The organism is Caballeronia terrestris, from assembly GCF_001544515.1.
Taxonomy (GTDB): domain Bacteria; phylum Pseudomonadota; class Gammaproteobacteria; order Burkholderiales; family Burkholderiaceae; genus Caballeronia; species Caballeronia terrestris.
Genome location: NZ_FCOL02000010.1, coordinates 1 through 57201 on the forward strand (window position 1 = coordinate 1; position 57201 = coordinate 57201).

Below are 57201 nucleotides of genomic sequence, written 5' to 3' on the forward strand. Positions count from 1 at the left end.
GCCGATGATAGTGCGGATCTCCCGTGTGAAAGTAGGTAATCGTCAGGCTCCTCATGCGTTAAACAAAAACCCCACCCCTAAAGTGGGGTTTTTGCGTTTCTACCCACACTCCTGCCGAAAATCTGTCCGAGACAACAAAAACGTCCTCCGGATTGTCGAAAACGCAGCAAAATCCTCCGGTTCCAGCCAGCCTCCTCCGTACCATTTACCCTTACTTCTACCTCTACAATACTGTATAAATATACAGTAAACGGAGAGGTTGCCGATAGCTCGCGCGTTGAGCAGGCCCCCTTATTCGCATCGCACCGGGGAGTTCATGGGCGCAGCAATTTCACTGATCGAGATCGGGCTGGAGTCGCCTCTGGAGCGCCAGCTATGGATTGGCGACCAGTCCAGCGACTCCGATCCCGGCGTCATTTCCAGCGGCCATCGAAGGCTTGATCGCGTTTTGCCTGGCTCGGGCTGGATGGCTGGCGTGCTCACCGAACTGCTTGTCGAGGACAGCGGGGTCGGGGAGATGCGGCTACTTTCGCGTGCGCTCCGCGAGTTGACGACGATCCAAAGCCGATCCGCCGTCTTCGTGGCTCCGCCGTGGAAGCCCTGTCAGGCGGCATTTCGTGCGTGGGGCATCGCGACGGAAAAGCTGTTCTGGGTCAAAGCTCCGGACGATCAGGCGCTCTGGGCGGCGGAGCAATCGCTGAGGCAAAAGGGCGTCGGCGCGGTGCTGATCTGGCTGCCGAAAGTGCGTCCCAAAGCATTGCGGCGCTTGCAGGTGGCCGCGCAGGAATCGCAGGCACTGGCGTTTTTGTTTCAGCCGATCGAAGCGGCGTCGCAATCGTCGGCGGCGCCGTTGCGCATGATCTGTCGCCCCGTGTTGCCCGACGAGGCACAGACCATGAACCGCCGCGAATGGATGCAGCAGGTGATGCTGGAGATCGACATCATCAAGCGGCGCGGGCCGGTGCTCGAAAAGCCGCTGCGTCTGCGATTGCCGCTGCAAATGCCGGCGCTGCCGGAGCATCTTCGCCAGTTGCGCATCGCCCGATTGGCTAGGAAAGTACGAGAGGTCAACCATGTTGTGGATAGCGGTGACATTGCCGCTTTTGTCGCTCGAAGCAGTCAAGCCGCCCTCGATGGTGACGCCGGAGACGAATTCGACCTTGCCTGGAGCGAAAGCCGCGTCAGCCCCGTCGATCGGGGATGAAAGGCAACCGTGCTTCGCGCTCGCGGATCATGCGCGCATCCTGCTGCCCGATATCGTCGCGTTTCGGCTCGGCGTGCGGCCGGGCAGCACGCGCTCGCATGCCTTCGCGCTCGCGCCGCAATTGACCCTGCTTGTCGAGGACAACCGTCTCGAAACGCAAGCGCTGGAGGCCGTTGCGCTCGCGTTGCTCGCTTTTACGCCGAAGGTCGTGCTGGCTCACGCGAATACGGTGTTGCTTGAAGTAAGCGGGAGCGTGCGGCTGTTCGGCGGCCTGAAGGCGCTGTTTTCGAAGGTGACGGCGACGGTGAAAGACAGCGGCTTCACGTCGCGAATGGGTTGCGCGCCGACTGCCTGGGGCGCGTGGCTGCTCGCCCACGCGCGCACGCGTCGGGTGATCAGGCGCACGCGCATCGTGAAATCGACGACGCTTCCGCGCATTCTCGATGTGCTGCCGGTGTCGCTGCTGCCGTCGGCGGCGACGCACGCGAATCTCTTCAAGCAGATCGGCTGCAATACGCTCGCCGATTTGCGTCGTTTGCCGCGCTCGGGCGTGACGCGCCGTTTCGGTGCGGGCGTCCTGCAACTGCTCGCGCAGGCGTACGGCGAGGCGCCCGATCCGCGCGCGGCGTTTTGCGCGCCGGCATCGTTCGAGGCGCGGCTCGAATTGCAGGCGCGCGTCGAGAGTGCGGAGGCGTTGCTGTTCGCCGCGCGACGGCTCGTGCTGCAGCTTGCCGGCTGGCTGAGCGCGCATCACGCGGCCGTCAGCGAGTTCACGCTCTTGCTCGAGCATGAACTGGCTGCGCGCAGCGCGCCGAAGACGTCGACGATGAAAGTCGCGTGGGCCGTGCCGACGCGCGACGCCGATCACGTGCTCTGGCTCCTGCGCGAAAAGCTGAATCAGACGGCGCTCGCCGCGCCCGTCATCGAGATAAAGCTGTTCGCCGACAAGGTCAGCGAGCATGCGCCGCCGCCGGACACGCTTTTTCCGATGCCCAATTCCGATAGCGAGTCGATGGCGCAACTGCTCGAGCGGCTGAGCGCGCGTCTTGGCGCGGAGAATGTGTTGCAGCTTGTCGCGCGCGATGATCATCGGCCGGAAGCGGCAATGGGCGTCGAGGTTTATCAGCCGGCGGTGAAGGGGAAGGTGAAGGCGAAGGCGACGCGCAAGAAGGCGCCCGTTCAAGCGAGGGGCGCCGCTGCGGCTGAACCGTTGGTCGAAGAAGATCAGGAAGATTTGGGGCAAAACGATGGCCAGAAATCCGGGCAAAGCCTTCAAGAAAACTTGGGGTTCGGGCTAAATCTCGGACCGAATCTCGAACAAAACATCGAGGGAAGACTCGGGCAAAACTCTGGGGAAAGTCTCAGCCAAAAGGCGCCGCGCCTTGACCAAAACTCCGGAGAAAACTCCGGGGAGAGCCTCAGTCAAACCCCAGAGCGAAAGTCCAGGCAAAACCCCGTGGAAAGCCTCTCCGGGAAAAGCCTCGAGCAAAACTCCGGGCCAACCTCCCAGGAAAATCTCGAACGAAACCCCGATCTCAGCTCGCGGAAAAATCTCGCGAAAGACCGTGAGCAAAAGCATAGGCAAACCGTCGGGCAAGGCTCCCGGCCAAACCTCAGGTCAATTCTCGTACCGAATCTTGAGCAAAACTCCGGGGGAAACATCGAGGGAAGCATCGGGGAAAATTCAACCCCAATCGACCAAAGCCTCGGCCAAAGTCTCGACCAAAGCCTCGACCAAAGCCTCGGGCAAAGCCTTGGGCAAAGCCTCGACCAAAGCCTCGGCCAAAGCTGTGGAGAAAGTTCCGGAGGAAGCCTCGGGAGAAGCCATAGGCAAACTTCCGGGAAAAGCGCTGTGCAAGCCCTTGGACAAAACTTTGGGGAAAGTCTTGGGAAAGGCTTCGGACAAAACTTCGATCCCGCCCCTGGGCAACATCTCGGGAAAAGTGTCGAGCAAGACCTTGGGCAAATCCTCAGGCTAAACCTTTGGTCAAAGCTTGGACTAATCATCGAGAACAATACTCGGCCAAAGCTTGGGCAAAAGCCCGCGGAAAGCTTCGGGCACAACCTCGACCCCGGGTGTCGTGGGCCAGACTTTGGGCACAAGCTCGGGCAAAGCTACAGGGAAAGCCTTGAGAAAAGCCTTGGGCAAAACTCCGTGAAGAGTCTCGGGCAAAGCATCGAGCAGAATTTTGGACAAAGCTCCGGGGAGAGCTTTGAGTGGAACCTTGGGCAAAGCATCGGCCAAAATTTCGGGTCAATTTCTGGGGAAAGCACCAACCAAAGCACCAACCAAAGCACCAACCCAACCCTCGCGCAAAACCCGCAAATCCAACCTCATCCAACCCCGGACGCCACCCCCGACCAACTCCCCCTAAACCTCCCCGACCGCGCCGTCCCCTCCCAACCGAGGCCCTGCTGGATCCTCGAAACCCCGCTAAAGCTCCTTCTACGCAACGAGCGCCCGTTCTACCGCCGTCCGCTGAAAATCATCAGCCGGACCGAGCGGATCGAAGCCGGCTGGTGGGACGGCAACGGCGTGCAGCGCGATTACTACATCGCCTCCGACGATCGCGGCCGCATGTTCTGGCTCTATCGCGAGCGGCTGTCGGGCGAGTGGTTCCTGCACGGATTTTTCGGATGACGATGATGGACGGCATAACCCTCAAAAAATCCGCGCGCTCGGCATCGATGAAGTCGTCGGCGTTGCTGCCCGACTATGCCGAACTGCATTGCATGAGCAACTTTTCGTTCCTGCGCGGCGCCTCGCATCCGCAGGAACTGGCCGAGACCGCGCTGGAACACGGCTACACCGCGCTTGCAATCACCGACGAATGCTCGCTCGCGGGCGCCGTGCGTGCGCACGGCGCGATCAAGGACATGGAGGCGCAAGCCAAAGCCGCTGCCGATGCCGCCTCGAAAGCCGGTCAGCCGATGCCCGAAATGCGGCTCCTGAAGCTCATCATCGGCAGCGAACTGCATCTCACCGATGCCGACGGCGCCCCGTTCTGCACGCTGATCGCGCTCGCGACCAACCGAGCAGGCTACGGCAATCTCGCCGAATTGATTTCGCTCGCGCGCTCGCGCGAACGCAAGGGCAGCTACCGGCTTAGCCCCGAGGATTTCACGAATCCGGCGGATTCAGCGGCCGATGTGAGGGATTCGACCGATCTTCGCGGTGACGTCGCGCATCTGAAGCATCTGCCCGACTGCCTGCTGATCCTCGTCCCGCAACGCTCCGCGACGCTCGCGCAAACGCTCGGCTGCGCGCACTGGCTCGCCGGTTTCGCCGCCGGCCGCGCGTGGCTCGCGCTGGAACTGTGGCAGGACGGCAGCGACGACGAGCGGCTCGCGTCGTCGCGGCTGATTTCGCAGGAGAGCGGCCTGCCGCTCGTCGCGGCGGGCGGCGCCCTGATGCACGCTCGCTCGCGCAAGCCGCTGCAGGACACGCTGACCGCGATCCGCCTGAATCGGCCGCTCGCCGAATGCGGCTACGCGCTCGAAGCGAACGCGGAGCGGCATCTGCGCTCGCGTCTGCGGATCGGAGCGCTTTATCCGGCCGATACGCTCGCCGAGACGCTGAAGGTGGCCGCCCGCTGCAGCTTCCAGCTCAACGAATTGCAGTACGAGTATCCCGAGGAGCTCGTGCCGGCGGGCGAGACGCCGGCCAGCTACCTGCGCAAGCGCGTGATGGCGGGCGCGCTCGAGCGCTGGCCGGACGGCATGGATGCGCAGACCATCGCGCAGATCGACAAGGAACTCGCGCTCGTCGCTGAGCTGAAGTACGAGAAGTATTTCCTGACGGTCTACGACATCGTCGCGTTCGCGCGCAGCCAGAAAATCCTCTGTCAGGGACGCGGCTCGGCGGCGAATTCGATCATCTGCTATTGCCTGCACATCACCGAAATCGATCCGGTGCGCATGGACATGCTCGTCGAGCGTTTCATCTCGCGCGCGCGCAACGAGCCGCCCGACATCGACGTCGATTTCGAGCACCAACGACGCGAAGAAGTCATTCAGTACATTTATCGCAAATACGGGCGGCATCGCGCCGCGCTCGCGGCGTCGCTGATCACGTACCACACGCGGAGTGCGCTCAAGGACGTCGGCCGTGCGCTCGGATTGGATGCGTCGCTGATCGAGCGGATCGGCAAGTCGCAGCAGTGGTGGGACGGGCCGGCCGCGGTCGCAGGCTATCTGGCGGAGGCCGGTTTCAAGGCGGATTCGCATATCACGAAGCATCTGATCCGCCTGACGCGTGAGTTGCGCGGCTTTCCGCGGCATTTGTCGCAGCACGTCGGCGGCTTCGTGATCGCGCGCGACAGGCTCTCGCGGCTCGTGCCGATCGAGAACGCGGCGATGAAGGACCGCTGCGTGATCCAGTGGGACAAGGACGACATCGATGCGCTCAAGCTGCTGAAAGTCGACGTGCTCGCGCTCGGCATGCTGTCGGCGGTGCGGCGGGCGCTCGAATTCGTCGCGTTGCGGCGCGGGCTGCCGGCGTTTCCCGTCGAGCGGATTCCGCGCGAGGACAAGGCCGTCTACGAAATGTGCTGCCACGCCGACACGATCGGCGTCTTCCAGATCGAATCGCGCGCGCAGCAGGGCATGCTGCCGCGCCTGAAGCCGGAAAAGTACTACGACCTCGTGATCGAAGTCGCGATCGTGCGGCCCGGGCCGATCCAGGGCGGCATGGTGCATCCGTATCTGCGGCGCACGCAGGGGCTCGAAGCGGCGGAGTATCCGAAGGAGGAGTTGCGGCCGGTGCTCGAACGCACGCTCGGCGTGCCGATCTTCCAGGAGCAGGTGATGAAGCTCGCGATGGTCGCAGCGGGCTACTCGGCCGAGGAAGCCGACCTGCTGCGTCGCGCGATGGCCGCCTGGCGACGCGGCGGTCATCTCGAAAAGTATCAGGCTGATCTGATGACGAAGATGCTCGCGCGCGGCTACGAGCAGGAGTTCGCGGAGCGCGTTTGCAAGCAGATCGAGGGTTTCGGCGAGTACGGTTTTCCGGAGAGCCATTCAGCGAGTTTCGCGCTGCTCGTGTATTTCAGCGCGTGGATCAAGCGCTACGAGCCGGCGGCGTTTCTTGCCGGCCTGCTGAACAGCCAGCCGCTCGGCTTCTATTCGCCGTCGCAGCTCGTGCAGGACGCGAAGCGCCACGGCGTCCGGGTTTTCGCGCCCGATGTTTCGTTGAGCGACTGGGAGTCGGTGCTCGAAAAGCCGGAGGGGCTTGGCGAGCGCGTCGTGTTCGATGTCGACAAGGCGCTGCGCCGCCAGCAGTTCTACGGCACGCCGGTGCCGCGCCAGATTTTCCGCAAGACGATGCGGCGCGCGGCGCGGAGGCTTGCGGCGCGGATCAGGAAGCCGTCGAAGGCGTACGGCGCGGGGGGCCCGGGCGTGCGGATCGGGTTGCAGCTCATCAAGGGTTTCTCGCAGGCGCCGGCCGAGCGGATCATGGCCGCGCGCAGCGAGGCGCCGTTCGCGAGCGTCGACGATCTCGCGCGCCGTGCGGCCTTGTCGCGCCGCGATCTCGAAGCGCTCGCGGCGGGCAACGCGCTCGCGAGCATCGCGGGGCATCGGCGGCAGGCGTGGTGGGAGGTCACGGCGCAGCAGCAGGTGCCGGAACTGCTGCGCGACGCGCCGATGACCGAGGCGCCGCTCGTCTTGCCGCAGGCGCCGGAAGGCCGCGAAATCGTCGACGATTATGCGAGCCTCGGTCTCACGCTGAATCGTCATCCGCTGGAATTGCTGCGGCCGCGGCTCGCGCAGATGCGTTTCAAAACGGCTGCCGAACTCGCGCACTACCGGAACGGGCGTTCCGCGCGGGCGTGCGGGATCGTCACGGTGCGACAGCGGCCGGGGACGGCCAACGGCACGATTTTCGTCTCGATCGAGGACGAAACCGGCGCGATCAACGTGATCGTCTGGCCGGCGCTCGTCGAGAAGCAGCGCAAGATCCTGCTCGGCGCGTCGATGCTGGCGGTGTACGGCGTCTGGCAAAGTGAGGGCGAAGTACGGCACCTGGTGGCGCAGCGGCTCGAAGACCACAGCGCGCTGCTCGGACGGCTCGCCGCGCCGAGCCGGGATTTTCACTGAGTTCGCGGGTCCGGATAGTTCGCGAGCACCTGCGCGATGGCGATATCGAACCGCGTGCGGCAGCCAATGCCGAGCGCCTCCAGCACGCCGGAATCCAGATGGCAGTCGCGCGGGCGCGGGGTCGAATCGGCGGGGGTGGTCTGCGCGACGAGCCGCGCTTCGACTCGCAGCACCCGCGCGATGTGCTCCGCGATGTCGAATTTGGTCATCGGTTCGTCGCCGGACCATTGCGTGATGCCGGTGATCGCTTCGCCGCGCGCGTGGCGTTCGATCATCTGCCGGATCACGATGGCGACGTCGGGCGTGAACGTCGGGTAGCGCGTGGCCCATGCGTCCATCAGCGCGGGTTCGGCGCCCGCCCCGGACGATTTCACGATGGCCGGCGTGAGACTCGTCACCGCCGATTCGCTCCAGTCGAGCACCGGGCCGTAAAGCAGCGGCAGCCGCAACACGCAGGCGTTCGCGCCCGAGTCGAGCAGCGCGCGCTCGCCTTCGAGCTTGCTGTGGCCGTAGGCGTTGAGCGGCGAGGGCTGATCGGCGGGGAAATAGGGCGGTTGCGTGCCGTCGAAGACATAATCGGTCGAAATCGACAGGACCCACGAGTTCAGTTCGCGCGCGGCCCTGGCGATCGAGCAGAGCGCATCGACGTTCAGCGCGCGGGCAAGTGCCGGATCGTTCTCGCAGATATCCGGACGACGCTCGGCCGCCGCGACGAGGATCGCATCGGGCTTTTCATGCTCGATGAACGCGCAGACGGCGGCGTCATCGCGGATATCGAGCTTGACGCTCCGCGCATCGCCGCGGCTGTGGGCGGTGCGCACGACCTGCCAGCCGGCGACATCGGCCAATTCGCCGGCGACGGCGCGCCCGAGCAAGCCCGACGCGCCGATCAGTGCGACTTTGAAGCCCTGCGTCATGCGCCGGTCGCCGGGACGACGGTGTAGCCGGCTTCGTCGATTGCGTCCCGGAGCGCATCGGCCGATTGCGTCGATTCGACGGCGACCCGGCCGCGCGCCAGATCGACGCTGACCTGGGCGTTCGGATCGACTTCCTGGATGGAGCGCGTCACGGCGGCGACGCAATGCTGGCAGCTCATGCCTTGAACTTCGAATTCGGTCATGTCCGGTCCTTTCAATGTCGGTGAACGTTCTCATCGTATACCTTCCTATCGTTGGAAGGTGTAGAGTCAAGTTCAGTTTTCCGGAGTCGGCGATGAATATTGGTGAAGCAGCCCGCGCCTCGGGCGTAACGGCGAAGATGATCAGGTACTACGAGAGCGTCGGTTTGCTGGCGCCAGTCGGGCGGACGGCGTCAGGGTATCGCGTATACAACGAGCAGGAGGTCCACGCGCTGCGTTTCGTGCGGCAGGCGCGTCGGCTGGGCTTTCTCGTCGAAGATATTCGCAAGCTGCTAGCGCTCTGGCAGGACCGTTCGCGGGCGAGTGCGGAGGTGAAGTCGATCGCACTGGAGCATGTCGCGGAGCTGGATCGGCGAATCGCGGAACTCACTGAAATGCGCGACACGCTGTCTCATCTGGCACATCACTGTCACGGCGATGCGCGTCCGGATTGTCCGATATTGGAACGGCTCGCGCAGTGAGGGCGGAAAAGCACCAAATTAGTGCTTTCGATGCACGTATCGAGGATTACAAGGAAAAACCTTCGTTAAAACAGTCGCTTGTGTCGCGCCGGTGCACGCACCATTCCGAAACGGAATGCACGGTATTCAAGCATTTCACTAACACATGGAGACTTCCTTCGCTATAATTCGGGTTAACCCTTTCGAGGGAAATCCCTGACCCGAACTGCCGGGGATTCAACCGTAATCCTTGGAGAACACCATGTTTGCTTTCTTGCTCGAAAAACTCAGCATTTGGTTTGAAACCGCTGAACGCCGCCGCCGCGAAGAATATCTGGCGCAATCGTCGGATATCGTTCAGCTCGAAAAGCGTATCCGCTCGCTCGAGACCAACGGCTACATGCTGTAAGTCCCCGACGCCCAACGCCGGCTGAGTCGTGAAAGCCCCGCATTGCGGGGCTTTGTCGTTTCTGGGCGTCGATTTTAGTGGTTCCGCTTGTCGCTCACTTGGCCTGCGGATGCGCGGCAAGCCACTGTTTCATGAACGCGATTTCCCTATCCTGTGCAGCGATGATGTCCTTCGCGAGCTTGCGCAGTTTCGCGTCCTTGCCGTACTTCAGCTCGACCTTCGCCATTTCGACCGCGCCCTCGTGATGCGGGATCATGTGCGCCACGAAGTCGCGGTCCGGGTCGCCGCTGTACTGAACGCTCGACATGCCGGCCATCATCGATTTGTCCGCGGCGCGGTAGGCGGCGGTCGCGGGCGACTCGCCAGCGGGCGCGGCCATTCCGGGCATGGCGTCGTGGGAAGGCGCGGTGGTTTGCGCGAATGCTTGCGGGATGAACGTGGCGCAGGCGAAGGCCAGCGCTGCCAGCCGTTTTAGTTGTGATTTCATCGCTTCTCCTTGAGAGTCGGGACGGCTAGCGTAAAGCTTGCCACCACGGTAAGGTAAAGTGTTTTCGTCCAAAGAATCGATGACGCGCGATATGAACTGCAGACTTGCCGGAAACTGGCCCGGGCGGCGCCTCCTGATGGGCGCGTCCGTTGTGGTATCGATGGTCTGCGTAGGCGAGGTGCTCGCGAAGCCGGGCGGCGAACCGCTCGTTCTCGATACCCAGACGGGCATTCACAGCGGCGTCCCCGGCACGGTATTGCAGAGCGGCTCGCTAGGCGGCCCGGGCATGGTCCACGCCCAGCCGATGGCGACGCTGCCCGAATTGCCCCAGCAGGAACAGATGCCTATTATGGTCAGCCCGTACGTTCAGTACGGGGGACAGACGTCGGGTCAGTCAACTCAACCGTATCAGCCTCAGGGCTATGGCTACGGCCAACCCGGATACAACCGCTCGTATCGCCAGCCCTCCCGCTGACGCCTCAATCCCCGCGATGTTCCAGCTTGAAAGCCGCCTTCTCATCCTGTCCGAGCGTCTTGACCAGATATGGCATCGCTTCCTTCAGCGCGCCGGCGAGCGTGTACGGCGGGTTGTAGATGAACATGCCGCTGCCGAAAAGGCCGAAACCATCGGTCGGATGGGTGCTCACAGTCAAATTCACGTGTAGCCAGTTCTTCTGCTGGAGACGCTTCAACTGATCTGGAAAACGCTGTGACTCCAGCCGCGTGACCTGCGGATACCAGACCGCGTAAGTGCCGGTCGCAAATCGCTTCAGACTCTCTTCGATGCAGTTCAGCGTGCGCGCGTAGTCACGCTTGTCCTCGTAGGACGGGTCCACCAGGACGAGCGCGCGGCGCGGGGGCGGCGGAAGCAGCGCCTTGATCCCGTCGAATCCGTCGCCTTCGTAGATCATCGCGCGGCGCCCGGCGTCGCGGAAATTGTGGCGCAGCACGTCGATTTCGGTCGTGTGCAGCTCGAAGAGACGCGTGCGGTCCTGCTCGCGCATCAGTCGCCACGCCAGATAAGGCGAGCCCGGGTAGAAGCGCAGCGCGCCGTCCGGATTCAGGGCACGCACTTCATCGACATAATCCGACAGCATCAGCGGAAGGTCCGTGCGCTCCCAGAGCCGTGCGATGCCGCTTTCGAATTCCGCCGTCTTCGTCGCGTAGCCCTCGGTCAGCGAGTACACGCCGGCGCCGGCGTGGGTGTCGATGTACCAGTACGACTTGTCCTTCTGGCCGAGATGGCGCAGCAACTGGACGACGACCGCGTGTTTCAGCACGTCGGCGTGATTGCCTGCATGGAAGGCGTGGCGATAGCTGAGCATGACGTGTGAGCCGTTGAAAGCAAATGGGGAGCCAAGCGCGGCATTGTAGCGGAGACACGTCGCCAGTCTCCCAACGCGCGGCTGCGGCAAGCCATGACGATAGCTGCGGTGCGTCCTGGGCTTCATGCACAATAGCCGCATCGAACGTCGCGGGATAGTCGGCCGAATGGCATAAGCACAAGGCAATTCGCCTAGCCCGTTCGGCCAGCTTGTTGATCCCCGCGCCGCATGTTGTCATTCGTCATCGATTGATCACTACCAGGAAGGAGGTTCGCATGGCACTGAACACGAAGCTGGACGGAAAGGTCGCGGTCGTCACGGGCGCGGCGAGCGGCATCGGCCGGGCGATCGCGCTCGCGTACGCCGAGGCGGGCGCGGCCGTCGCCATCGCGGACCTGAACCAGGCCGGCGCCGATGCCGTCGCCGAGGAGATCCGCGGCAAGGGCGGCAAGGCGATCGGCGTCGCGATGGACGTGACGAGCGAAGAGGCGGTCAACGAAGGCATCGACCGGGTGGCGGCGGAACTCGGATCGGTCGATATCCTTGTCTCGAACGCGGGCATCCAGATCGTCAATCCGATCGAGAACTACGCCTATTCCGACTGGAAGAAGATGCAGGCGATTCACGTCGACGGCGCGTTCCTCACGACCAAGGCGGCGCTCAAGCACATGTACAAGGACGATCGCGGCGGTGTCGTGATCTATATGGGATCGGTGCATTCGCACGAGGCGTCGCCGCTCAAATCGGCCTACGTGACGGCCAAGCACGGTTTGCTCGGGCTCGCGCGCGTCCTCGCGAAGGAGGGCGCGAAGCACAACGTGCGCTCGCATGTGGTGTGTCCGGGTTTCGTGCGCACGCCGCTCGTCGACAAGCAGATTCCGGAGCAGGCGAAGGAACTCGGCATCAGCGAGGAGGAGGTAGTGAAGCGCGTGATGCTCGGCGGCACGGTGGACGGCGTGTTCACGACCGTCGAGGACGTCGCGCAGACCGTGCTCTTCCTCACGGCATTCCCGACGGCGGCGCTGACCGGGCAGTCGTTCGTCGTGAGCCACGGCTGGTATATGCAGTGACCCGGCGGAGCATGGGATGTCAGTGAACGAAGGAAAGAAAATAACGCGGCGGACGGCTGTCGAGGATGCCGCGCCGTCGCCGACGCCGTCGGCAGCGCTACCGCCCACCAGCCGCATCCAGCTCCCGCCCTACGAAACCATCGCGCTGATGCTGCAGGGCGGTGGGGCGCTCGGCGCGTATCAGGCGGGCGTCTTTCAGGGCCTCGACGAAGCCGGCATCACGCCGAACTGGCTCGCGGGCATCTCGATCGGCGCGCTCAATACGGCGATCATCGCGGGCAATGCGCCGCAGGATCGCGTGCCGAGGCTGCTCGAATTCTGGGAGACCATTTGCCAGCCGGCGTTCGGGATTCCGCTTGCCGGTTTCGTCGAGCGGGCGCTCTTCAATTCCGCCGACGAAATCCGCAAGGCGTTCACGGCGATGCAGGCGGCAGGCGCGCTGGTCGAAGGGCAGAAGGGCTTTTTCGTGCCGCGCTTTCCGCCGCCGTCGCCGCTCGCGGCCGGCCTTCCTCAGGCGGCGAGCTATTACGACACCGCGCCGCTCAAGGCCACGCTCGAGCGGCTGTGCGACTTCGACCGGATCAATTCGGGCGAGATGAGGGTATCGGTGGGCGCGGTGAATGTCGCGACCGGCAATTTCGCCTATTTCGACAACACGCGCATCACGCTGCGCGCCGAGCACTTCATGGCGTCCGGGGCATTGCCACCGGGCTTCGCGGCGGTGGAAATCGACGGCGAGTATTTCTGGGATGGCGGCCTGATGTCGAACACACCGCTCTACGAGGTCGCGATGGCGAGTCCGCGCCGCGACACGCTCGCGTTCCAGGTCGATCTGTGGAGCGCGCGCGGGCCGGTGCCGGACAGCATCGTCGACGTGATGGGGCGCGTGAAGGACGTCCAGTTTTCCAGCAGGACGCGCATGGTCACCGACATGATGCAGCGCTCGCAGCGCTATCGGAACGTGCTGCGGCATGTGCTGGAGCAGGTGCCGGAAGCCGTCCGCGAGACCGATCAGTGGTGCAAGCTCGCTGCGGAACTGGCGTGTTCGAAGCGTTACAACGTGATCCACCTCATCTACCGGCACAAGGAATATGAGGGGCATTACAAGGACTATCAGTTCGGCCTCTCGACGATGCGCGAACACTGGGAAAGCGGCCTCGTCGATATTCGTGGCTCGCTCGCGCATCGTGACTGGCTCGAGATGCCGAACGGCGAAGCGCGCTTCGTAACGCACGACATCCATCGCGACGGGCGCAAGGACGCCGGATAGGGCGGTTAGACGAAAAAAATGGCGCCCGCATCAGCAGGGCGCCATTTTGGATACAGCTTCGAGCGGCTTACTTCAGCACGTGCGCGACGGCGTTCGCCACGACGTCGAGGTTGCGCGTGTTCAGCGCAGCCACGCAGATGCGGCCAGTGCTCACCGCATAGATGCCGAACTCTTCACGCAGGCGATCGACTTGCGGCGCCGTGAGGCCCGAGTACGAGAACATGCCGCGCTGACGGCTCACGAAGCTGAAATCGCGATCGACGCCGCTCGCCTTCAGGCGCTCGACGAGGCCGTTGCGCATCGCTCGGATGCGGTCGCGCATTTCGCCGAGTTCCTGTTCCCACGTCGCGCGCAGGTCCGGCGAAGCCAAAACGGCCGCGACGACGGAGCCGCCGTGCGTCGGCGGGTTCGAGTAATTCGTGCGGATCACGCGCTTCAGTTGCGACAGGACGCGCGCGGATTCTTCCTTGCCCGTCGTGATGATCGACAGCGCGCCGACGCGCTCGCCGTACAGCGAGAACGACTTCGAGAACGAGGACGACACGAACACGTTCAGATCCGCGTTCGCGAACAGGCGCACCGCGGCTGCATCCGCTTCGATACCATCGCCGAAGCCTTGATACGCGATATCGAGGAACGGCACGAGGCCGCGCGCCTTGACGACATCGACCACCTGGCGCCACTGCGCGTCGGTCAGGTCGACGCCTGTCGGGTTGTGGCAGCACGCGTGCAGCACGACGACCGTGCCGGCCGCGTAGCCGTCGAGCGCCGCGAGCATGCCTTCGAAGTTCACGCCGTGGCTGGCCGCGTCGTAGTACGGATAGTTCACGACCTCGAAGCCCGCGCCTTCGAACAGCGCGCGGTGATTTTCCCAGCTCGGATCGCTGATCGCGACCTTCGCACCCGGATTCACGCGCTTCAGGAAATCCGCGCCGATCTTGAGCGCGCCCGTGCCGCCGAGCGCTTGTGCCGTGACTACGTGGCCGGCTGCGATCAGCGGCGAATCGTCGCCGAGCAGCAGTTTCTGGACGGCGGCGTCATAGGCGGCGATCCCTTCGATCGGCAGGTAGCCGCGCGGCAAAGCGGCGTCGACGCGGGCCTTTTCGGCCTCGCGAACGGCGCGCAGAAGCGGAATCTTGCCTTCTTCGTTCGTATACACGCCGACGCCCAGATTGACCTTGGTCGTGCGCGTGTCGGCGTTGAAGGCTTCGTTGAGGCCCAGAATCGGGTCGCGGGGAGCGAGTTCGACGGCAGAGAAAAGAGACATGATTTTTCGGCAGTAGTGGAAAGACGTGCGGCAAGGACCAGCGAGGAGGGCGAGGCGACTAGGGGCAATTGAACCGCGTCGCAGCCCGGAAGAGGCTAAAAATGAGCACTGGATAAGCTCAATTTGCCATTGTAACGAATCGTCCCGAGGTTTTTCGCGGACGTCCGGCCGGCTTTTTGGGTTTTTTGGGCTCGATTTCTGTCGAAACGCCGGTTAAACACGGGATCGCGGCACCCTTGCCATTTCGCCGATCGCCCGCATCTCGAAATTTCACGCGTGCGTTTCAGGCTGGGCGCGCGCCCCTTCCGCAACTCCGAACCGCCGATCCCGTGCCCCGACGCGAACCGCTAGAATGGGTGTTTGCTCTCGGCGAAGGCTACGTTTCCTCATGTCCGATACCCTCATCGAAACGCCCGAAGCCCTCGACGAATCGAAGTTCGTCAGTTTCGATGGCTCCCCGTTTCAGCTCTATCAGCCGTACCCGCCCGCCGGCGACCAGCCCGAGGCGATCAACACGCTCGTCGAAGGCATCGAGGACGGGCTCTCGTTTCAGACGCTGCTCGGCGTGACCGGCTCCGGCAAGACGTTCACGATGGCGAACGTCATCGCGCGCATGGGCCGGCCGGCCATCGTGTTCGCGCCGAACAAGACGCTCGCGGCCCAGCTCTACGCCGAATTCCGCGAGTTCTTCCCGCGCAATGCCGTCGAGTATTTCGTCTCGTACTACGACTATTACCAGCCGGAAGCCTACGTTCCGCAGCGCGATCTGTTCATCGAAAAGGACTCGTCGATCAACGAGCACATCGAGCAGATGCGCCTCTCCGCCACCAAAAGCCTGCTGGAGCGGCGCGACGTGGTGATCGTCGCGACGGTGTCGGCGATCTACGGTATTGGGAATCCGTCGGAATATCACAAGATGATTCTGACGCTGCGCATCGGCGACAAGCTCGGCCAGCGCGACATCATCGCGCGGCTGATCGCGATGCAGTACAACCGCAACGAAGCCGACTTTCAGCGCGGCTCGTTTCGCGTGCGTGGCGACACGATCGATATTTTCCCGGCGGAACACGCCGAAATGGCCGTGCGCGTGGAGCTTTTCGACGACGAAATCGAGTCGATGCAGCTTTTCGATCCGCTCACCGGGCGCGTGAAGCACAAGATCCCGCGCTTCACCGTCTATCCGTCGTCGCATTACGTGACGCCGCGCGATACCGTAATGCGCGCGATCGAAACCATCAAGTCGGAATTGCGCGAGCGGCTCGAATTTTTCCACAAGGACGGCAAGCTGGTCGAGGCGCAGCGGCTCGAACAGCGCACGCGTTTCGATCTCGAAATGCTGCAGGAACTGGGTTTCTGCAAGGGCATCGAGAACTATTCGCGGCACTTTTCGGGCGCGGCGCCGGGCGAACCGCCGCCGACGCTCGTCGATTATCTGCCGCCCGACGCGCTGATGCTGCTCGACGAGTCGCATGTGCTGATCGGCCAGTTGAACGGCATGTACAACGGCGACCGGGCGCGCAAGGAGAATCTTGTCGATTACGGCTTCCGGATGCCGTCCGCGCTCGATAACCGTCCGCTCAAGTTCAACGAGTTCGAGCGCAAGATGCGCCAGGCGATTTTCGTTTCCGCGACGCCGGCCGATTACGAAAAGCGCACGTCGGGTCAGGTTGCCGAGCAACTCGTGCGGCCCACCGGTCTCGTCGACCCGGGAATCGAGGTGCGCCCGGCGCGCTCGCAGGTCGATGACGTGCTCTCCGAAATCAACACGCGCGTAAACGCCGGCGATCGCGTGCTGGTCACGGTGCTGACCAAGCGCATGGCCGAGCAACTGACCGAATTTCTCGCCGATCACGGCGTGAAGGTGCGCTATCTGCACAGCGACATCGATACGGTGGAGCGCGTCGAGATCATCCGCGATTTGCGGCTCGGTACGTTCGACGTGCTGGTCGGCATCAACCTGCTGCGCGAGGGGCTGGATATTCCGGAGGTGTCGCTCGTCGCGATCCTCGACGCCGACAAGGAAGGTTTCCTGCGCGCCGAGCGCTCCTTGATCCAGACGATCGGCCGGGCGGCGCGCAACGTGAACGGCAAGGCGATCCTCTACGCCGACAACATGACCGATTCGATGAAGCGCGCGATCGGCGAGACAGAGCGGCGGCGCGCGAAGCAAATCGCGCATAACGAAAAGATGGGCATCACGCCGCGCGGTGTGACGAAGCGCATCAAGGACATCATCGACGGCGTCTACAACGTCGACGATGCCCGCGCCGAACTGAAGGAAGCGCAGACTCGCGCAAAATTCGAGGACATGTCCGAGAAGCAGCTTGCGAAGGAGCTCAAGCGGCTGGAAAAGCAAATGATGGATCACGCCAAGAATCTCGAATTCGAAAAGGCGGCCCAGACGCGCGACCAGTTGTCGCTCTTGCGGCAGCGTGTGTTCGGCGCGAACGTCGGCGATCATCTGACCGGCATCGACTGAAGTTTTCAGCAGGAGATCCAAAGCGCGTCGATTCATACGAATCGACGCTTTTTTTTTGTACATGGATCGGTGGCGGAATCGACCGGAAACCCCTGTCGCGTCAAGGCTGTAAGTCTCCTCAAATTGTTATGCCGAACGAACGGTGCTAAACTAAATAAATATTGAGAATGGTTCGTATTAACGTTCCATAAGTATTCTCAATGACGTCTCAGGGCGGCCGGCACCGAGGGTCGGCTACACGGATCATTTCGAGGTGGGCGCAAGAGGCGTCCCAGTCCATCGATAAAAACAAGGAGTGACTGATGCTGGGTTCAACATTGATGCGCGGCACGCTCGCCGCAGTGGCGCTGGCGGCGACGACTTCGGCGATGGCAGCCGAATATCCGATCGGCAAGCAGCACATCGAAGGCGGCATGGAAACGGGCGCGGTCTATCTGCAGCCGATCACGATGGCGCCGGAAGGCATGATGCGCAAGGCATCGGAGTCGGACATCCACCTCGAAGCGGACATCCACGCGGTCAAGAACAATCCGACCGGTTTCGCTGAAGGCGACTGGATGCCGTACCTGCAAGTCACATATGAATTGTCGAAAGTCGGCTCGACGCAATCGATCAAGGGCGACCTGATGCCGATGGTCGCAAGCGATGGCGCGCACTACGGCGACAACGTCAAGCTGTTCGGCCCGGGCAAGTATCACCTGAAGCTGCACATCTCGCCGCCGGCGCAGAGCGGCCACTCGGCGTTCGGCCGTCACGTCGACAAGGAAACGGGCGTGGGCCCGTGGTTCAAGCCGTTCACGATCGAATACGACTTCCCGTTCGCCGGCATCGGCAAGAAGGGCGGTTACTAAGCATGTGCATAAGAGGCGCGCCGCGCGCCTCATTTCAGGAAGGTTGCATGAAAGTCCAAATCCAGGTGGCGGCGCTTGCGTTGTCGGCGCTCTTTGCCGGCATCGCCCATGCCGCCGATCTGCCGACGTTCAAGCTCGAAATGAACGACGGCAAACTGAACCCCGAGCGCATCGAAGTGCCGGCGGGACAGCGCATCAAGATCGAAGTGCACAACATCGGCAAGGGGGCCGCGGAATTCGAGAGCCTCCAGCTGCGCAAGGAAAAAGTGCTGGCGCCCGGCGCCGACTCTTTCGTCGTGATCGCGCCGCTTTCCCCCGGCGAGTACAAGTTCTTCGACGATTTTCACCAGACGGCGCAAGGCGTGATCGTCGCGAAATAGGCTTTGCGCGCGGCGGTTCGTTCGGTTCGTTCGGTTCGTTCGTTGCGTTTTTGCGTGGAAGCAGCAATGGCTGGAGGATTTTGATGGGTCAGGTTCTTTTCATCGTATGGCGCGAGAGCGTCGAGGCGCTTCTGGTCGTCGGCATTCTGCATGCGTGGCTGAAGAACGGCGATCACCATGCGCGGCGCGGCCTGCCGTATCTGTGGATCGGCGTGGCGATCGGTCTTGTGGCCGCGATCGCGCTTGGCGCGGCGCTGATCGGCTTCACGGAAGTCCTCTCCGGCGACGCCCAGGATTACTTCCAGGCGGCGATGGTGCTGGCCGCGTGCGTGCTGATCGTGCAGATGGTCCTCTGGATGCGGCGCCACGGCCGCACGCTCAAGAAGGACATGGAAGCGTCGCTACAGAAGAGCACGCAGGACGGCCACTGGTGGGGCATCGCGCTCCTCGTCGCGCTCGCGATCGCGCGCGAAGGCAGCGAGACGGCCGTTTTCCTCTACGGCGTCGGCTTCGGACAGTCGGGCCACGTGGCGGCGTCGCAGTACGTCGCGGTGATTATCGGACTGGGGCTCGCGTTTTTCACGTTCTACATCCTGCAACTGGGCGGCAAGTACTTCTCGTGGCGCATCTTTTTCCGCGTCACCGAGATCATGCTGCTGTTTCTCGCGGCGGGCCTCTTCGAAACCGGCGTCGACAAGCTGATCGACAAGGAAATACTCCCGATCGTGATCAATCAGGCCTGGGACACGTCCTGGCTCCTCGACGATTCCAGCACCTTCGGCTCGCTCGTCGCGACGCTGACGGGTTATCGCGCGCACCCGGCGGGCATGAACCTGATCGCGTACGCGGTCTACTGGGCGGTGATCTACCTGCTGATGCGCCGCTCGAAGTCGAAGATGGCGCAAAAAACGGCGAGTCGTCCAGCATGAGCAGTGTCCTCGAACGGCCGGGGCGGCTACGCCAAGCCGGTCAATGGATGCAACGGCACGGCAACGTGATCCGCGGAATTCAGTGGGTCGTGGTTGCCGTGTACGCGTTTCTGATCCTCGTGCCCGCCGTGATGCCGCTGCCCGACGGCGCCGCCCACCTCTGGAGCAACCTGACGCTCGCCGCGCAGTTCGTGTTCTGGGGCATCTGGTGGCCGTTCGTGCTGCTGTCGATGGTGATGCTCGGGCGCGTGTGGTGCGGCGTGCTGTGTCCGGAGGGCGCGCTGACCGAATTCGCGAGCAAGTTCGGCCGCGGCTGGGCGATCCCGCGCTGGATGCGCTGGGGCGGCTGGCCTTTCGTCGCGTTCGGCCTGACGACGATCTATGGCCAGATGGTCAGCGTCTATCAATATCCGAAGGCGGTGCTGCTCGTTTTGGGCGGCTCGACAGTCGGCGCGATGATCGTCGGCGTGCTGTACGGGCGCGAGAAGCGCGTCTGGTGCAAATATCTGTGCCCCGTGAACGGGGTTTTCGCGTTATTGGCGCGTCTCGCGCCGTTCCACTACAAAGTCGACGAAGACGCCTGGCGCCGCTCGTACAAAGAGGGCGAGCACGGCCATCGCGTGATTCCGATCAACTGCGCGCCGCTCGTGCCCCTGCGCAACATGAAAGGCGCTTCCGACTGCCACATGTGCGGCCGATGCAGCGGCCATCGCGATGCGATCGCGCTGTCGTGGCGCTCGCCGTCGGAGGAAGTCGTCCAGCTCGGCGACAAGCAGGCGAACGCCTGGGATACCGCGCTGATCCTCTACGGGCTGCTCGGCATCGCGATCGGCGCGTTCCACTGGACGGTCAGCACCTGGTTCGTCGACCTGAAGCAGATCTTCGCGACCTGGCTCATCGATCACGACATCCTCTGGCCGCTTGATACCAACGCGCCGTGGTACCTCTTCACGCATTACCCCGAGCAGAACGACGTCTTCTCCTGGCTCGATGGTGGCATGGTGATCGGCTATATCGTGGTCACCGGGCTGGTGTACGGCACGGTGCTCCTCGCGCTCGTCGCGGGCGCGACACGCATGGTCGGCCGCTTCGAGTGGACGCGCCTGCATCACCTGACGCAGTCGCTGATCCCGGCCGCGGGCTGCGGCGTGTTCCTCGGCTTGTCGGCGACGACCGTCGCGCTTCTGCGCGCCGAGCACGTGCCGCTCTGGTGGGTGACCGACCTGCGGCTCGGGCTGCTCGGCATCGCGAACGTATGGAGCGCGTGGCTCGCATGGCGTGTGACGGCCCGGTATACGGCTCAGCGTATTGTTCCGCGCGCGGTGGCGATGTTATGGTTTGTCGCTGCGCTGGCCGTTGTGGACAGCGCCTGGTACCTGATGTTCTGGGGCTTTTCCCGATAAACCTGTGAGCCGAATGTGAGAACGAAACCCGTACTGACCGACGACGACGTCAAGGCCATCGCCGCCGCAGCCGAAGCGCACGCGCTCGAACACCACTGGAACGTGACGATTGCGATCGTCGATGATGGCGGCCATTTGCTGCACCTGCATCGCCTGGAAGGCGCGGGCGCGAGCACCGCCGAAATGGCGACCGGCAAGGCGCGCACCGCCGTGCTCGGCCGTCGCGAAACCAAAGTCTACGAAGACATGATCAAGCAGGGCCGCGTTGCGTTCCTGAGCGCGCCGATGACCGCGATGCTCGAAGGCGGCGTGCCGATCATGGTCGGCGCGGATATCGTCGGCGCGGTGGGGGTGTCGGGCGTGAAGTCGGAGCAGGACGCGACGATCGCACGCGCGGGCATCGCGGCGTTGAAGATCGAGAACGTTTGAAGCTGCGCCCATAAGCAGTAAAACAAACGGCGCGTTTTCCGTGAGGAAAGCGCTCCGTTTTCACATCTGGCGTCGCAGTGTTTTCCAGCGACCGCGATCGCAAAACCCGAGCAGGAACCAAAAAAAGCGGCTTCGCTTGCTATCGACGACTGGCTGGTGTTTGCACGAAGGGGTCTAATTTCTCGCGTGCAAGTCGTCCTCGCTGGCTATTGCCAAACACCTCTCGAGGAGGTGGTCCCCACAATACCCGGTACCGCAATTCGTTCGAGCGTTGATTCGTTACTTCGTCAGGATCAGCTTGCCCAGGCGCGTGGCGCGCAGCTGATAGGTTTCCCCGTTATGCATGATGCTGACATGACTCTGGCCTTGCAGCAGCGCATCGCTGCGCAACGAACGTTCGCTCGATTGCGTCGATGGAGCCGAGACGCTGACCGTCGCGACGGCCGCCTGTTTCGGTCGCGTGATGGCGGCATCGCGAACGACCGGGGGGCGCAGCCGAAGCGTGGAAGAGCGCAGGGTGTCGGTCATGTCGAGAGTTCGTTCGTTGATTCGATGGATTCATAGTAAATGATAACCATTCCTATTTACAACAACGATTTGTTCATCGAAAGACACTTTTTGATAGTTTGCGACGATGCGGCGTTTCCAGCGCGCGGCATCGTCATGAATCAGTGAAGCGGGCCTTCCTCGCTGCGTCCGTGCACGAACTGTCGAATGAGGCGCACGGTGTCGATGTCGTTCTCGCGATACGCCGATTTCACGATCTCCTGTGTCTGATGCGCGTCGGCGCTGGCGGTGGCATCGTCGGCGACGGGGAGGGTCGTGGCATATGTGAAGCGCAGGAAAAGCTGCAGTTCGTCGGGCTGCTCGATCGCCATCGTCAGCGACCCGCCGACGTAATCCGGCGTCGGCAGGATGTCGTAGCGCGCGCTGGTGCCGGCCGTCAGCGTCACGCGATCGCGCACGACCGCCTGACCGTAGTGCAGTTCGCGCTCCATCACGTCGCCTTCGCGCGTGAGGATCGTGCAGCTGTCGAGGCCGAGCACGAAGAGTTGCGGCTGTTCCGCGCGCAGGACGAGGCCTTCCCACAACTGCTCGCGCGTCAGCGGTTCGACGAACGGATTCAGCGGGTCGTTGATCTGGATCAGGTGTTCGAAATTCAAAACGACGGTTTCCTTCTTCTTGATTCGATGCAGGCCGTGGCCGTTCAGGCGGCGGCGATACGGCTTTCGATGCGGATCGCGCCGGTCAGTATCTTGTGAACGGGGCACGCATTGGCGATTTGCAAAAGGCGTTCCCGCTGTTCAGCGGTCAGCGCGCCGCTCAGTACGATGTTACGGTCGATGGCGGTGCCCTCGGCGCCCGTCGTCATCGACAAGACGACGCGCACCGCGTCGAGCGGCCAGTCCTTGCGCTTCGCGTACATCTTCAGCGTGATCGACGTGCACGCGCCGAGGCTCGACAGCAAGAGCGACGCGGGCGCCGGCCCGGTATCGCGCCCCCCGAGGCTCTCGGGTTCGTCGGCGAGCCACTTGTGCATGCCGTCGTCGAGTTGAACCTGGAAGTCGGTCGAGCCGATGGTCGCGATCACGGACGGTTCAGCCATGCAATGCTCCTGTTGTGTGTTTTAGTGGCCGCATCGCGCGCAAAAACGGCGCGACGCGAACGGTTATTGTGACGCAATGTCGCGGTTCGTGTCGCGCCGCGTTGGCTGTAGGCCCTGCGCACGCGCCTCAGTGCGCGATCACGCCCATGCGCCCCGCCTGATAGTCGATGACGGCCTGGCGGATTTCGTCCTCCGTGTTCATCACGAAGGGGCCATATCGCACGACCGGCTCCTTCAACGGCACGCCGCCGATCAGCAGCACTTCCAGCGGTTCATCGCCGGCGGCGAGCGACACGGAGCCGCCATCGTCGTTGAACAGCACCATCTGCTGCGCGCGTACCGGCGTGCGATCCGCCCCGTAAAACCCCGCGCCCGACAGCGGATACGCGAACACGCGGAAATCCTCCGGCACGCGCGTCTCGATCGATGCGCCCGGCTCGAGCGAAAAGTGCTGATACAGGATCGGCGTGCGCGACTCGATCGCGGCCTTCACGCCGAGCGCCTCACCGGCGATCACTTTCACGCGCACGCGGCCGTCACCGCTCACGGCGACCGGAATCTTCGCCGACGAAATCTCCTGATAATGCGGCGCGATCATCTTGTCGCGCCGCGGGAGGTTCACCCAGAGCTGCAGGCCATGCACGCGGCCGCCGGTGCGCGTGAATTCGGGATCGGGCATTTCGCTATGGACGACGCCCGCGCCGGCCGTCATCCATTGCACGTCGCCCTGGCGCAGCGTGCCGGAATGGCCCGCCGAGTCCTTGTGCCCGAACTGGCCTTCGAGCACGTAGGTGACCGTCTCGAAGCCGCGATGGGGGTGATCCGGCGCGCCTTTCGCCTCGCCGGGCGCGTAGTCGACCGGGCCCATTTCGTCGAGCAGCAGGAACGGGTCGAAGTCCATCAGGAGGCGCGTCGGAAACGGCCGATGCACGACGAAACCGCCGCCTTCGACGGTCCGGAGTGCGGGAATGGTGCGTTCGATAGTGCGTGTCGTGGTCATGGTGTCTCGCTGTGCCGGAAGGGAATAGCGCCAAATTTGGAACATAGAGCTATTATATGGACCGGATTTCCGCGAAAAAGCCCTCGTAACGCAATGGATTGTCCCGCCAGTGAAACGATATGAAAGCCGATACCCACGATCTGAATGACCTGATGTATTTCTCGCACGTCGTCGAGAACGGCGGATTTTCGGCGGCGGAGCGGGTGCTCGGCATCTCGAAATCGCGGTTGTCGCGGCGCGTGTCGGAACTGGAGGCATCGCTCGGCGTGCGGCTGTTGCAGCGCTCGACGCGCAAGCTCGCGCTCACCGAAGCCGGCCAGCTCTTCTATCAGCACTGTCAGGCGATGCTGGCGGAGGCGCAGGCGGCCGTGAACGTCGTGCAGAGCCTGCGCGACTCGCCGCGCGGCACAGTGCGGGTGAGCGTCCCGGTGACGATCGCCCAGACGTTTCTATCGGCGGTGATGCCCGAATTTCTGCATCGCTATCCGGAAGTGCGCGTGGTGCTGCGTGTGACCAACCGCGTCGTCGACCTGTTCGAGGACGCCGTCGACGTCGCCCTGCGCGTTCGCTCCGAGCCGCCCGCCAATTCGAATGTGGTCGCGCGGCCGCTCTGGCGCACGGAACAGATGCTGGTGGCCGCGCCCTCGCTGCTCAAGCCGAACGCACCGCCGCTCACGCCCGCCGAGCTCGCGCAGTTCGACACGCTCGATACGCCTTCGAGCGACGGCCGCCACGTCTACCGTCTGATCGCGCCCGACGGCACGCGCCACGAATTCGAGCACGAGCCTCGCCTCGTCACCGCCGATCTCTCGATGATCCGCGAAGCGGTGCTGCGCGGCGTGGGCATCGCGGCGCTGCCGGAGATGATGTACGGCGCGCCGCTGCGCACGGGTCAACTCTCGCCGGTGATGCCGGGCTGGACGTTTCCGGCGCCGCAACTGTACGCGGTGTTTCTGTCGCGGCAGGGGATGGTGCCGGCTATCCGCGCGTTCGTGGATTTTCTCGTCGAGTCGATCGATGACGGCAAGCGCTTCCCTGGAGAATGTCCTGTCGAGACGGCGCCCGTGCGGGAAACAGTTTGACTATTCGCGGCGCCGGGCATCGTTTCTCGCATTGAAGCGCATGCTTGCGATGGACAGATTCAATCGCCGCAGCCTTGAACGGCCGGGGGCACGGCGTTATATTGAAATCCCTTCGCTAAGGAGCCTCTTATGCGAAAACTGACGGCTACTCTTATAGTTAGCCTGATAGGGTTGATCGCGCTGTCCGTGTCGACCACGGTTGCCGCATGTGGCGATTCTTCGAACTCGAGCTATTCGAGCCCGAAGTGACGCCCGCCCGAATGCGCCGAGTGCGCACAAAAAAAGGCCTTCATCCGACGATGAAGGCCTTTTACTTTCTGCAGCCTCAAAACGCTTATTTCCCGCCTTTGGGCTCGGTGACGAAACCGATTTTCGTCAGCCCGCCGGCCTGAGCCGCCGACATCACGTCGGCGACGCGTTCATACGGCACCTTGCGATCCGCGCGCAGATGCAATTCCGGCTGCGGCGACTGCTGCGCCGCCTGCGCGATGCGCTGGGCGAGCGTGGCATCGTCGACTTTCTGATCCTCCCAGACGATCGTGCCGTCGGCTTCGACCGCGAGATTCACGTGCGCGGGCTTCGAATCCTGCGGCTGGCTGCTCGCGTGCGGCAGGTCGATCTTGACCGCGTGGTGCATCGCCGGAATCGTCACGAGGAAAATGATCAGAAGGACCAGCATGACGTCGACGAGCGGCGTCATGTTGATCTCGCTCATCATGCCGTCGTCTTCGTCGTTGGCGAAAGGGCTCATTGCCATCGAAACCTCCGCTTAGGACGTGCGCGTCGCGAGGCGCAGGCTGTCGGCGGCAGCCGACCCCGCACGCTGGCTCGACGAGAGCTTCGAGCCCGTCACGAAGAGCGCGTGCAGGCCGTGCGCGAAGCGGTTGAGCTTCGTCACGATCGACTTGTTCGAGCGCGTCAGCGCGTTGTAGCCGAGTACCGCCGGAATCGCGACGAAGAGGCCGAAGGCCGTCATGATCAGCGATTCGCCGACCGGGCCCGCGACCTGGTCGATCGACGTCTGGCCGGTCGCGCCGATCGTCAGCAGCGCGTGATAGATGCCCCACACCGTGCCGAACAGCCCGACGAACGGCGCCGTGCTGCCGATCGATGCAAGCACCGCGAGGCCGGCCTGCATGCGGCCGACGCCTTCGTCCATCGTGTCCTTCAGGCAGCGCGTGATCCAGTCGGACACGTCCATGCGGTCGTGCAGATGCGGCTGCGTCTGGTGATGGTGGTCGGCGGCGTCCTGGCCGGCGAGGGCGAGGGCGAGGAACGGGTTGTCGGCGGGGCTCGACGTGTGGCTGCCGAGCTTCTTGATGCCGTCGGCGAAATCGTCGGAGTGCCAGAACGCGCGCTCGGCGTTTTTCGTCAAGCGTACCAGGCGCAGTACGTTCCATCCCTTCACGACGATCACCGTCCACGACAGCACCGACATGATCACGAGCGCGAGCGCGATGCCGCGTGTCACGAAATCGCCTTGCGCCCACACGTGCGCAATTCCGTAGTTTTCCATTGCAGTTCCTGTTCTTGTATCTAAAAAATGGGATCAGTCGGTCAGGCTGAAGACGAAAGGCACCGACGTGACGGCGCGAATCGCCTCGCCGTTTTCCTTATAGGGTTTGCAGGCGCTCGAACGTACTGCATCGAGCGCGGCTTCGTCGAGACGCGCCGACCCGCTGCTCTTCTTCAACGCGACGTTTTCGAGTTTCCCGCTGGTCCCGAGGACGAAGCCGACAACCGCGGTGCCCGTCTCGCCGCGACGCTTCGACATCGCCGGGTAGTCCGGCTGGACGATGTTGCACGACAGGTGCGAGATGTCCTTCGGCGCGGAAATCGCCATCGTCGGGCGGCCGACCGCGGGCGCGGCCGCTGCGGGCGGTTCCGCCGGTGCAGGCGGGGCGGGCGGCGCGGGAGTCGGATCGGGCGCGGCTGCTGCGATCGCCGACGGCGCGTCGCTCTGCGGCATTGGAACCGGTTTCGGCTGAACGCGCGGCTGAACCTTGGGCTTAAGCGTCGGCTTCGGCGGGACGGGTTTGGCCGGCGGAGGCGTCGGCGTGGATTCGACGGCGACGGGAGCCGCCACCGGAGCGGGCTCGGCGCTCAGCAATTCCGCGGTGATCGGACGCGATTCGACGACACGCGGCAGAGGCTCGTTGCGCATCGTCACAAGCACTGCGAGCAGCGCCAAATGAATTGCGACGACGGCCGCCGTTGCGATTATCACGCGTCGATCGATACCGGTAGTCGTTTCCGGCCTGAAGCCGGCAGAAGTCATTGTCGGAGACTGCATCGGTCAGTTCGGGCCAGCGATGAATGAATGCGCGCGGCCCATCCAGCAAATCAGGCTAAACAACGTCATGTTCGGAAAATGAGCAGAGAGATAAACAGGGTGGTCACGAAGCCGATCAGCAATTCCATCTTTCCTCCCGATTCGGGGTGGCGCGGCTGGCTGATATGACCTGGCTTGCTGGCGGTGCGGGTGAGCGGACATGCACTAAACGAAGCGGGCGGCGCGGCGGCCGTCCCGCACGGCGCGCGAATGAAGCGTCAGGCAGCCTTGCGTTCGTAGAACGTGAGCGGCACGGCGTGTTGATGATCATGATGTCCGACGCCGCAGCGCGTAGCGCACACGCCGCTTTCCAGCATGACGTCGCGCACGCTCTCTTCGCACTTGCCGCAGCACAGCGCGACGCCGAGTTCGAATTGCAATTCGTCGAATGAATCGACACCGTCGGCGATAGCCGTACGGATCTTGCGGTCGGAAACTGACTTGCAGACACAGACGATCATGATCGGTCGCGATAGCTTACGTTAATGCGAACCATTATCATTATGTTCTAGACGTTTTGCAAGCGCGTTTGTGTGGCCTTCCGAACTTTTTTGTAACAAAACAAGGAGGTAGGCAGGGTTTTCGCTCAGGGCCTTGCCCGGCGCGGCCCTGCGTCAGGCGATATCGGACAGCGGACGCGTCCGGCGCGACGGAATAACCACATGGCCGACGCTTGCATCGATTCCGAGCAGCGACGCCGCGAGCTGACGCTGCGACTCGCCGTCGGCGGTGGAGAAGAAACGGGGCACGAGCAGGGCGTCGGTGTCGGCGGCGCGCAGGCCGTGCGTGTCGAGTTGCCGCTCGAGTTGCCGCGCGATTGCGACGCTCGTATCGACGATCTGCAGCCGATCGCCCGCGATCGAGCGGATCGCTTCGTCGAGGAAAGGGTAGTGGGTGCAGCCGAGCACGAGCGTGTCGGCGCCGGCATCGAGCATCGGCTGGAGATAGCCGGCCAAAAGCGCCATCAGTTCCGGCGATGACGTATCGCAGCGCTCCACCGCCTGAACGAGACCGTGGCCCGGTTGGCAGATGAAACGGCAATCGCTCGCGTAGCGGTCGAGAAGCGTCTGGAAGCGCAGGCTGCGCAGCGTGACCGCCGTCGCCAGCACGCCGACGACCCGCGTCTTCGACAACAACGCCGCCGGCTTCACGCCCGGCTCCACGCCGATGAGCGGAATCGCGAGCCGCTCACGCACATGCGCGATCGACTGCGCGGTAGCCGTATTGCACGCGACGACCAGCGCCTTCGCCCCGCGCGCGACGAGCCATTCGCCGATCGCCGTCGTGCGGTCGACGATAAAGTCGTCGTCGCGCTCGCCGTAGGGCGCGTAGAGCGAATCGGCGACGTAGGCGAGCGGCTCGTGCGGCAGCGCGGCGCGAACGGCGCGCAGCACCGACAGCCCGCCCAGGCCGGAATCGAAAATACCCACCGGCGCGCTCGTCCCGGAGACGGCGCGTGCGGCAGGCAATGAAGAAGAAGCGACTTCGAACAGCATCGAACGATAGGTCTTATTCGCCTTCGCCCATCATCGTTTGCTGATAATTCTGGATGCCAACCTTATTGATCAGATCGAGCTGCGTTTCAAGCCAGTCGATATGTTCTTCGGTGTCGTCGAGAATGCGCTGGAAAATCTCACGCGAAACGAAATCGCGTACCGTCTCGCAATAGGCAATAGCTTCTTTGCAAGTGCTTTGCGAAATCTGCTCGAGTTTCAAATCGCATTCGAGAATTTCTTTCGTCTCTTCACCGATCAGCAGCTTGTGCAGATCCTGAAGGTTGGGTAGACCGTCGAGCATGAATACCCGCTGAATCAGCCAGTCGGCGTGTTTCATCTCGCCGATGGATTCGTCGTACTCGTGCTTGCCCAAGCGCTCCAGGCCCCAATGCTTGTACATCCGCGCATGCAGAAAGTACTGATTAATCGCAGTCAGTTCATTCTTGAGTTGCGAGTTCAGATACTCGATGACTTTAGCGTCGCCTTTCATGATTGTTCTTCCGTATTCGTCGTGGGGTCTTTGTAAAGAATAAACCCTAAGGCTAAAAATGCCAAGTGTAGAAGATAATCTTTTCTTTTAGATATTAATGAGAATGAATCTCTTTATTGAGAAGCGGTCGTCAAAATAAAAAGCCGGGCGGAAAATCCCGGCTTTTTGTCCGCGAATCCCGAATTTCAGGCCGTTGCGACCGGAATCTTCCCGATTTTTGCCTGCCATTCCGCCGGGCCCGTCTTATGGACCGAGGTGCCGGTCGAATCGACGGCGACCGTCACCGGCATGTCCTGCACGTCGAATTCGTAGATCGCTTCCATGCCGAGGTCCTCGAACGCGACGACCTGCGCGCCGCGAATCGCCTTCGACACGAGATAAGCCGCCCCGCCGACCGCCATCAGGTACGCCGCGTTGTGCTTCTTGATCGCTTCGATCGCCACCGGCCCGCGCTCCGCTTTACCAATCATCGAGATCAGGCCGGTTTGCGAGAGCATGAGGTCGGTGAACTTGTCCATGCGCGTCGCGGTGGTCGGGCCTGCCGGGCCGACCACTTCGTCGCGCACCGGATCGACCGGGCCGACGTAATAGATCACACGATTTTTGAAATCGACCGGCAGCTTTTCGCCCTTGGCCAGCATGTCGGCGATGCGTTTGTGCGCGGCGTCGCGGCCCGTCAGCATCTTGCCGGAGAGCAAGAGCGTCTGGCCCGGCTTCCACGCTGCGACCTGCTCCGGCGTGAGCGTGTTCAGGTCGACGCGCTGGCTCGTCTCCGTGTTCGGCTCCCAGTTGACCTTCGGCCAGTCATCGAGCGACGGCGCTTCCAGCTTCGCGACGCCCGTGCCGTCGAGCGTGAAGTGCGCGTGGCGCGTGGCCGCGCAGTTCGGGATGATCGCGACCGGCTTGCTCGCCGCGTGCGTCGGCGCGGCCATGATCTTCACGTCGAGCACGGTCGCGAGGCCGCCGAGGCCCTGCGCGCCGATGCCGAGCGCGTTGACCTTCTCGTGCAACTCCACGCGCAATTCTTCGATCCAGTCCTGCGGGCCGCGCGCGATGATGTCCTGAATGTCGATCGGGTCCATCAGCGATTCCTTCGCCATGACCATCGCCTTCTCAGCCGTCCCGCCGATGCCGATGCCGAGCATACCCGGCGGGCACCAGCCGGCGCCCATCGTCGGCACGGTCTTGATCACCCAGTCGACGATCGAATCCGACGGGTTCAGCATCGCGAACTTCGACTTGTTCTCCGAGCCGCCGCCCTTCGCCGCGACCTGCACGTCGACCTTGTCGCCCGGCACGATCTCGTAGTGGATCACGGCCGGCGTGTTGTCCTTCGTGTTCTTTCGGCCGCCCTCGGGCGGGCTCACGATCGACGCGCGCAATACGTTGTCGGGGTTCAGATAACCGCGGCGCACGCCTTCGTTGATCATCTCGGTGACGCCCATCGTCGCGCCGTCCCAACGCACGTCCATGCCGACTTTCACGAACACGGTCACGATGCCGGTGTCCTGGCAAATCGGCCGCTTGCCTTCCGCGCACATGCGGCTGTTGGTCAGGATCTGCGCAATGGCGTCCTTCGCGGCCGGGCTCTCTTCGAGCTCGTACGCGCGGCCGAGCGCCTGGATGTAGTCGAGCGGATGGTAGTAGCTGATGTGCTGGAGCGAATCCGCGATGCTCTGGATCAGGTCTTCCTGTTTGATGACGGTCATGGCTTGGGCTCTTGGGGACGGGATTTTTTGATCGGCGTTCTGGCGACGCTCAGTCGAGTGCTCGCTTCGGCGCAATCGACTCGTTATGAAAATGCTGCGGATGCGTGTGCGTGGTCAGGCGGTCGACCCACGCCATGATCAGCGCGGACAGCAGGAACGCGACGTGGATGATGACCTGCCACATGACGGCGTTCTGCGTGTGCTTGTCGGGGTCGATGAACGTTTTCAGCAGATGGATCGACGAGATGCTGATGAGCGCCATCGAGAGCTTCACTTTCAGCACACCCGCGTTCACGTGATCGAGCCATTCGGGCTCGTCCGGGTGGCCTTCAACGCCTAGCCGCGAGACGAACGTCTCATAGCCGCCGACGATCACCATGATCAGCAGGTTCGAGATCATGACCACGTCGATCAGGCCGAGCACGACGAGCATGATGTTGGTTTCGTCGAGCGTGAAAGCGTGCGTGACGAGATGCCACACTTCCTTCAGGAACAGCACGACATACACCGCTTGCGCGACGATCAGGCCCAGATAGAGCGGGACCTGAAGCCAGCGGCTCATGAAGATGACCTTCGGAAGCGGGCTCATCGGGCGGGGGGATTGGGGCGATCCGGGGGCGTGCTGGGGGGCGGACATGGGCGTCGTCGATGGAGCGCGGCTCGGGTTAGGGGAAAGCCCGATATTGTATCTCGTAAAATTCCCGGGCCTTACCGTCGCCTGAAGCCTCACGACGCCATCGGCGGCACGCGGCGCGTCCCGATGCTCGCGAGCGCGATGCCCGCGATCACGCAGGCGAGCGCGATGCCGTGGGCGACGGTCGGCCGCTCGCCGAGGAACGCGATCCCGTAGATGGCGGCGGCGATCGGCAGCACGGCCGAGAACACGCCGGCGAGACTGCCGTCCACATGGCGGATGCCCTTCATCCATAGCCAGAAAGAGAAAATGCTCGCCGACAGCCCGTACCAGAGCACGAGTGCCCACGTCCCCGCGCCGACGCTCGCGTAGTCGAACGCCACGAGCGCCGGGAGGCCCAGCGGCAGCATCAGCAAGAGGCCGAAGAAATGCGTGTAGGCGCAGATATCGATGGCGGGCAGCGTCTGCGTGAGGCGCCGCGACAGGATCACGTAGAACGATTCGCAGCAGACCGCGCCGAGCACCATCAGGTTGCCGGCGAACGAGCTCTCCGACCCACCACCCACGCCATGCGCGTTCTGCGCGACGTTGATCACGACGACGCCGACGATCGCGAGCGCGATCGACACGAGCGCGCGCCCGTTGGGCCGTTCCTTCAGGAAGAACCACGAGAACAGCGCGACCACTGCCGGAATCGTGCTCGTGATGACGCCTGCCGCGACCGCGCTCGTGCGCTGTACGCCGTTGAGCATGAGCAGCGTGAAAAGGAACGTGCCGAAGAGCGCCTGCAGAAAGAGGTTGATCCATTCGCCGCGCTGCACGCGCTTCATCTTCGACGGGCGCAGAAGCGGCCACAGCACGCCGATGGCGATCACGAAGCGCAAGAGCGCGAAGAGCGAGACGGGAATGAATGCGACGATCGATTTGCCGACACCGACATTGCTTCCGACGAGCAGCATGGCTGCAATAAGATAAAAGGCGTAGCGATTCAAGCTGGAATCCGGACGGCGAGTTCAGTTACGATTAGGGACGCAATTGTAAGTCGCTTGAGCTGCGGCAGCATGATTTGAAAGCCGTCTCAAATGAGCTGACTACTCGTTAACCCCGTGCCGATTAACGGCGTTGCGTAAGAAGCGGGTAAGCGAGCAGGCTTATCGTGCAGATAAACGAGCAATACACATTCGACGAACGGGCGTGCTGCAACGCGGCGACGGACTCGCGTCGAAGCAGGAGACAAGGTCAAGAGCGAGGCGCGCACGCGCGTTTCGCGTCACACGAAACACACGGCTCGCACCCACGCGTGCCGACGGTTTTAGATTCACCATCAAAGGGGCTGTCGATGTCTGCGATTGAATCCGTACTCCAGGAACGCCGCGTTTTCCCGCCTTCGGACAAGGCTTCGGCCAATGCCGCGATCTCCGGCATGGACGCCTATAAGGCCTTGGCCGCCGAAGCCGAAAGCGATTACGAAGGCTTCTGGGCGCGCATCGCGCGCGAAACGCTCTCATGGCACAAGCCGTTCACGAAGGTGCTCGACGAATCGAATGCGCCGTTCTACAAGTGGTTCGAGGACGGCGAGCTCAACGCGTCGTATAACTGCATCGACCGCCACGTCGAAGCGGGCCACGGTGGCAAGACCGCGATCATCTTCGAAGCCGACGACGGTGCCGTCACCAACGTCACGTACCAGGACCTGCTTCAGCGCGTGAGCCGCCTCGCCAATGCGCTCAAGAAGCAGGGCGTGAAGAAGGGCGACCGCGTCGTGATCTATCTGCCGATGTCGGTGGAAGGCGTGGTCGCGATGCAGGCGTGCGCGCGTATCGGCGTCACACATTCGGTCGTGTTCGGCGGGTTCTCGTCGAAGTCGTTGAACGAGCGGCTGGTCGATGTCGGCGCGGTCGCGCTCATTACCGCCGACGAACAGATGCGCGGCGGCAAGGCGCTGCCGCTCAAGAGCATCGCCGACGAAGCGATCGCGGCCGGCGGCTGCGACGCGGTCAAGAGCGTGATCGTCTATCGCCGGACGGGTGGCAAGGTTGCGTGGAACGAAGGCCGCGACCTGTGGCTGCATGAACTCGTCGAGAACGAGTCGGACCAATGCGAGCCGGAATGGGTCAGCGCCGAACATCCGCTTTTCATCCTGTACACGTCCGGGTCGACGGGCAAGCCCAAGGGCGTGCAACACAGCACGGGCGGCATTCTGCTGTGGGCCGCGCAGACGATGAAGTGGACCTTCGACATGAAGCCCGACGACGTCTTCTGGTGCACGGCCGACATCGGCTGGATCACGGGACACAGCTACATCACCTACGGGCCGACCGCGATCGGCGCGACGCAGGTCATGTTCGAAGGCGTGCCGACGTATCCGCACGCGGGCCGCTTCTGGGAGATGATCGGAAGGCACAAGGTCACGATCTTCTACACGGCGCCGACGGCGATCCGTTCGCTCATCAAGGTATCGGAAGCGGACGCGAAGGTGCATCCGAAGAGCTTCGATCTCTCGACGCTGCGCATCCTCGGCACGGTCGGCGAGCCGATCAATCCGGAAGCGTGGATGTGGTACTACGAGAATGTCGGCGGCGCGAAGTGTCCGATCGTCGATACGTGGTGGCAGACCGAAACCGGCGGCCACATGATCACGCCGCTGCCGGGCGCGACGCCGCTCGTGCCGGGTTCGTGCACGCTGCCGCTGCCTGGCATCATGGCCGCGATCGTCGATGAAACCGGACAGGACGTGCCGAACGGGCAGGGCGGGATTCTGGTCGTGAAGCGTCCGTGGCCGTCGATGCTGCGCAACGTCTGGGGCGATCCGGACCGCTACAAGTCGAGCTATTTTCCCGAGGAGCTCGGCGGCAAGCTTTATCTCGCCGGCGACGGCGCCGTGCGCGACAAGGACACCGGTTACTTCACGATCATGGGCCGCATCGACGACGTGCTGAACGTCTCCGGACACCGGCTCGGGACGATGGAGATCGAATCGGCGCTGGTGTCGAATCCGCTGGTCGCGGAAGCTGCCGTCGTGGGGCGGCCGGATGAAACGACCGGCGAAGCCGTCGTCGCGTTCGTCGTGCTGAAGCAGGCGCGCCCGGAAGGCGATGCCAGCACGAAAATCGCGAACGAATTGCGCGCGTGGGTCGCGAAGGAAATCGGGCCGATCGCGAAGCCGAAGGACATCCGCTTCGGCGAGAACCTGCCGAAGACGCGCTCCGGCAAGATCATGCGGCGTCTGTTGCGCTCGCTCGCGAAGGGCGAGGAGATCACGCAGGACGTTTCCACGCTGGAAAATCCCGCCATCCTCGATCAGCTCGGCGAAGCGCGCTAGGCGGATCGGCTCATCGGCTTCAATCGACGGCTGCCCTCGGGCAGCCGTTTCTAGTTTCCGCTGTCGATCCTGATTGCCGGCGCATCGCGCTTTTGGTAAACAGTCGCATGCCCGTCGAGACCACGCCACCGAGCCTGCCCGAGCCGCCGCCCGTATCGGCGTCGATGGCGCGCGCGCATCGCGCTTACTGGCGCTTCAACGTCGCGCTGATCGCCGTGCTGATGACGATCGGCTTCGCGGTGTCGTTCGGCGTGCCGCTCCTGGCGGCGCGTTTGGAGCACGTGCGCGTCGCGGGCTTTCCGCTGCCGTTCTACATCGGCGCACAGGGCGCGATCCTCGTGTACGTCGCGCTGATCGGCGTCTACATCGTGCTGATGCAGCTCGCCGACGCGCGGCTCGCGCGCGAGTCCAGGATGAGCGAAGCCGGCGACCGATGAAACTCACCCATCGCCTGATCCTTTCGTACGCGCTCTACACGCTCGGCTTCTTTCTCTTCATCTACGTGATGGAGCGCATCGAACGCGTGACGGGGCCGGGTATGTGGATCGGCTATGTGTTCCTGTTCGTGCCGATCGCGGTCTACGCGGTGATCGGACTTCTGTCGCGTACGTCTGATCTCGTCGAGTATTACGTCGCCGGGCGGCGCGTGCCGTCGGCGTTCAACGGCATGGCGACCGCCGCCGACTGGCTCTCGGCGGCTTCTTTCATAGGCCTGGCTGGCTCGATCTACGCGACCGGCTACGACGGCCTCGCCTACGTGATGGGCTGGACGAGCGGCTACTGCCTCGTCGCGTTCCTGCTCGCGCCGTACGTGCGCAAGCTCGCGCGCTATACGATCCCCGACTTCCTCGGCACGCGTTTTTCGAGCAACACCGTGCGCGGACTCGCCGCGCTCGCCGCGATCCTCTGCTCGTTCGTGTACCTCGTCGCGCAGATTCAGGGCATCGGGCTGATCGCGTCGCGCTTCATCGGTATCGATTTCGCGATCGGCATCTTCTGCGGGCTCGCGGGCATTCTCGTGTGCTCGTTTCTCGGCGGCATGCGCGCCGTCACGTGGACGCAGGTCGCGCAGTACATCATCCTGATCAGCGCGATGCTGATTCCGGTCTCGATGATCGCGCATCGCGAAGGGCTCGGCTGGCTGCCGCAACTGAACTACGGACGCGTGATGGAGCGCGTCGAGGCGCTCGAGCGGCAAGTCGCCGCGTCGCCCGACGAAGCGCGCGTGCGCAACGACTACCGGCGCCAGGCCGCGGAGGTCCAGGAGCAAATCGATACGTTGCCGCAGTCGTACTACAGCGAGTACGCGCGGCTCGTCCACGAGATCGCGGAACTGCGACGACATAACGGGCCGTTGCGCGAGATCACCGCGCACGAGCGCGAGCTGGCCGCGTTCCCGAAAGATCCCGCCGATGCGCTCGCGAAATGGACGCGCGCCCGCGATGCACTCACCGAACGCGTCGCCGCGCCCGTGCCGATGACCGAGGCGTTCCCGTCGACGCCATCCTCGATCCCCGCCGCCGATGAAGAGAGCCGGCGCGTGCATCAGCGCAATTTTCTGTCGCTGCTGCTGTGCCTGTCGCTCGGGACGGCGAGCCTGCCGCACATCCTCACGCGCTACAACACGACGACGTCCGTCGCATCGGCGCGGCGTTCGGTCGGCTGGACGCTGTTTTTCGTCGCGCTGTTCTATCTGACGGTGCCGGTGCTCGCGGTGCTGATCAAGCACGAGATGTTGACGGGGCTCGTCGGCCATCGATTCGCCGATCTGCCGCAATGGGTGATGCAGTGGCGCAAGGTAGAGCCGTACCTGATCCGCATCAGCGACGTGAACGGCGACGGCATCGTGCGCTGGGCGGGCATCCAGATGCAACCGGACATGGTGGTGCTGGCGGCGCCGGAGATCGCCGGCCTGCCGTACGTGATCTCGGGGCTGATCGCGGCGGGCGCGCTGGCGGCGGCGCTCTCCACCGCCGATGGTCTGCTGCTGACCATCGCCAACGCGCTTTCGCACGATGTCTACTACTGCATGGTCGACAAGACCGCGACGAGCCAGCGGCGTGTGACGATCTCGAAGATCCTGCTGCTTGGCGTGGCGCTGTTCGCGTCTTATGTGGCGTCGCTAAATACGGGGAATATTCTGTTTCTGGTGGGAGCGGCGTTTTCGCTGGCGGCGTCGAGCCTGTTTCCAGTGCTCGTGCTGGGCGTGTTCTGGAAGCGCACGACCAAGCACGGCGCGGTGGCGGGAATGGTGGCGGGGCTGGTCGTGTGCGTCTATTACATCGTGTCGACTTATCCGTTCTTTACGCAGATGACGGGGTTCGTCGGGCTGCGGTGGTTCGGCATCGAGCCGATCAGCTCGGGCGTGTTCGGCGTGCCGGCGGGATTCGTCGCGACGATCGCGGTGAGCCTCTTCGACCGCAAGCCCGACGCCTATACCCGAGCGCTCGTGGACTATATCCGGCACCCGTAGCGAGGGGGTGGCAGGGGAGAGGGAGTTTTTGCTATAATCCGCGTCTTGCCGGAGAGATGGATGAGCGGTTTAAGTCGCACGCCTGGAAAGCGTGTATAGGGTAAAACCTATCCGGGGTTCGAATCCCCGTCTCTCCGCCAGATAGTCAATGAATACGGGCCTTTTGGCCCGTTTTTACTTTCTACCCCCCAAAGAACCCGCCATAGGAAAAAGTGCGCCACGGCGCACGAAAAGCAAGGTGAGTCGATTGCCGATTTTGGCGTCGGCGCACTGAGAACGCGTGGCGTTCCCCCGACCTGCGCATCGCGTCGACGCTAGGCGGCCGCTGCCTTAGTGACTAGCGAAATAGTCGTCGATGGGTATATCTTCGATGGCTGCGGTCCGATAGCAATCCGCATACTTTGTTGAGTAGAAGGCTTGATACCGCTCACAGAAATATATCTGAACACATCGGCCTTTTCAGGGTCGTCTTTTCGACGCATGGCCACCGTCACCGTGACAAATTTACCTGGTTGGTCTGACTCGAATGCAGCACTTATATCTCTGGCTCGAACAACACTGTCGGCGCACTAGACAGCAAGTTCCGAAAGAGCAATGGTCTGCAGTTAACCCACTCAGTGGCCGCGGTATTCGCTCCGAAAGCCGGCCCCAAGTACCAGTATATGGTGGCTCCCGCGATCAACCATTCGTCTCCGCGTATCGATCGTGCGCAAATTCTGATTTTTGATGCGTCGTCTTCAGATGGCGCAAGGCCATTCGTCTCAAGCAGCGAATACTCCGTCGAGCAGTCAAGAGTCGGAAGTGATCTTATCCCAATCGCGGCGCGTCCGCCTGAAAACATCCGGCTGTGCTTTACATCGATCCTTGAGCAACAGCACCCGGTCCGACTGCGGATGGCGCAGTGTTGTGGCTGACGCTGTATGTAATTGAATCCCAAAAATGTGCGAGCAAGCCAACGCCCGCTGCTAGGACGGCGCCACCGGCTCCAATCCATGCTGCGCGGACTATCAGGCTTGACCCCTCGTTCTGCCCCGCAGAGCGAGGACGTTCGTCCGTATCGGGTATCGCGATCCCCAGGAGTCTTATCTTCGAGAATGTCGACGCGTCGCACACCCGCATCACGGCCAGTACTCAATACGTCGTGCGCAAAGACTTCGAATTTCTTATGACGGGCGCGACGATACCTGGCCGATCGAGCGATTCTATTTCGTTCACTTCGGGCGGCTCGGCGGTATTCCCGAATTCACAGACTACCTGTGCTGCTACGGGCGCACTCGAAAGCCAGCTGCTCAGTCTGGTGCGTGAGTAACTCGACAGCCGCGCTGCGGCCCGCGAGCACGGCGCTAGGCGGCCGCAAAACGCCGATAGCAGGGCGGTGTACCAAACGACAACCGTCATCGCACTGGCGGCAACATCGGCCGCCTGAACAGCTTGAACATGCCGGGTGCGGCTACTTCGTCTAGTCCGTTCGCTCGGGTGAAGAACGCGCATCCGAATTCTGGTGGTGCAATGGCTTGCAGGCCGGGGCCCCGTGCGCATAGCGTTACGTGCCCGTTCTCAAACCACCAATGCTCGCAGCGGATGCAACACTTCGTGCGGTCTACGTTCTGAAACATCGACATAGCTGGCCCCTGTGTATACGTACAGCATGCTGGGGTCGTGGTTGGCGCGCTGGCCGAGCCCTGCGGCGTAAGACACCCTGGGCCTAAAGTTTCCGCGCCTGACGCCGATAACGGCGGGCATGGACACAAAAACTCAAGCGCAATTACTGTTCTACATCAACGTCATCGAACGAATCTGGAAACGCTATGGCAAGCCGATTCGCGCGGACTTCGAGCATGGGTCGCCCGAATGGGCCGAGTGCTGCAAGCGACTGAAGGCGAAGGTGCTGCAGGTGCTGAACTACGACGCGAACGCGCCGCTTTCCTTCGAGCGGGACCTGCGGATTGATTACGACGACGTGCAATTCATCGACGTTCCGCACGTCGAGTGATTCGCCAGGACGAAATTCAGCGTTTCACCGCAGTGCCTTGCGGCTTGTCGCTCGCCGATCGAGACTCGTGTGCCGCGACGGGCGTACTTGAGAATCAATTGCTTAAGCCTGGTGCGCGAATAGCACGCAAGCTGGTCGCGGCGTTGCACTGTCGCTTCTCGCGGCACCGATTGATAGCGGTCCGCCATTTTCGATTTACACTCGACGCTGTATCAACATGGGGGCGCGAATGGCGGATTGGACAGGTATAGTCGGGATGGTGACGGGGGTCGTCGGAATGGTGACGGGCGTCGTCGGTGCGGTAACAGGACGCAAAGCATACCAACGATCAAACCAAATAAAGGCGCTCGATCTGCGCATCGAGGCGGAAAAAGCCCGTGTCAATTTGCAGGTGGCCATCGGTACGCTTCGCGATCTAATCCCGGCGGCAACGACCTCACGGATGGCAGTTCTAGCGATGAGCGCCGCCGCTAACTCAAGCATGGCGGCCCAATGGGACGCGAGAGCCGCCGCAGATACCGCAGCTCTCAACGAAATAGCATCAAAAGCGCCTGCTGAAACTGTTGAATACGAAGGGTGGAGCGCCGAAAGCTTGGCGCAGGAGCTCGTTCGCGTGCACGGTCTGAACCTGTCAGTTAGCGATACCACCGCTAAATATCGGGCAGAACTGACTGCCGATGACGAAGCGCGACGAGCTCGCGCGCATCAGGTAAATGCACAAAACGGCGCCCTTTTGAGCCGGCGTTGAGCATGTGCAACCGAAGCGCCGGATCGTTGTTCCGCGTTGTATTCTGCACGATGAAAATGTTTTTTGATCGCGCGCTTGCTGTGAAGAGTCCAGTAACGCCGAACTTTTCCAAGTAATAACGGGAATACCGGACCGAATGTTTAGCCGATGAAACGGCCAAGCTTCGCGTATGTGTAAGCACTCGCGACCCTGACGCAGGTCGAGATCAATCGAGCGCATTAGATAGCGATTTATGTTCGGCGAGAATTCTCCGACCAACTTGTCCACACGATCAATGGGAAGTAAGTGTTGTTGGTGTCGCCGGGGTGCGGGCGCTTGCCGAGAAGGGACTTCCCGCCATACAAGCTCTGCTCGCGTTATCTGCGCGATTGCATCTGGCGTGTACTTGAATACGAGCCCCACCTCGATGAAGAAACGGAGCACTCGCCACGACAGGGACGTGCAGAAAAGCATCAGCCACTCGGCGAAGTGCAAGCGCGTGCCCGAATCGGGAGGTAAGGGCGAAATATGCGGGTGGCGAAAGAGCGCTCAGAGCGCCGCAAGACGGCTTCGCATTGCGCTCAGAGCCAGTACCGCTTGATGCCGTCCTGAGCCCGCTGATTGGGCTGCATTCCCGTCCGCAAGTGGCCGTTTCCCGATGAGTCCCTCAACCAGCGAAACGCAAACGCGGGAAGGATGTGATTCAATTGCAGATCGGCGTCAAGTCCGCGGAGGAGGCATGGGGCAGCCGGCATGTCTTGCGCGATGGTGGAAAAAGTCGACTAAAGCACGAGCGCCATCCTAAGTCCGGCGCTTATTGCGGTAGCCCCATAGCGCAGCAGCAGGCACCAAGCGCTTGCAAATTAGTCGTTCACGCATGGCTCTGGGGCGGCGGTAAACTTGACTATCCGTTGCGCAGCGATACAGCGCGAGGCACCGGGCACAGGCTGACTGGCCGGAAACTCAGGCAGCGGTCGGCAAACCGTTCTTCCGACAAGACCCCCTCAGCCTGATGCCGCAAGTCTTCTGCATTGGCCTATCGTGGGCGCAGTCAAAGGGAACTCTCATATCAGACGGCGCCTCTGAAAAGACCAACTTGATTACTGTATCTCGTCTCCGTAAATTGGCAGCGGCTTACTAAGAACCGCGTCAATCGACAGCGGCTTCCGTTTGCGGTTTTCAACGTCCGCTCCAATTTGCAAAAGATTATGCCTCACTGCGAATTTGTTCCGCTTGCTTGGATAGTATGGTTCTATGCTTTTCAGCTCGATCCCCGCCTTGATTAACGAAACCGCAACGTAGCGCGCGTCTTGATCTGAGACGTCAGATGTATAAAGAATCGCATTGGTTGGATCGCCACGGAGCAGGGCCGTTGTGTTTGCCGAAACGCTGAGAATTGGTTTGCCTGCGGCGTCCGTCAGTGGATAGCCAAGGTTTGATATTGCCTTCAATACGATATCTTTATCCTTCTTATGCGGATAGACCTGAATCGAAACATCCGAGAGATGTGATGGGTTCGAGGCAACCGCCGTTAAAGCGGCTTCTACACTGCTCGCTTGACTCGATCGTGGGTTAGAGCTTGGGGTACCTTGTTCGGCTGCGGCCAACTGTACAGCCGCTTTTTGCTTGAAACCAGCAATAAGCGCTTTTCTCTCTGGCGTCTCATTCAGTGTAGGATCATATAGCGCATCGATCACCGCCTTATCTAGATTTGAAAGATTGTCGACGCTGTTCGGGCGGCGGCATGGATTTGGCTGTCCCTGTCGGTCGGGCATGTACCAACTTGGCTCAAAATTATATTGCATAATCGATTGATTATCATATCCTCCGACAATGCCCAATACGTTTGGCGCGCTACCGAGCGCGTTGATCTGCGTTTCAGCATATGCCTCAGTCCAATTAGTGTCTTTCGCGATGGCTTTTATGTTGAACCAGCCCTTGCATATTTGGCTTTGATGTTCGTGGAACAGCCCTAGGGCGTGACCAAATTCATGGCGGACGTCAAAATAGTAATCACGAAGGCGACCGGCCTTTCGTAGTTCCATCGCAGCGGCTAGATTCACCGTCGTCGGGAACGCACGATTTTGAGAATACACGTTTCCCGGATACGCCCAATCGCCATTTCTCATACTGATGACGTCTTGGCTATAAATCGGTCGTGGGTCATCTCCGCTTAGCGATATGCGAATGTCTGACAAATGATCGGTATTTTTAAGATCGCTCAGCTCGCACATCCGCACCTTGCCATTCTCGATATAGTTAAAAGTCATGTTTGGCGCTGCTGCGTGCCAGACGTCAGCAACTGAAATAACCTCGCGCTGCTGCTCATCTGTCCCATTCCAGAAGCAGAGCTGAAGATCCGATTTGTGCCAAACATATTGACGATAGAATATTGAACTCGCGGCCGCGACTGTTGCGGCGTCCACACCGTTTCGCCGTGCTTGAGATGCCAAAAAATCGAGTTTTGTGGTTCCGCGGTCCCCTGATTCGATCGGGGGATTGACCAGTTTGCCGACGCTCAAGGTACTGTGGGCCGGCGCGACTGACGAAAAGGTCTGCCCCAGGCCCCAAACGAAGAAAGCGAAGAATTTTCTCATAAAAACCTCCTTTAACTTGAATTTAAGGCGAATCGATGACTATCTACTGCATGTCATGAAGCGGCGCGACAAGATGCTTTAATTTTTTTACTTCAAAGTGTTCAACTTCGTCAGCGCGCTTAGCACGGCGTTTTTGCAAGCAGATAACATTTGCTGAGCAACTAAAGACGGACAAGATGGAAGCGCGGTCGCGATGGCACAGAATAAGACCACGGACAGTGTCAAGGCGAGGCAAAGAGACGAAGATTGCATGAATACCTCTAGAATTTTTATTTAATTTTTTTCAGAAGTGTGATGCCGGACACTGCTACAGCATAGGGCAATTTTCATTTAAGTGCGCCGACGATCGACCGAAGGAAATCGCCTTATCTCATTCGTTTTGGCCCATGCTTGTCCCCTTTGTGGTTGCGTTTTGGTATCCTACATGTAATCGGAATTTTTGTGGTAGGTTGACAGAGTTATTGTCGGCTTTCCTCCTGTCGGCTGAATCTTCAGACTTTTCTGCGCGGATGGTAATGTGTACAGGCATCGCAATGGAGTAGCTACAAAGACCAATAATCCCATAGTGCCAGATCAGCAACGTAGCGATCGATACGGATTAGAACAAAACTGGCCAAGTCCCGGAACGTGCAATCTAGACTTACGCTTTTCGGATTCGTCCACCGCAGTGCCGCTGGCAGATCAAAAACCCGAACGACAAGCGGCCAATCTGTTTCGCTAGATTCGGAGCCTCGATCGTACGAAGCGACAGATTTCAAGAAACGCCGCATATTGGGGGACGAGGACACTACTGCTGTCCATGATGTTCCCCGTAACCGAGTTAGAGTGCGACTTTGAAGAGAGGGCAGCACGGAGACAGTCATCGTTTGGAAGTGCGAACGACGTTGAGTTTGCGAACGTTAGCTGAAATGCCCCGTACATCAACATAATCTAATACCTTTTACCGGCGCCTCTGATGCAGACGAGTGGCAACACAGAGCCCGCGCCGTTACGAAGCAGAGGCCCCTTGCACACCACGCTCTTGAAAATCGATCGTTGACGCGACCCTTCTGCATCGACTATTGGGTTTGGACGTCTGGGAATAGAGGTCGTTAACCCTTGACAGCAGTCCTCGCGATGCCATGAGTCCGAACGGCGCCTCAGGGTCGGGTACGGCCGACTGCGTAAGGCAGCACACTGCCCATTTGCCGCCATCTGACAACGTGCGTCGACGGATGTTCGATAGGCCGTTCCACCCGGCTAGAGGACGCTCGCTCCGTCGTTAGGGCATCGACTGGCGTCACGTTCAGTTGCTAGCATCAGGAAAACGAGTGCGACCGCAACTGCGGATAACTTTCTATTCGGGACGTCTCGGCAAGTGCTGCCGTCTCCCTCTCCTTGTCGATGACACCTCGCCTCAAGATTTTCCATCGGTACGCGTCGAATCGCGACCGATGCGCCCCGTTCGATACGACGCCTACCGCGAACGCGCATAGGCAATCTTTAGCATGCCTGCGACCGACGCGCTGCAGCTTCGAACATGCTAGTGCCCAGAAAGGCGTGCGCGTCACCGATAAAAGCAATGGCACTTATCGGGCATTTTCCTTAGCCGGACTTGCTTTCATCGATCTATCGCCTAAGCTAGCTAAACCGGTCGGGACGCCTGTCCCGCCGCAGATCAAGCGTGCGCCTTAGTTTCCACGTAAGGAAACGGCAAGCGGTGTTTTAGCAAGAGGGCAATTCAAGTTACGAAGCGCATTCAGCGGGCATCATCGGTTAGATACTCTTCCCGGAGATCACATGCTTAGCGTGAAACTGACGGTTGTCGTGCTCTTGTCCGCTCTGTCGTCCACGCTTCGCGCAGCGGACCAGGACTGGCAGAAGTTCGTAACCGCGGAAAAGATCGCCAAGGTCTCCTCGCGTGCAGACCCGCAACTCGTCGCGGTGCTGGTCGGTCATCTCGATCTACTAAAGGCGGCGGATATCAATAGCAGAACACGCGCGCTGCAGTTTCTCACGCAAGTCTTCACCGAAACAAACGGCTTGAGACGGATCGACGAAAACCTGATGTACACCGCGCCGCAGCTCGTGGCCGTGTTCGGCGATCGTTTGACGCCGCAAATCGCCACGCAGATCGCGGGCGATGAAAAGAAGACTGCAAATTACGTCTATGGAGATCACCTGGGGAACAAGGGTAGAGACACCAATGACGGCTGGGATTATCGCGGGTCGGGATATCTCCAAATGACGGGGCGCTACAACTTCAGGATGCGCGGCAAGGAAACTCAGCTTCAACTCGAAAAGAGACCAGACATCGCCCGACAACCTTTCGAAGGACTGAACACGTCGCTCTCGTATTGGACTTCGAACAACATCAGCGCGATAGCAGATACCAATGACCTGAGAAAAGTAAGAATCGCGATAAACGGTAATCGCGCGTTGGGACTGGAACAATCGAAGCTCTGGTATGGATACTTGAATCGCATGTTCGGGGGCGCAGCGGCGGAAGGCGCGCTGATCTCGCCGAGCGAAAGTGTTCAAACGGCGCCTCGCGAAGCGGCCGGTATCCTTAGACAATTAGGCTATCTCTCGCCCGCGCTGGAGAGTTCGTCGAACGTTAATGCCATTGGTGACGCGCTCAAGGCGTTCCAAAACAGCAAAGCTTTGCCCACGACAGGCGTGCTGGATGAGAACACGTTATATGCCCTCACGGATCGAATCGAATGGCGGCCCGCGCCGCTGGAGGAATCCGCGGATGGCAAACACCCAGAACTGCTGACCGGCATTGCCTTTAACCTCGCCACCGGCAAGAGTTCAGTCTTCAACGCAAACGATAGCGGCACAGCTGCGCTTGCGAGCATCGAAGAAGCGGCAGGCGCGAAGCCGCCTGAAGCCACCAAAAATGCGACCGTTTCAGCGTCCGAGTCGGCCCAGCCGATCACGCCGGTCTTCGCTCCCTACGAAATTCCCAAGCTCCAGAAGCCCAAGGCGCCGACGACTTTCGTTCCCTTCTCCATCATCGAGCCCGATACACGTAGTCTGGTCGTGCATCCTGAGTTAGCACCGTATCGACGCGTGGTTCTTATCATGTACAAGAAGCATGACAGCCCGGACCAATACGCGTGCAGCGGAACGATCATTTCGAACAACGTCGTGCTCACGGCGGGACACTGTATCGTGGAAGAAGGAGACATGAACGGATGGCACGAGCAGATCAGCGTCTATCCCGGACGCAACGGAGCCGCGACGCCGTATGGCGAATGCCATGCCAAGGCGCTGTTTACGCTGAAAGGCTGGGTAGACGGCAAAGAAGTCGATGATCCCAGGTACTACGATCTGGCAGCGATCAAGCTCGACTGCGACGTCGGAAAAGAGACCGGCAGGCCCGCCATTGCCTATCTGTCGGATCATCCAGCCGATACCCAGATCACCATTCGCGGCTATCCATGCGACAAGCCGCTTGGAAGGCAATGGCAGAGCACGGGAAAGATAAGCGAAGCGTTTCGCTACAAGGTTTTTTACGACAACGATACCTACGGCTGCATGAGCGGAGCGCCTGTGCTCGTCGACGAAAAACTCGTTGCCGTGCACACGAACGGATTGCACGGCAGCGAGCCGTGGGCTTCCCACAATGCCGGAACCCGACTCAGGCCCGAATCGGTGCGAAACCTCGAACTATGGATGGAGCAATCGCCATGACTAAAGGATCGTCGATCTGGGGTTTCGCGGCGGTCTGTGCGCTCTCGTGCTCGACTCTCACGAGAGCGCAATCAATCGAGCAGACGGTCGTTTATATTGAGTGCAAATCCGACAAGGCGAGCACTGTAAAAGGTGCCGGCGTGCTCGTCTCGCCGTATGGTCATGTCCTAACCGCCAAACATGTGGCGCCGGCCGGCTATGTGTGCAAAGGGGTGATCGGCACCGGTGCGCAGCAGCCGACGCGCAATTTGATCCGCGACCCTCGAACCGTCAATCTAGATGCTGTCTTGTTGCGGTTCGTTCCCGCCCCCGACGAGAAATTCTCCTATCTCAGGTATCGAAGACTCGAAGGCTCCAATCTGAAGGGCGCGGCAATCACCGTTTCTGGTTTTCCCCCAAACGGCACGGGCGAGATCGTAACCAATTCGGGGACCCTTTCGAGCTTGATCTCCGACGAGACCGGCATCGTCAAGACTGACGCGCTATCGGCCTCCGGCATGAGCGGCGGCCCGGTGATCCTCAAAAGCGATGGGAGTCTCATCGGCATCGTCGCCGGTGCACAATTCGATCCGGCGACGGGTTCGCCTTCGAGCTATGGCGTGTTGTCGATGGAATGGTTCGCGAACGAATTCGGACTGACGTCGGTGAGTCCCGAGACCGCGGTAGCCAGTGTCCCGGCGAGCAGTCCGAAGATAATCGTCAAAGAAAACGAATATGGACCGATTGAATTTGCCCCGGGAGAATCCAAGAGCTTTCCTCTCGATCTCGGCAACGCCGGGGCAGTTGATGTCTTCATGCAATCGATCGTGTATGAAGGAGCCGATCACGGCGCGCAGGGCGTCTTCGTGAGGATTTGTTCGGCGCAGAACAATCAACCGTGTGACGGTCGGCAGATAGGTGAGTCCGAAACTTTTCGCCAGCGGCTGACCGAAGGTCCGGGACAGATCTCCATCTTCAACTTCAAGGAAAATCCCAAGATCAAGCTGACCTTCAGAATCGCGAGTCCTGCTTGAGGCATTGCGTGAAGGATTCTCACATGGAGTCAGCGCATCGACGAACCGGAAGAGGCTTCTCGAAAGTGGATCTCCGTCGCTGCGCTGCCCGAAAACCGGGTAGAGCAGAAGGCGCACCTCGTGGAGTCTTGATGAAGAATCACATCGTGTTTTGCCGGTCATCTTGACTGCGATGACCAAGGGCGAGATCAAAGCGGACTTGAACGACGCGGCAAAATCGGCGTTCATGTTGTTCTGACAAGAGAGGATCTGGAAGCGGTATTCGACAGCGGCCGGCTAAGATTTTCTACGGCCGATCAGACCGCGTGCGACCTAAAAGATCATATCGTTTTAAATTATTGATATGACGCAATTTTTGGTTGCTTGAAGCTTCATATAGACCTAAGCTAGTTTGAGTGAATTTTTTGAAATCCTAAACTTGCTAGATTCAAGTTATGAAAAAGGCAATATTTTCCGTGTTAGTCATCTAAAAACTAATAAACATGGGACAAGCAAACTTCAATTACTACGCGTTGGGAGTAGCCTACCTAATAGTGGTCGGATTTCCTGTCGACGCTTGCGCGGAGTCTCTTGATGACTTGAGCGCCGTGGTAATTGTTGAACAGACCAGGTCATTAGCTAACGCTTCAAAGCTTGAAGCGACAATCGAGACAGCACCCCTTGTCATCGCGCACAACAAAAAAGGCGATTCACCCTCTAATTTCATCTTAAAGAATTATGGATTTGGAAAAACTGATTCTCAAGAAGCTTATAAAAACATAGAGGGAAAGATTTTTGCCGCAAATAACATAACAAGTGATAAATCATTTCCCGTAGGAAATCTGCTGATTCCTGATTTGCCGGTGCTTACGAACGCCGAAGCGGCGATTCCAAGCCCAGCCATTCCGATTTCCCGTAATACCAGCTTGTCAGATCAAAGGGACGCGACGCTAGCAAACCCAGATGGACTTGAGACGGCACGGGGACCCGTGTATTTACACAAAATCTTCGGAAACAGAAGTCCGAACACCCCCATTGACTACAAGCGGTTGGACATTTATAGCATTGCTGATGCAGCAGCTGTGATCAAAACCGCATCTCAATCCGGATTAAAAACGTCCGCCGGGATGGAGAATGGAATACAACTTGCTGACTCAGTCTCTAGTTGCGACTCAGATATTCGTCCTTTGCTGAACGACAATGATCGGATAGAAGTTAAAAATGCCATATCAAATATAAAGCCCGGCAAAGAGCGGTATTTAATAATCTTAGATACAGGCTGGCCGACTTTTGACGAGGAAACTCATTCGCAACTGGCCTTCCGAAAAATTTTCGATCGTGCAAGGAAGGCATTAAACATCAAACCATCTGATATCGATGCGTTCGTTCCAAATATTTCGCAATCGTCGTATGTCCCGCCGACGCATGATCACGCTTGCATGGTCTACAAAGCACTACAAGAATTAAGAAAGTTAGATCTAAAAGATAATTTAGAGGTTCTGTATCTCCCGCTTAGGCCGGGTCAAGCGCGGACGACAGAATTGTTTAAAGAAATTCTCCTTTTAGATAAAATACTTGAATCTTTGGGTGGTGACCGTTTTGCACGCACATCGAGTCCAGCCGAGATTCGATCTGCAAAAGCGTTTACCGATGAATCGCTTCAAAATATTGTTGCCTTAAAGCAACCTTGGGCTCCGAACGACGATGTCGTTCGGGTGTACGAACCGCTTATAAGCGGTTTAATTAAAATTCTCGACACCTACTCCCAGGTTGATCAGGACGTCGTGCCAGGAATGAAAAAAATCGATGCGAAATTTTGGCTAAGTCTGTCGTGGAATTTCACCAGATTTACAACTCCGCCCGATCTTCCATTATCCGGGCACTATATCGTTTTTGCGGCAGCGGGAAACGATAACGCGGATTTTGTATCGGTACAACGTTTGTTTGCGAGCGAAGCGATAAGCAACTCCCGTGTAGTTGCGGTAATGAACAGCGATGAACAATCGGGTGGATCAACCTGCAACAGCGCGACGTTCAACGGTCTCTGGTCGTCGGAATATTCGGACAAGGGGATTATTTCATTTCCAGGTAGGCTCGACGAAAAAGTCGGAACGAAATGTCCCGGCCCTGGTGGAGGAACAAGTTTTTCTACCCCTCGTATCGCATGGCTCTCGGCGATTGCGGAACTATCTAACGAGGCGAATAACTCCACATGGACCGCCGCGATCACACATCGACTCGCTAGCAGCCGCATGAAAATAAACAATGACCCTAATACTGCTCCTATCAGTATCAAAAAGCTCATGATGGCCCACTAGGAGGGAAAAATGTTAGAAAAGCACGACATAAAACTTGTTATTTTGCTGGCGCTATCACCGTGCATAATGGCCGCTTCCTGCAACAACCGAGCTCCGACTCTCGATAATTCTTGGGAGCGCGTCCTATCGTCTTGTGGCGTAAGTGATTTACAAAAATCGAAACCGCTTTACTTCGGTGCTGCGAATAAAAACGGTGTTGGCTCCATATGGTCAAAAGATGTAACCACCGGTGACTATTATCCCACTTCGCAATTCTCTGATATTACATCTCAAGCCGGAATAGTGTTCAACAATGTCGTCCTGTCGTGCTCCGGCGAAGCAAAAAGTGGAATCGATTTTTCGGTCGGAGTTTCCGCGAAACCGGTGATATATCCAGTTTCAGGGGAGATCAGTAACGCTCTCAGTACTGCAAAATCAGCAAAAGTTAGTGTAGAAAGCATTGTCGAAGAAGACGCGTACTGGGACAAATTCAATAGTGCTTTTAGCGCTTTGCCCGCCGATGGCTCGATTAAGAAAGGGGTCGAACTCAACAATCGAGTTGTCGTAGGCCGGGCTTGGAAAATCAAGGGATTTCACGCTGTTCTTACATATCAAGGAAGCGATGCACTAACAGCAAAGGCCGCCTTAGATGCAAAGGTTGCGTCTGCGTCGCTCAACGTAGCAACAAAGCTGACTGGAGATAATACGCTAGAGGTATCGAGTAGCGATGAACTTTATGTCGCGGGCGTTTTCCGTAAGCTGTCACCGTCGGGAGTGTCCGCTGGTTTAAGTGGCGTTAGTGATTGGGAAGAACTCCCGACAGATGCAATAGCTGGACCACCTCGGTGACGATTATTGACTGAACGCCTTCGACCGTCTTGAAGTTAAACATATATGCTCCTTTGGTAAAGGATAGTCTTAGCACACCGAATGGAGAATCGTTTGCAACCGAGGGACGAGCGTAGCTGCATCGCGATGGTCTGTATTGACCGGCGAGGTCTGCAACTGTTCCTGGAGTGTGCGCGCCGACTTACGTTCAACGCGTGCTCGGCGGATTAGTCCGCGTTCGCCTCGGCTAGCCGCTTCGCGTAGTTGAACGGCAGCAGATCGCTGATGTCGGCGTCCGGTGCGCGCTGAGGCAATTCGGTCAACGCGTGGAGTAACCAGGCATGCGGTTCGACCCCGCAGGCGCGGCACGTGAGCATCAGGCTATAAACCGTTGCGCTCGCCTTCGCGCCGGCGACCGTATCTCTGAACAGCCACGATTTTCTCGCGGTGACCATTGCCCGTTCATTGTGCCCATATCAGGCAGGAAGTTGAAGTCCATTATCGTTGGCACCCGCTGTATTGGCACCGTCAAGGTTAGAGATGTTGAGCAGCGCCGCGGAAGCCCGGTAGTCCACATCGATGCCGGAGGCGGTGCGGTCAAGATGATTGCCGGGTGGATGCTGGATGCTACCGCGTGTTCATCCATGGAGCTTGGTGACCCTAGAGTCACCGTGACGGCGCTACGCAATCTGCACCAGCTGCTTGTTGATCGGCGTTTGCGAGGAAACTCACCGGACGATTCCATCATCGTCCGGGAGAAGTGCAATGGGCAAGCTACCAAACGTGGTTCCAGCAGGTCTGCAGTCGTTGCAGTCGATACCGCGCCAGATGAACATGACGTTCGACGCCGTCGAGCTTCAGGGGATGAGCGCGGCACAGCGCGCAAAGGCAATCATCCATCTGGCGAGCCTGCTGATGCAGGCCGCCGGCGTCGCCACGCCAAAGGAGCATAACGATGACGAACGTTGATCGTTTACCTGAGCTCCTTCTCAAACGCAAAGCAGTGGTCTATGTCCGGCAGTCGAGCCAGACTCAGGTCCAGACGAACCTCGAAAGCCAGCGTCGTCAATACGATCTCGTGAATGAAGCAAAGCAGCGGGGATTTCGCGACATCGAGGTTATCGACGATGATATGGGCCGTTCTGCCAGCGGCGCAGTTGCCCGGCCAGGTTTCGAGCGTCTCGTGGCTTTACTGTGTGCTGGCGAAGTCGGAGCGGTCCTTTGTATGGGCGCCTCACGTCTTGCACGTAACGGGCGCGACTGGCACCATCTGCTTGAACTCTGCGGGCTTGTCGAGGCCAGGGTAATCGACCTGGACGGTGTGTACGATCCTTGTCGGGCAAACGACCGGCTGCTACTCGGAATGAAAGGCAGCATCAGTGAATTCGAGCTCAACGTGCTTCGTACGCGCATGCTCGATGCCAAACGCGCGAAGGCTTACCGCGGCGATTTGCGTATCAGCGTGCCGTTCGGCTACATCTGGCATCGGGAAGTTGGACTGGGTCTTGATCCGAATTTGAGATTGCAGGAAGTCATACGCCTGATCTTTGCACGCTTCCGCGAACTGGCCAGCGCACGGAGGTTCTACTGTCGCTGCGAGCTGAACAGGTCCACTTCCCGCGCCCCTCTGATGGCAGGACGTTGACCCACTTGGACTGGATACCGGTGCGCTATCGAAACGTGATCTCGGTGCTCAAGAATCCGTTCTACGCCGGAGCTTACGTATATGGCAAGAGTGGCAAGCAGATGGCGATCGTGGATGGCCGCGCGCGCAAGAGCTACAAGCACCCGAAGCCGTTTGATGAATGGGATGTCCTGCTCAGGGAACATCACGAAGGCTACATCGACTGGGCTGAATTCGAGCGCAACCAGAAGCAGCTCGCGGCCAATGCCTACGGCAAGGCAGGTGACGTAAAGTCGGGCCGTGGCGGCCGGGCATTGCTCGCCGGCCTGTTTGCCTGCGCGCGCTGTGGGCGCCGCCTGTTCGTGGCCTATACTGGGCGCATACCGCAACCTGTCTACCGATGTGCCCGCTTTGACATGCCACCGCAATGCATGAGTTTCGGGGGCTCTCGCATCGACGCAGCTATCGGGAAGGAGCTGTTGCCTGTCGTGGAACCAATGGCAATCGAGGCAGCCCGGCAGGCCGAGCAAATGCACATGGACACCCTGACCGAGCAGCGACGGATCGTGAAACTCGAACTGCAGCAAGCGCAGTATGAAGCCACGCTGGCCGAGCGGCGCTACGCTGCCTGCGACCCCGATAACCGTCTGAAACAAGGGGGATCGCGCATTCTCCCTGTCGGGTTGCCGTGAATTCATTTCACGGCCCGATTCACGTCTGCCAAGGGGCTTCCTCGTCCCCGACCAGTTCAGACTGCAGATCGGCCAACGAGATGCGTTCAATCAAATTCGCCTGGGATGTGCAACCTTATTCAAAAGCGGGTTTTGCCCTTAACAATCTCGATTCTGACCGAAAAATTTTTTTAAATTTTTTGTCCCTATCCGCGACCACGCAGTGCGATGGGACCCGTTTCAATTTCGAAAGCGGGTATGCCGGGGGTCGAGAATCGATGCGAACGCCGGTGGCTTCAAAGGCCCATTCGTTCGTGTGCTGCGATGGGGCAGGGCGACAGATCGACGCTGCTACCGCGAGAATAAACGGCGGCGGCCCGGTTTCGCCCGGTTTAGCCCGCTTTCGGTCCGGTTTTGCCCGCTCCAGCTATAGGAAGCGGGCAAAAGCGGGCCAACCCGTTGTGTTTTATTCGAGCACCTGCCTGTTTCGTTCGGGCCCGCATTCCCCATCGCGTACATCGCGAGTTGGCCATTCCGGCAGTCGGCCCGAGCAGATAGCTGGCCTGGTCTCTGTCGTATAGCTCCGTTGCTCTTGTGGAGCAAATCGCTATGTCAGTTTGCGACACCGACGCAGCTCATCCAGGATGTACTGGCCACGGCCTGATATTGCTGCCGGAGGGCGAGCCCGTTACAAGTTGGAGCCGAAGGAACTTGCAAATGTCCCGGCCTACAAGTTGGCGGCGATTGCAGGCCTGACTGCCAAGCACCCGGCGTTTCAACTCGAGCTCGTTTAATGTCCTGGTTGATAGGAGGCCGTGTCCGAGATAGAACGAGCGCAGGGAAACCGATTAGCTTGGCAGCTACTGGCGAAAACCGACTCAACAAAAGTTCGCTATCTCTTATCTCTTTGCTGCTTCCATGCCGAAAGGACTCTAGATACGGACGCGCTCGCGCCATAGTTCGGAAAGTATTTGCCTTTAGGCAGTGCGCACTGAGGTGCTGTCGTATCGATTGAGCCCGTATGGACACCAAGCAGCGTCTGCGCCTTTTCATCTCGCGCGAGAATGGGGCCGCCGCTGGCGCCAGCTCGGGTCTGACAAGAGTGAAGAAGGCATCCGGATTTTTCGGTCGGGGTAACACAATTAGTGGTGTCATCAAAGCGCACTAAGGTGGAACCGTCGCATTCCGCAGACTTGTTGGAATTGACGCACGCTTGGATCATCTCCAACGATAAAAAAGCGGTCACAGTAGTGATTAAACGCCAAGGGCTGGCAGTCTCGATATCGGCGACTGGTAGCTTTCGTGGCACGGAAAGCGTAACGATAGCTATGTCGTTTCCAAACGCCCTGGGGTCAAAGGTCAAATCATGAACTAATTCGTGGAATGTAGAAATCTTATAATCGTAGGGCGCACCTAGAGAATCGGAAAAACTAATCTTAGCCCACGGCACGACGTATAGCGGTACAGGTTTCTTGTTTTTAGCTTTTTCCCAAAGGCGCATTGCGTTGGGATCGATGACACAATGCTTGGCTGTTACGACGTGCTGCTCATCTAGAGCATATCCGAGGCAGAAAGCTCCCATCGGTCCTCTTTCCGGCCATGGCGTCCAAAATACTGCAATGCGGTGTTTTATCACTGCAGGTGCTGGAAGAAAGCAACCAAATACGTATTTTGCGTAAGCAGTCGCTAATACTGCGTCGCGCTCAGCCCCCTTCAACTTCGACGACTGTTGGGCTAACGCAAGCGTTCGATAGCCAGTCTTACAGTCGAGAAAGGCTCGTCCGGCAATATATTCATTCGACAAACGGACGTAGGCTTCCGGGGGCGAAGGTAACTCCTTTTTTTCAGTTTTAATCTGTGCGTTTGCTCTGGATTGCCATTTCCCGACTGGGTCTTGGGCATCTTTTGCTTCATCGGCAGCCTCCTTTGAAAGTCTCGTTACCAACGGCGCGACTTGCTCAAGAAGCCTACCGCGCTCGTTAGTGGTGGCGGGAGTTTCGCGGATAAGGTTCCCTTTCGCGTCAAAATTCCAGTCCACTATCGGTTCGCTTCCGATTTCAAATGCGTTTAAGTCTTTGCGTGCATCGCAGTTTGCCTGACGGAGACATTTCAGTGGTAAAGACGGCAAAAGTTTTCCATTGACGACGGAGGCTGCGTCCGCCGCGTCATTCAAGCTCGAATCCGAGCCGACCTGGTCGCCGCAGGCAGCATCCACTGAAAATCCTGTCAGGACTGCAGCCCAAACGACGATGCAAGCCACCCGCATTTCGATCATTCCGGTTTAGGCGCTGTTTGACAGTTCTTGGGGTTGGAAAGGCACGTGTTTGGGTTGTTTGGGTCGCTTGGTTGTTGATTTTGACCCGGAGCCGACGTCTTAATGATATCGCTGAGTAACGCATCACTTTCGGTATCGCCATTTTCGAAAGCCTCAATACCGTTTTTTTTGGAACTCGCACGCGGCGCTGTCTGACAGTTGCTGGGGTTCGTAACGCACGTGCTCGGGCCGCTTGGCTCGGTTGGTTGCTGATTTTGGCCCTCCCATGTCTTAATTACGTCTTTCAATGACGCATCAGTTTTGGCATTTCCATTTTCGAAATTAAGACCTTCTTTAGTTATGGTGGGCGGATGTTGCGACTTCGGGGCACTCCAGTGAGCACCGCCGCTTGAAACCTGGGCCACTGCGCCTAAATGGAGGGCGGTTCCAATCCAAAACACAACGATATTCTTTGCAACCGGTGACATCATCTCTCTCCAAATTCTTCATTGTTTCGGGTATGTCTGTCTCATCATTTTTACGTCTCCATCAGATAAAATTGTGTTTTGAAACGGCAAGTAGCACGATGAATTAGCGCCTTTCTTCCAATAGTCTGCACGTAACTGATAATGCATTATCGATTTTGGGTCATATTCACTTGCCTTAATATTTTTGTTGAATACCAATTGTTTGAAATTCACATCCATTTCTTTTGGTGACCAATGCATCGTCTTCGCGACGTAGTCCCAGTTAAGCTCGTCTTCGCAGTTCACGGATGGATGCTGATGTTCGTGCAAAGCACCTAATGCATGCATGAACTCATGCCTGATCACCCCTTTTGAGCCCTCGTCAAGCGGAAGCCGAAGATCGATGTTTGATAAACCGAGGGTCGGAAGATTGGTCGGTATCTGTAACGCCTCCGTTCCGACATACGACCAATATCCTTTGGTACGAAAGGTAATTCGGATTTCCGCTGGATCGTCTCTTGTGCAGTTTGGTATTGAATCGCTTACGCTTAAATTTGTTTCGCTGATTACGCCCTGCGCAACCTCGAGCACAGCGTTGCGCACTTGCCCACTTCCATTAAAAGCGCACAAATTTAAATGCTGTTTTTGCGGCCAGAGTGCCAGAGCGTTTAAAACGGACTCGAACGACTCAAAGCGCTTCGGTAACTTTTTTTCTTTGACTAACTTCTTTCTCTGCTCATCGGTTAGATTGGGGTCCGTCAATGCGGGCAGGTCCGCATCCCTCAGTTTTTGGTTGTCTTTTAATTGTTCCTGTATTTTTTTTGGAAGTGAGTTGACTGCCATAAGCCCCTGCAAGTCGTGCGCTTCAACTTGAAACGAGCCGCCTGCAATCAGGGCCGATACCAGAAAAGCTTGCCGATAGGTCGCCATCATTGCCTCTTAGTCTTGATCTTGTTTTTTTACTTTAGAATTACAAAATACAACTTTTATCCTAACAGTCAAGCAATCATTTTCTATAAGTTGCTAATACTTTTACAACGACTCGAACATTCGGATTCGGCGTCCAGTGCGGAAGTCATGAGGAGCGGGTCGTTTGACGAAAGGCCGACCGTTTAGTATGAAGATGGAAGGCGTCTGCCAACTGGAGCGAAGAAGACAGACCGGGCGAGGAGGAAAACGGTAGGGTATTACAGCCGGGTAATTTGGACGGGCATACGAAAAAAGCCGCTCGCTTGCAAGCTTTCGCTCTGATCTGCTGCGCGGCTTGCTTATTGTGCCTTCAAGTATTGATACAAGGTCTCGCGACTGATTCCAAATTCGCGCGCTATGACCGTTTTTGTCTCGCCGGCCTCCACGCGTGCTTTCAGGCTCTTTACCTGCGCAGCGGTGAGTTTGGCCTTGCCACCCTTGTATACGCCGTTCGCCTTCGCTATTGCGATGCCTTCGCGCTGGCGTTCGCGGATCATTGAGCGCTCAAACTGTGCAACCCCGGCAAGCATAGTCATCATCAAATCGGACATCGGATCGGCCGCGCTCCCGGTGAACGTCAGGCGTTCTTTCACGAACTCGACCGACACATGCTTGGTGTTCAACTCGCGAACGAGCCGCAACAGGTCTTCAGTGTTGCGCGCAAGGCGGTCCATCGAGTGAACGACGAGCGTATCGCCGTCGCGCACGTACCTGATCGCCTCTTGCAGCGCGGGCCGGTTCGTGTCTTTGCCGCTCGCCTTGTCTTCGAACGTGCGGTCAATC

The 57201-nt window shown here is 59.9% G+C and carries 50 protein-coding genes, 1 tRNA gene and 1 pseudogene (1 of these 52 only partly in view); 28 read left to right on the forward strand and 24 right to left on the reverse strand.

Annotated elements, in window-relative coordinates; genetic code table 11:
• Positions 1–316 precede the first annotated feature (316 nt).
• The 3 genes from imuA to AWB67_RS11055 are packed head-to-tail and all read left to right on the forward strand — an operon-like array spanning position 317 to position 7300.
• Positions 317–1204, forward strand: coding sequence for a translesion DNA synthesis-associated protein ImuA (gene imuA / locus AWB67_RS11045; RefSeq protein WP_087656289.1), 888 nt, complete (start codon positions 317–319; stop codon positions 1202–1204).
• The gene (locus AWB67_RS41795; protein ID WP_235025115.1) at positions 1134–3845 is read left to right on the forward strand and encodes a Y-family DNA polymerase; all 2712 of its coding nucleotides are present in this window, start codon (positions 1134–1136) and stop codon (positions 3843–3845) included. Before imuA ends, AWB67_RS41795 begins: the two co-directional genes overlap by 71 nt.
• 5 nt (positions 3846–3850) lie before the next feature.
• Complete coding sequence (locus tag AWB67_RS11055) at positions 3851–7300, forward strand: error-prone DNA polymerase (protein WP_087656418.1); 3450 nt, start codon at positions 3851–3853, stop codon at positions 7298–7300.
• Here the strand turns inward: AWB67_RS11055 and AWB67_RS11060 are convergent.
• Entirely contained in the window at positions 7294–8217 is a 924-nt protein-coding gene (locus AWB67_RS11060) for a dTDP-4-dehydrorhamnose reductase family protein (RefSeq protein ID WP_087656290.1), read from the reverse strand. The genes AWB67_RS11055 and AWB67_RS11060 overlap by 7 nt on opposite strands.
• Positions 8214–8420 (reverse strand): heavy-metal-associated domain-containing protein, encoded by a 207-nt coding sequence (locus tag AWB67_RS11065; protein WP_087656291.1) that lies wholly within the window; start codon positions 8418–8420, stop codon positions 8214–8216. Before AWB67_RS11065 ends, AWB67_RS11060 begins: the two co-directional genes overlap by 4 nt.
• Before the next feature lie 92 nt (positions 8421–8512).
• Here AWB67_RS11065 and cueR point away from each other — a divergent pair, with 92 nt between their 5' ends.
• Positions 8513–8899, forward strand: coding sequence for a Cu(I)-responsive transcriptional regulator (gene cueR, locus AWB67_RS11070; protein ID WP_087656292.1), 387 nt, complete (start codon positions 8513–8515; stop codon positions 8897–8899).
• A 241-nt stretch (positions 8900–9140) separates the two neighbouring features.
• Entirely contained in the window at positions 9141–9287 is a 147-nt protein-coding gene (locus AWB67_RS11075; protein WP_087656293.1) for a DUF3563 family protein, read from the forward strand.
• 94 nt (positions 9288–9381) lie between these two features.
• Here the strand turns inward: AWB67_RS11075 and copM are convergent, their stop codons facing one another.
• Positions 9382–9774, reverse strand: a complete 393-nt coding sequence (gene copM, locus AWB67_RS11080; RefSeq protein WP_087656294.1) for a CopM family metallochaperone — start codon at positions 9772–9774, stop codon at positions 9382–9384.
• A 136-nt stretch (positions 9775–9910) separates the two neighbouring features.
• Between copM and AWB67_RS11085 the strand changes: the two genes are divergently transcribed.
• Positions 9911–10249: a hypothetical protein gene (locus AWB67_RS11085; protein ID WP_087656419.1), complete on the forward strand. Its 339-nt coding sequence runs from the start codon at positions 9911–9913 to the stop codon at positions 10247–10249.
• A 4-nt stretch (positions 10250–10253) separates the two neighbouring features.
• Here the strand turns inward: AWB67_RS11085 and AWB67_RS11090 are convergent, their stop codons facing one another.
• On the reverse strand, positions 10254–11099 hold the full coding sequence (locus AWB67_RS11090) for a 23S rRNA (adenine(2030)-N(6))-methyltransferase RlmJ (RefSeq protein ID WP_087656295.1): 846 nt from the start codon (positions 11097–11099) through the stop codon (positions 10254–10256).
• Between the two features lie 275 nt (positions 11100–11374).
• Between AWB67_RS11090 and AWB67_RS11095 the strand changes: the two genes are divergently transcribed.
• Positions 11375–12169 (forward strand): 3-hydroxybutyrate dehydrogenase, encoded by a 795-nt coding sequence (locus tag AWB67_RS11095; protein ID WP_087656296.1) that lies wholly within the window; start codon positions 11375–11377, stop codon positions 12167–12169.
• Positions 12170–12185: 16 nt separating this feature from the next.
• Positions 12186–13439 carry a DUF3734 domain-containing protein gene (locus AWB67_RS11100; RefSeq protein WP_087656297.1) on the forward strand — a complete coding sequence of 418 codons (1254 nt, stop codon included), beginning with the start codon at positions 12186–12188 and terminating at the stop codon, positions 13437–13439.
• Positions 13440–13506: 67 nt separating this feature from the next.
• On the opposite strand, the gene AWB67_RS11105 is transcribed toward AWB67_RS11100, so the two are convergent.
• Entirely contained in the window at positions 13507–14706 is a 1200-nt protein-coding gene (locus AWB67_RS11105) for an amino acid aminotransferase (protein ID WP_087656298.1), read from the reverse strand.
• A 388-nt stretch (positions 14707–15094) separates the two neighbouring features.
• Here AWB67_RS11105 and uvrB point away from each other — a divergent pair, with 388 nt between their 5' ends.
• From uvrB to AWB67_RS11135, 6 genes are all read left to right on the forward strand, one after another.
• On the forward strand, positions 15095–17185 hold the full coding sequence (gene uvrB / locus AWB67_RS11110) for an excinuclease ABC subunit UvrB (RefSeq protein ID WP_087656299.1): 2091 nt from the start codon (positions 15095–15097) through the stop codon (positions 17183–17185).
• A gap of 302 nt (positions 17186–17487) precedes the next feature.
• Positions 17488–18036: an iron transporter gene (locus AWB67_RS11115; protein WP_087656300.1), complete on the forward strand. Its 549-nt coding sequence runs from the start codon at positions 17488–17490 to the stop codon at positions 18034–18036.
• Positions 18037–18083: 47 nt separating this feature from the next.
• Positions 18084–18416 (forward strand): cupredoxin domain-containing protein, encoded by a 333-nt coding sequence (locus AWB67_RS11120; RefSeq protein ID WP_087656301.1) that lies wholly within the window; start codon positions 18084–18086, stop codon positions 18414–18416.
• 83 nt (positions 18417–18499) lie between these two features.
• Positions 18500–19345 carry an FTR1 family iron permease gene (locus tag AWB67_RS11125; protein ID WP_087656302.1) on the forward strand — a complete coding sequence of 282 codons (846 nt, stop codon included), beginning with the start codon at positions 18500–18502 and terminating at the stop codon, positions 19343–19345.
• Positions 19342–20748, forward strand: coding sequence for a 4Fe-4S binding protein (locus AWB67_RS11130; protein ID WP_200822208.1), 1407 nt, complete (start codon positions 19342–19344; stop codon positions 20746–20748). The genes AWB67_RS11125 and AWB67_RS11130 overlap by 4 nt, the downstream gene beginning before the upstream one ends.
• 15 nt (positions 20749–20763) lie before the next feature.
• Complete coding sequence (locus AWB67_RS11135; protein WP_087656304.1) at positions 20764–21177, forward strand: GlcG/HbpS family heme-binding protein; 414 nt, start codon at positions 20764–20766, stop codon at positions 21175–21177.
• Positions 21178–21456: 279 nt separating this feature from the next.
• Here AWB67_RS11135 and hemP read toward each other — a convergent pair whose 3' ends face one another.
• The 4 genes from hemP to AWB67_RS11155 form a co-directional block, all read right to left on the reverse strand.
• Positions 21457–21705, reverse strand: coding sequence for a hemin uptake protein HemP (gene hemP, locus AWB67_RS11140; RefSeq protein WP_087656305.1), 249 nt, complete (start codon positions 21703–21705; stop codon positions 21457–21459).
• A gap of 140 nt (positions 21706–21845) precedes the next feature.
• Positions 21846–22340 carry an SRPBCC family protein gene (locus tag AWB67_RS11145; RefSeq protein WP_087656306.1) on the reverse strand — a complete coding sequence of 165 codons (495 nt, stop codon included), beginning with the start codon at positions 22338–22340 and terminating at the stop codon, positions 21846–21848.
• A 44-nt stretch (positions 22341–22384) separates the two neighbouring features.
• Positions 22385–22783 carry an OsmC family protein gene (locus AWB67_RS11150; protein ID WP_087656307.1) on the reverse strand — a complete coding sequence of 133 codons (399 nt, stop codon included), beginning with the start codon at positions 22781–22783 and terminating at the stop codon, positions 22385–22387.
• A gap of 127 nt (positions 22784–22910) precedes the next feature.
• Complete coding sequence (locus AWB67_RS11155) at positions 22911–23783, reverse strand: pirin family protein (RefSeq protein WP_087656308.1); 873 nt, start codon at positions 23781–23783, stop codon at positions 22911–22913.
• A 119-nt stretch (positions 23784–23902) separates the two neighbouring features.
• On the opposite strand from AWB67_RS11155, the gene AWB67_RS11160 reads away from it, so the two are divergent.
• Positions 23903–24865 carry a LysR family transcriptional regulator gene (locus tag AWB67_RS11160; protein ID WP_087656309.1) on the forward strand — a complete coding sequence of 321 codons (963 nt, stop codon included), beginning with the start codon at positions 23903–23905 and terminating at the stop codon, positions 24863–24865.
• Positions 24866–25199: 334 nt separating this feature from the next.
• On the opposite strand, the gene AWB67_RS11165 is transcribed toward AWB67_RS11160, so the two are convergent.
• The 9 genes from AWB67_RS11165 to AWB67_RS11205 form a co-directional block, all read right to left on the reverse strand.
• Positions 25200–25622 (reverse strand): ExbD/TolR family protein, encoded by a 423-nt coding sequence (locus AWB67_RS11165; RefSeq protein ID WP_087656310.1) that lies wholly within the window; start codon positions 25620–25622, stop codon positions 25200–25202.
• Positions 25623–25634: 12 nt separating this feature from the next.
• Positions 25635–26381, reverse strand: coding sequence for a MotA/TolQ/ExbB proton channel family protein (locus AWB67_RS11170; protein WP_087656311.1), 747 nt, complete (start codon positions 26379–26381; stop codon positions 25635–25637).
• A 33-nt stretch (positions 26382–26414) separates the two neighbouring features.
• On the reverse strand, positions 26415–27158 hold the full coding sequence (locus tag AWB67_RS11175) for an energy transducer TonB (protein WP_087656312.1): 744 nt from the start codon (positions 27156–27158) through the stop codon (positions 26415–26417).
• A gap of 257 nt (positions 27159–27415) precedes the next feature.
• Positions 27416–27658 (reverse strand): (2Fe-2S)-binding protein, encoded by a 243-nt coding sequence (locus AWB67_RS11180; RefSeq protein ID WP_087656313.1) that lies wholly within the window; start codon positions 27656–27658, stop codon positions 27416–27418.
• A 153-nt stretch (positions 27659–27811) separates the two neighbouring features.
• Positions 27812–28693: a glutamate racemase gene (gene murI, locus AWB67_RS11185; RefSeq protein ID WP_087656314.1), complete on the reverse strand. Its 882-nt coding sequence runs from the start codon at positions 28691–28693 to the stop codon at positions 27812–27814.
• 13 nt (positions 28694–28706) lie between these two features.
• Positions 28707–29183: a bacterioferritin gene (bfr, locus tag AWB67_RS11190; protein WP_087656315.1), complete on the reverse strand. Its 477-nt coding sequence runs from the start codon at positions 29181–29183 to the stop codon at positions 28707–28709.
• 185 nt (positions 29184–29368) lie between these two features.
• Positions 29369–30892 (reverse strand): fumarate hydratase, encoded by a 1524-nt coding sequence (locus AWB67_RS11195; RefSeq protein ID WP_087656316.1) that lies wholly within the window; start codon positions 30890–30892, stop codon positions 29369–29371.
• Between the two features lie 49 nt (positions 30893–30941).
• Positions 30942–31529 (reverse strand): TIGR00645 family protein, encoded by a 588-nt coding sequence (locus AWB67_RS11200; RefSeq protein WP_087656317.1) that lies wholly within the window; start codon positions 31527–31529, stop codon positions 30942–30944.
• An 89-nt stretch (positions 31530–31618) separates the two neighbouring features.
• The gene (locus AWB67_RS11205; protein WP_087656318.1) at positions 31619–32518 is read right to left on the reverse strand and encodes a DMT family transporter; all 900 of its coding nucleotides are present in this window, start codon (positions 32516–32518) and stop codon (positions 31619–31621) included.
• Positions 32519–32865: 347 nt separating this feature from the next.
• Between AWB67_RS11205 and acs the strand changes: the two genes are divergently transcribed.
• The 6 genes from acs to AWB67_RS11235 all read left to right on the forward strand — a co-directional run bounded on the left by acs (position 32866) and on the right by AWB67_RS11235 (position 40062).
• Positions 32866–34848, forward strand: a complete 1983-nt coding sequence (gene acs / locus AWB67_RS11210; RefSeq protein ID WP_087656319.1) for an acetate--CoA ligase — start codon at positions 32866–32868, stop codon at positions 34846–34848.
• A 107-nt stretch (positions 34849–34955) separates the two neighbouring features.
• Entirely contained in the window at positions 34956–35285 is a 330-nt protein-coding gene (locus AWB67_RS11215; protein WP_087656320.1) for a DUF4212 domain-containing protein, read from the forward strand.
• Entirely contained in the window at positions 35282–37321 is a 2040-nt protein-coding gene (locus AWB67_RS11220) for a sodium:solute symporter family protein (RefSeq protein WP_087656321.1), read from the forward strand. Before AWB67_RS11215 ends, AWB67_RS11220 begins: the two co-directional genes overlap by 4 nt.
• Before the next feature lie 50 nt (positions 37322–37371).
• Positions 37372–37461, forward strand: a tRNA-Ser gene (locus AWB67_RS11225).
• A gap of 1601 nt (positions 37462–39062) precedes the next feature.
• Entirely contained in the window at positions 39063–39314 is a 252-nt protein-coding gene (locus AWB67_RS11230) for a hypothetical protein (RefSeq protein ID WP_087656322.1), read from the forward strand.
• Between the two features lie 229 nt (positions 39315–39543).
• Positions 39544–40062: a hypothetical protein gene (locus AWB67_RS11235; protein ID WP_125477578.1), complete on the forward strand. Its 519-nt coding sequence runs from the start codon at positions 39544–39546 to the stop codon at positions 40060–40062.
• A 1079-nt stretch (positions 40063–41141) separates the two neighbouring features.
• Here the strand turns inward: AWB67_RS11235 and AWB67_RS11240 are convergent.
• Positions 41142–42638 carry a hypothetical protein gene (locus AWB67_RS11240; RefSeq protein WP_087656324.1) on the reverse strand — a complete coding sequence of 499 codons (1497 nt, stop codon included), beginning with the start codon at positions 42636–42638 and terminating at the stop codon, positions 41142–41144.
• Between the two features lie 1779 nt (positions 42639–44417).
• Between AWB67_RS11240 and AWB67_RS11245 the strand changes: the two genes are divergently transcribed.
• The 4 genes from AWB67_RS11245 to AWB67_RS39510 all read left to right on the forward strand — a co-directional run bounded on the left by AWB67_RS11245 (position 44418) and on the right by AWB67_RS39510 (position 50454).
• On the forward strand, positions 44418–46316 hold the full coding sequence (locus AWB67_RS11245) for a trypsin-like serine protease (RefSeq protein WP_087656325.1): 1899 nt from the start codon (positions 44418–44420) through the stop codon (positions 46314–46316).
• Positions 46313–47329 carry a S1 family peptidase gene (locus AWB67_RS11250; RefSeq protein ID WP_159964824.1) on the forward strand — a complete coding sequence of 339 codons (1017 nt, stop codon included), beginning with the start codon at positions 46313–46315 and terminating at the stop codon, positions 47327–47329. The genes AWB67_RS11245 and AWB67_RS11250 overlap by 4 nt, the downstream gene beginning before the upstream one ends.
• Before the next feature lie 482 nt (positions 47330–47811).
• Positions 47812–49626: a S8/S53 family peptidase gene (locus AWB67_RS39505; protein ID WP_125477579.1), complete on the forward strand. Its 1815-nt coding sequence runs from the start codon at positions 47812–47814 to the stop codon at positions 49624–49626.
• Between the two features lie 9 nt (positions 49627–49635).
• On the forward strand, positions 49636–50454 hold the full coding sequence (locus tag AWB67_RS39510; protein WP_125477580.1) for a hypothetical protein: 819 nt from the start codon (positions 49636–49638) through the stop codon (positions 50452–50454).
• Positions 50455–50660: 206 nt separating this feature from the next.
• On the opposite strand, the pseudogene AWB67_RS11255 reads toward AWB67_RS39510, so the two are convergent.
• A pseudogene (locus AWB67_RS11255) lies at positions 50661–50894 on the reverse strand (transposase domain-containing protein); the annotation flags it as partial.
• 304 nt (positions 50895–51198) lie between these two features.
• Between AWB67_RS11255 and AWB67_RS11260 the strand changes: the two are divergent.
• From AWB67_RS11260 to AWB67_RS41800, 3 genes are read left to right on the forward strand one after another with little or no spacing between them, the layout of a single operon-like run.
• Positions 51199–51402: a hypothetical protein gene (locus AWB67_RS11260; RefSeq protein ID WP_087656326.1), complete on the forward strand. Its 204-nt coding sequence runs from the start codon at positions 51199–51201 to the stop codon at positions 51400–51402.
• Entirely contained in the window at positions 51389–52078 is a 690-nt protein-coding gene (locus tag AWB67_RS41410) for a recombinase family protein (protein ID WP_235025104.1), read from the forward strand. Before AWB67_RS11260 ends, AWB67_RS41410 begins: the two co-directional genes overlap by 14 nt.
• A 5-nt stretch (positions 52079–52083) precedes the next feature.
• Positions 52084–52749: a recombinase family protein gene (locus AWB67_RS41800; RefSeq protein ID WP_235025105.1), complete on the forward strand. Its 666-nt coding sequence runs from the start codon at positions 52084–52086 to the stop codon at positions 52747–52749.
• 871 nt (positions 52750–53620) lie between these two features.
• Here the strand turns inward: AWB67_RS41800 and AWB67_RS11270 are convergent.
• The 4 genes from AWB67_RS11270 to AWB67_RS11280 form a co-directional block, all read right to left on the reverse strand.
• Positions 53621–55003: a trypsin-like serine protease gene (locus AWB67_RS11270; protein ID WP_087656327.1), complete on the reverse strand. Its 1383-nt coding sequence runs from the start codon at positions 55001–55003 to the stop codon at positions 53621–53623.
• On the reverse strand, positions 55000–55473 hold the full coding sequence (locus AWB67_RS39515; RefSeq protein WP_125477581.1) for a hypothetical protein: 474 nt from the start codon (positions 55471–55473) through the stop codon (positions 55000–55002). The genes AWB67_RS11270 and AWB67_RS39515 overlap by 4 nt, the downstream gene beginning before the upstream one ends.
• Before the next feature lie 15 nt (positions 55474–55488).
• Positions 55489–56382, reverse strand: a complete 894-nt coding sequence (locus AWB67_RS11275; protein ID WP_087656328.1) for a M12 family metallopeptidase — start codon at positions 56380–56382, stop codon at positions 55489–55491.
• A 335-nt stretch (positions 56383–56717) separates the two neighbouring features.
• Positions 56718–57201, reverse strand: partial view of a recombinase family protein gene (locus AWB67_RS11280; RefSeq protein WP_087656329.1) — the 3' portion only. 80 nt of this gene lie beyond the right edge of the window; only the last 484 of its 564 coding nucleotides appear in the window; its start codon lies beyond the right edge, outside the window; it ends in the stop codon at positions 56718–56720.

Excerpts from the sequence above, each read along its gene's own strand:
- imuA (WP_087656289.1), top strand. The coding sequence starts at position 317 with ATGGGCGCAGCAATTTCACTGATCGAGATCGGGCTGGAGTCGCCTCTG.
- AWB67_RS41795 (WP_235025115.1), top strand. The coding sequence starts at position 1,134 with ATGGTGACGCCGGAGACGAATTCGACCTTGCCTGGAGCGAAAGCCGCG.
- AWB67_RS11055 (WP_087656418.1), top strand. The coding sequence starts at position 3,851 with ATGGACGGCATAACCCTCAAAAAATCCGCGCGCTCGGCATCGATGAAG.
- AWB67_RS11060 (WP_087656290.1), bottom strand. The coding sequence starts at position 8,217 with ATGACGCAGGGCTTCAAAGTCGCACTGATCGGCGCGTCGGGCTTGCTC.
- AWB67_RS11065 (WP_087656291.1), bottom strand. The coding sequence starts at position 8,420 with ATGACCGAATTCGAAGTTCAAGGCATGAGCTGCCAGCATTGCGTCGCC.
- cueR (WP_087656292.1), top strand. The coding sequence starts at position 8,513 with ATGAATATTGGTGAAGCAGCCCGCGCCTCGGGCGTAACGGCGAAGATG.
- AWB67_RS11075 (WP_087656293.1), top strand. The coding sequence starts at position 9,141 with ATGTTTGCTTTCTTGCTCGAAAAACTCAGCATTTGGTTTGAAACCGCT.
- copM (WP_087656294.1), bottom strand. The coding sequence starts at position 9,774 with ATGAAATCACAACTAAAACGGCTGGCAGCGCTGGCCTTCGCCTGCGCC.
- AWB67_RS11085 (WP_087656419.1), top strand. The coding sequence starts at position 9,911 with ATGGGCGCGTCCGTTGTGGTATCGATGGTCTGCGTAGGCGAGGTGCTC.
- AWB67_RS11090 (WP_087656295.1), bottom strand. The coding sequence starts at position 11,099 with ATGCTCAGCTATCGCCACGCCTTCCATGCAGGCAATCACGCCGACGTG.
- AWB67_RS11095 (WP_087656296.1), top strand. The coding sequence starts at position 11,375 with ATGGCACTGAACACGAAGCTGGACGGAAAGGTCGCGGTCGTCACGGGC.
- AWB67_RS11100 (WP_087656297.1), top strand. The coding sequence starts at position 12,186 with ATGTCAGTGAACGAAGGAAAGAAAATAACGCGGCGGACGGCTGTCGAG.
- AWB67_RS11105 (WP_087656298.1), bottom strand. The coding sequence starts at position 14,706 with ATGTCTCTTTTCTCTGCCGTCGAACTCGCTCCCCGCGACCCGATTCTG.
- uvrB (WP_087656299.1), top strand. The coding sequence starts at position 15,095 with ATGTCCGATACCCTCATCGAAACGCCCGAAGCCCTCGACGAATCGAAG.
- AWB67_RS11115 (WP_087656300.1), top strand. The coding sequence starts at position 17,488 with ATGCTGGGTTCAACATTGATGCGCGGCACGCTCGCCGCAGTGGCGCTG.
- AWB67_RS11120 (WP_087656301.1), top strand. The coding sequence starts at position 18,084 with ATGAAAGTCCAAATCCAGGTGGCGGCGCTTGCGTTGTCGGCGCTCTTT.
- AWB67_RS11125 (WP_087656302.1), top strand. The coding sequence starts at position 18,500 with ATGGGTCAGGTTCTTTTCATCGTATGGCGCGAGAGCGTCGAGGCGCTT.
- AWB67_RS11130 (WP_200822208.1), top strand. The coding sequence starts at position 19,342 with ATGAGCAGTGTCCTCGAACGGCCGGGGCGGCTACGCCAAGCCGGTCAA.
- hemP (WP_087656305.1), bottom strand. The coding sequence starts at position 21,705 with ATGACCGACACCCTGCGCTCTTCCACGCTTCGGCTGCGCCCCCCGGTC.
- AWB67_RS11150 (WP_087656307.1), bottom strand. The coding sequence starts at position 22,783 with ATGGCTGAACCGTCCGTGATCGCGACCATCGGCTCGACCGACTTCCAG.
- AWB67_RS11155 (WP_087656308.1), bottom strand. The coding sequence starts at position 23,783 with ATGACCACGACACGCACTATCGAACGCACCATTCCCGCACTCCGGACC.
- AWB67_RS11160 (WP_087656309.1), top strand. The coding sequence starts at position 23,903 with ATGAAAGCCGATACCCACGATCTGAATGACCTGATGTATTTCTCGCAC.
- AWB67_RS11165 (WP_087656310.1), bottom strand. The coding sequence starts at position 25,622 with ATGGCAATGAGCCCTTTCGCCAACGACGAAGACGACGGCATGATGAGC.
- AWB67_RS11170 (WP_087656311.1), bottom strand. The coding sequence starts at position 26,381 with ATGGAAAACTACGGAATTGCGCACGTGTGGGCGCAAGGCGATTTCGTG.
- AWB67_RS11175 (WP_087656312.1), bottom strand. The coding sequence starts at position 27,158 with ATGCAGTCTCCGACAATGACTTCTGCCGGCTTCAGGCCGGAAACGACT.
- AWB67_RS11180 (WP_087656313.1), bottom strand. The coding sequence starts at position 27,658 with ATGATCGTCTGTGTCTGCAAGTCAGTTTCCGACCGCAAGATCCGTACG.
- murI (WP_087656314.1), bottom strand. The coding sequence starts at position 28,693 with ATGCTGTTCGAAGTCGCTTCTTCTTCATTGCCTGCCGCACGCGCCGTC.
- bfr (WP_087656315.1), bottom strand. The coding sequence starts at position 29,183 with ATGAAAGGCGACGCTAAAGTCATCGAGTATCTGAACTCGCAACTCAAG.
- AWB67_RS11195 (WP_087656316.1), bottom strand. The coding sequence starts at position 30,892 with ATGACCGTCATCAAACAGGAAGACCTGATCCAGAGCATCGCGGATTCG.
- AWB67_RS11200 (WP_087656317.1), bottom strand. The coding sequence starts at position 31,529 with ATGTCCGCCCCCCAGCACGCCCCCGGATCGCCCCAATCCCCCCGCCCG.
- acs (WP_087656319.1), top strand. The coding sequence starts at position 32,866 with ATGTCTGCGATTGAATCCGTACTCCAGGAACGCCGCGTTTTCCCGCCT.
- AWB67_RS11215 (WP_087656320.1), top strand. The coding sequence starts at position 34,956 with ATGCCCGTCGAGACCACGCCACCGAGCCTGCCCGAGCCGCCGCCCGTA.
- AWB67_RS11220 (WP_087656321.1), top strand. The coding sequence starts at position 35,282 with ATGAAACTCACCCATCGCCTGATCCTTTCGTACGCGCTCTACACGCTC.
- AWB67_RS11230 (WP_087656322.1), top strand. The coding sequence starts at position 39,063 with ATGGACACAAAAACTCAAGCGCAATTACTGTTCTACATCAACGTCATC.
- AWB67_RS11235 (WP_125477578.1), top strand. The coding sequence starts at position 39,544 with ATGGCGGATTGGACAGGTATAGTCGGGATGGTGACGGGGGTCGTCGGA.
- AWB67_RS11240 (WP_087656324.1), bottom strand. The coding sequence starts at position 42,638 with ATGAGAAAATTCTTCGCTTTCTTCGTTTGGGGCCTGGGGCAGACCTTT.
- AWB67_RS11245 (WP_087656325.1), top strand. The coding sequence starts at position 44,418 with ATGCTTAGCGTGAAACTGACGGTTGTCGTGCTCTTGTCCGCTCTGTCG.
- AWB67_RS11250 (WP_159964824.1), top strand. The coding sequence starts at position 46,313 with ATGACTAAAGGATCGTCGATCTGGGGTTTCGCGGCGGTCTGTGCGCTC.
- AWB67_RS39505 (WP_125477579.1), top strand. The coding sequence starts at position 47,812 with ATGGGACAAGCAAACTTCAATTACTACGCGTTGGGAGTAGCCTACCTA.
- AWB67_RS39510 (WP_125477580.1), top strand. The coding sequence starts at position 49,636 with ATGTTAGAAAAGCACGACATAAAACTTGTTATTTTGCTGGCGCTATCA.
- AWB67_RS11260 (WP_087656326.1), top strand. The coding sequence starts at position 51,199 with ATGGGCAAGCTACCAAACGTGGTTCCAGCAGGTCTGCAGTCGTTGCAG.
- AWB67_RS41410 (WP_235025104.1), top strand. The coding sequence starts at position 51,389 with ATGACGAACGTTGATCGTTTACCTGAGCTCCTTCTCAAACGCAAAGCA.
- AWB67_RS11270 (WP_087656327.1), bottom strand. The coding sequence starts at position 55,003 with ATGATCGAAATGCGGGTGGCTTGCATCGTCGTTTGGGCTGCAGTCCTG.
- AWB67_RS39515 (WP_125477581.1), bottom strand. The coding sequence starts at position 55,473 with ATGATGTCACCGGTTGCAAAGAATATCGTTGTGTTTTGGATTGGAACC.
- AWB67_RS11275 (WP_087656328.1), bottom strand. The coding sequence starts at position 56,382 with ATGATGGCGACCTATCGGCAAGCTTTTCTGGTATCGGCCCTGATTGCA.